The sequence below is a fragment of the Polaromonas sp. genome, assembly GCF_029945895.1.
Classification (GTDB): Bacteria; Pseudomonadota; Gammaproteobacteria; order Burkholderiales; family Burkholderiaceae_C; genus Polaromonas.
Genome location: NZ_JAQSDL010000112.1, coordinates 56,709 through 109,031, shown reverse-complemented (window position 1 = coordinate 109,031; position 52,323 = coordinate 56,709). Strand labels below are relative to the sequence as shown.

Below are 52,323 nucleotides of genomic sequence, written 5' to 3'. Positions count from 1 at the left end.
CGATTGTCTGAGGCGAAGCCGAGTTCGAGCGAGACCCCGCTTTTGTCGAGCACCGGAGGTTGCCCGTAGCGAAGCGAAGGGACCCAGACCATCGGGTCGCCTTTCTTTTGGGTACTTTTCTTTGGCGACGCAAAGAAAAGTACCTCGCCCGCCGGGGCGAGACCCGGCTTGCAGGCAAACCACGAGCAGCGGGGGCAAAGACGGCTTCAACCAGCCCAGCCCAGACAAGTGGAGTTAGTCTCCAGCCCGGGTTCGCTGATAGCCCAGCAGCGCTCAACATAAGGCCAGCGCCTCCAGACATTGCCGTTTGTGCACCTCGCCACTGGACGGCTTGATCTCCAGCCCCGGCAATCGCAGGCCGTAGCGCAGGCCCAGCCTGTCGGCCTGCAGCACCCAGGCGCACAGGCGCGATAGCCGAGCTTCTGTGCCGAGCGAGCCGGCCTGCAAAAAGTCCAGCCAGAGTTCGTGCCGCTGGGCCTGCTGGGTGTCGCGCACCACCAGGCCGTTGCCCTGGTCGTCGGCTTTGGCGGCTTTTTTCCACATGACGAGTTTGAGCGGGTCGCCGCGGCGGTAGCCGCGTACGCCGTCGAACTCGCCGGCGCTTTGCCAGCGTGCCGAGGCGTCGGCCCCGCCCGAGCGCGGCTCGCCAGGGGGCAGGGGAGGCGGGCGCAACTCCGGCGCCGGGTAGACCAGCATCTGCGCTGCGGGGCGCCAGATGGTCCAGACGCGAAAGGTGCCGAGCGGGAACCGGGTTTCGGCGGTCAGCGTGGGCAGGCGGTGCAGGCCGCGGCGTTGCGGGGTGAAGGCGACCTGCACCGTGGCGCTGTTCTGCGCCGGCACATCGGTCCAGGCCCAGTGCGGCTGCCCGGTCGCGCCCGGTGCGGCCAGCACGCTGATGCCGATGCCATGCCGCACGGAGCGGCGGCTGTTCGTGAGTTTGACGTCAAAAACGGCTGCAGTGCCCGCGAAATGGGCGGGGGGTGCTATCAAATTCATGGCAAGACCGCGCAGGGTGCCGTGGCACACATGCATGCCGGTCAGGGCGCTGCCGGCCAGCAAAAAGGTCAGCAGGTAGCCCAGGTTGAGCTGGTAGTTGATGGAGGCGACCAGCAACACCAGCAGCGTGAGCGCCAGCATGAGACCGGGGCGCGTCGGCAGGATGTAGACATTGCGCTGGGTCAGCACCACGCTGTCGGTCAGCGGAAGGCGGCTTTGCCACCATTGCTGGAAACGCCCGCGCAGGAATGTGGCCCCCACGCTGGTCGCTGCGCGTACTGCGCTGCCCCCCGAGGGGGCTAATTTCCCTTGGGGCGGCCCGGCGGGAAATTGCTGTGCCACGTTGATCGCATTTTCTCTTCCTGCCGGAGGCTTCATGGCAAGGGCACGGCCTCGATCATGGCGCGCACCTGCTCGACCGAGCCGCGCCCGGCGTCGCTGACCGGGATCAACCGGTGCGCCACGGTTTGCGGCAGCACGGCCACGATGTCATCCGGCGCCACGTAGTCGCGCCCGCTCAGGAAAGCCTGCGCGCGTGCAGCGCGGACCAGGGCGATGCCGGCGCGCGGGCTCAGGCCCTGTAAAAACCAGCGGCCCGACCGGGTGGCCGCAATCAGGTCCTGCAGGTAATTGAGCAGGGGTTCCGCCGCATACACCTGCTGGACCTGCTGCTGCAGGTCCAGCAGGTCATGCGGCATGAGCACGGTGGTCAGCTTGTCGACCATGTCGCGGCGGTCGCTGCCGCCCAGCAGTTCGCGTTCGGCGGCGCGGTCCGGGTAACCGAGCGAGATGCGCATGTGGAAACGGTCCAGCTGCGACTCGGGCAGGGCGTAGGTGCCCAGCTGGTCGTGCGGGTTCTGGGTGGCAATCACAAAAAACGGCACCGGCAGCGGCCGGGTTTCGCCCTCCACCGTCACCTGCTTTTCTTCCATGGCCTCGAGCAGTGCACTTTGCGTGCGCGGGCTGGCGCGGTTGATCTCGTCAGCCAGCAGCACCTGGGCAAAAATCGGTCCGGGGTGGAACACGAAACTTTCCTTCTGGCGCTCGTAAATCGATACGCCGGTCAGGTCGCTGGGCATCAGGTCGGCGGTGAACTGTACGCGTGAAAACTGAAGTCCGAACGAACGCGACAGCGCATGCGCCAGCGTGGTTTTGCCGACGCCCGGCACGTCTTCGATCAGCAGATGCCCGCCGGCCAGGAGGCAGGCGACGCAGTCCTGCACCTGGGCCGGCTTGCCCACAATGACCGTGTTAAGCTGATTCAAAAGCGTTTGAATTTTTTGTTTCGCGTTCATGTCATCAACCTTACCGCAAAATTTCTCCTATGAGCGCCACCGGCTATTTCACCCATAAAGACTGCTGGAAACACGAGATGGGTGCCGGGCACCCGGAATGTCCGGAGCGGCTCGACGCGATTGAAGACCGGCTGCTGATCACCGGCGTCGGTGATGCGCTGGACCGGCGCGACGCACCACTCGCCTCCACCAGCGACCTGGAGCTGGCGCATGGCCGCATGCTGATTGCCTCGCTGCGCGGCCTGAGCGACCAGCTCGCCGAAGAGATTCTCGCGGGTGGTCCGACCCACGCGCAGATCGACCCCGACACCTCGATGAACGTGCACACCTGGACGGCGGCCCTGCGCGCGGCCGGCGCCACCCTGGCGGCCACCGATGCGGTGATGGCGGGCGAGGTTGAAAACGCCTTTTGCGCGGTGCGGCCGCCCGGCCACCATGCCTGCCACGACAAGGCCATGGGCTTCTGTTATTTCAACAACATTGCGGTGGCGGCCAAATACGCGCTGGAGCGGCACGGCCTCAAACGCGTGGCGATTGTCGATTTCGACGTGCACCACGGCAACGGCACGGAAGACATCATTCGCGGCGACGACCGCATCCTGATGGTGAGTTTTTTCCAGCACCCGTATTACCCGTATACCGGCGCCGAAACGCAGGCCACCAACATGGTGAACCTGCCGGTGCCGGCCTACACCAAGGGCATGGACATCCGCGAGCTGATCGAGATGATGTGGATTCCACGCCTGGAGGCTTTCAAGCCGGAGATGATTTTCATCAGCGCCGGTTTTGACGCGCACCGCGAGGACGACCTGGGCCAGCTGGGGCTGACGGAACAGGACTACGCCTGGATCACCATGCGCCTGAAGGACGTGGCCAAGCGCCACGCCAGGGGCCGCATCGTCTCCTCGCTCGAAGGCGGCTACAACCTGGGTGCACTGGCACGCAGCGTGGAGGCGCATATCCGCGTGCTTGCCGATCTATAGACCTCTGGATTCTTGCCATGAATGATTCTTCGGCCCCCGTGCTGCATACCCGCGACGAGCGCGGAGTGAACTGGCTGACGCTGAACCGTCCGGATGCTTTCAATACCCTGAGCGAAGAGATGCTGGCGGCCCTGCAGGGCGCGCTGGATGCCGTTGGCGCCGACCCTGCTGCACGCATCGTGGTGCTGGCTGCCGAAGGCAAGGCTTTTTGCGCCGGACACAACCTCAAGGAAATGCGCGCGCAGCCCGAACTGGCCTACTACCAGAAGCTGTTTGCGCAATGCACCCGCATGATGCTCACGATCCAGACCCTGCCGGTACCGGTGCTCGCGCGGGTGCAGGGGGTGGCCACGGCTGCCGGTTGCCAGCTGGTGGCGCAATGCGATCTGGCGGTGGCCAGCAGCGAGGCGACCTTTGGTGTCAACGGCATTGATGTGGGCCTGTTCTGTGCCACACCCAGCGTGCCGCTGGTGCGCAACATTCCCGCCAAGCAGGCCATGGAAATGTTGCTCACCGGCGGCTTCATCCCTGCCGAAGAAGCGCGCGTACGCGGCCTGGTCAACCGCGTGGTGGCGCCGCAGGCGCTGGATGCTGAAATAGAGCAGATGCTGCAGGCCATCCTGGCGAAACCGCGCGAGGCCATTGCCATGGGCAAGGCCCTGTTTTACCAGCAGCGCGAAACCGGCATCGCGGCCGCTTACCAGCTCGCCGGCCAGACCATGGCCTGCAACATGGTTCACCCGGTGGCGCAGGAGGGCGTGCAGGCCTTCATCGACAAAAGGAAGCCCCAATGGCCGGCCCTGTGAGCTCCCGGGCGACGACGTCCGCCCGAATCGACACGCTTGACGAATGGTTTGCCGCGATGGCCCAACCCAGTGCACTGACCGAACTGGCGGCGCTCATCGCCTGTGTACTGCTGGCCTGGCTGCTGGTGCGGGTGGCCAGCCGCGCGCGCGTCGTGGCGGACGGCACCTCCATCCTGTTTGGCCGGCGCGTGATCGACGGTGTGTTGTTTCCCCTGCTGCTGCTGTTTTTTGCCTACGCGGCCCAGACGTTGCTGGCGCGGTTGTTTCCCGTGGCCGTGTTCAAGGTGGCGGTTCCGGTGCTGTTGTCGCTGGCGGTGATTCGCCTGGGTGTCAAGGTGCTGCAGGTGGCCTTCAAGGACGCCCCGTTTGTGCGGGCCCTGGAACGCACCATTTCGTGGCTGGCCTGGCTGGCGATGGTGCTCTGGGTCAGCGGCCTGCTTCCGGTGATTCTTGAAGAGCTCGACGACATCAAGTGGAAGGTCGGCAACTCGACCCTGTCAGTGCGCACCATGCTCGAGGGTGCGGTGACGGCCGGGGTGGTGCTGCTGATCACGCTGTGGATCTCCGCGGCGATTGAAACGCGATTGCTGCGTTCTGCCACCGGCAATGAGTTGTCGCTGCGCAAGGCGATCAGCAACGCCACCCGCGCGGTGCTGATGTTTGTGGGCCTGCTGATGGCGTTGTCGGCGGTAGGCATTGACCTGACGGCGCTGTCGGTGCTGGGCGGGGCGATCGGCGTGGGCATAGGCTTCGGCCTGCAGAAACTGGCTGCCAACTACGTCAGCGGCTTTGTGATGCTGGCCGAGCGCAGCGTGCGCATCGGTGACAACGTGCGGGTTGACAACTTCGAGGGCCGCATCACCGACATCAACGCGCGTTACACCGTGGTGCGGTCGCTGGGCGGCCGCGAGTCCATCGTACCCAACGAAATGTTCATCAGCAACCGCATTGAAAACCTCTCCCTGGCCGATTCGCGCGTGCTGCAGTCGACCGTGGTGTCGGTGGGCTACGACAGCGACGTCGAACTGGTGATGCGTTTGCTGACCGAGGCGGCGCTCGCGCAGGATCGCGTGCTGCGCGACCCGGGCCCGGGTGTCAACCTGACCAACTTCGGGGCCGACGGCCTGGAGTTCACGCTGAACTACTGGATGACCGACCCCGAAAACGGCCAGCAGAACCTGCGCTCGCGCATCAACCTCGCCATCCTGCAGTCGCTGCGCGACAACGGCATCGAGATTCCTTACCCGCAGCGGGTGATTCACACCCGGCCCCAGGCGGGGCAAGAGGTCAAGGTTTCCTGAGGCCTCCCGTGCCGCGCCCGTTCCGGCGCGGCGACTGCCTTCACTTCATGAAAGAGGGCAGCCAGAGGCTGAGCCCCGGGAAGGCCAGCAGGATGCCCAGCGCCACCACCTGCATGACCACAAAAGGCCAGACGCCGCGGAAGATGGCGCCCAGACCGACCTTGGGCAACAGGGTGTTGAGCACAAACAGGTTCATGCCCACGGGCGGCGAGATCAGGCCGATCTGGATCACCATCACGATCAGCACACCGAACCAGACCGGATCGAAACCGAGCGACACCACAATCGGGAAAAACAGCGGAATCGTCAGCAGCACCATGGTGAGCTCTTCCATCACGGTGCCCAGCAGAACGTAGATCATCATCATCGCCGCGACGATCATCACCGGAGACAGGCCCAGGTGGGTGATCCACTCCTTGAGGTCATTGGGCATGGAGGTGAAGTTCACGAAGTTGGCAAAAATGGTTGCCGCGATCAGCAGGGTGAACAGCATGGCTGTGGTGCGCGCCGACTCCACCAGCACCTCCAGCGTGGCTTTCACCGTCAGCCGGCGCCGTGCCAGTGCAAACAGGAAGGAACCCGCCGCGCCTATGCCTGCGCCCTCGGTGGCGGTGAACACGCCGCCGTAAATGCCGCCCAACACCAGCACCACCAGCAGCAACACGCCCCAGATGCCGCGCAAGGCCTTCCAGCGTTCGGACCAGCTCGATTTTTCAGCGGCCGGCGCATGCTCCGGATCCATGAAGGTCATGAAAACCACGGCCACCATCAGCAGCAGGGCGATCAGGATGCCCGGGATCACGCCGGCCGCAAAGAGCTTGCCAATGTTGGTTTCGGTCACGATGCCGTAGATGACCATGATGGTCGAGGGTGGAATCATGATGCCCAGCGTGCCACCTGCAGCAATCACGCCGGTCGAGAGCGAGTCGCTGTAGCCCAGCCGTTTCATCGACGGGTAGGCGACCTTGCTCATGGTGGCGGCGGTGGCAATCGACGAGCCGCAAATGGCGCCAAAGCCGGCGCAGGCCGCGATGGTGGCATGCGCCAGGCCGCCGCGCAGGTGGCCGATGAAGGCGTAGGCAGCATGAAACAGCTCATGGGCCAGCCCGGCGCGGGCGACAAAATTTCCCATCAGGATGAACAGCGGGATCACCGACAGCGTGTAGGCAAAACCGGTTTCATGGACGACTTGCGCCGTGCTGGCCAGAGCCGGGTGCCAGCCGCGTGTCAGGCCCATGCCGACGATGCCGACCAGGCCCATGGCAAAAGCCAGCGGCAGGCGCAACAGGGCCAGCACGAAAATGGCGCCAAAACCAAGCAGGGCTTCGGTCACAGCGTGACTCCTTCACCCGTGTCGGTATCGGAGGCGGGGCGCAAAGCCATCCCCAGGTGAATCAGCCCGGCCAGCGCGCACAACACCGCCATGCCGTAAATGAAGGGCGCTTTCAGGATCAGCAGCTGTGCCGTGGTCTCGCCGGTTTCCAGGTACTGGCCGCCGGTTTGCCACATCAGCCAGCCCAGTGCCAGCAGGACCACGCCGCAGATCAGCTGCATCAGGATGCGTTGCACCTTGCGGACAGCCTCGGGCAGGTAGTGGTCCAGGGAGTCGAACACCACATGTTCGCCGCGCAGCGAAACCAGCGGCAGTGCTGCAAAAATCACCACCACCATCAGCAGCTCGGTGAGTTCCAGGGAGCCGGTGATGGAGTTGGAGAGAAGCTTGCGCCCCCCCACGTCAAAAAAAGTCAGCGCCATGATGGCGAACAGGGCAAGGGCAGCCAGCAGGCCGCAGACCCTCTCGATCAACTTGTTCAATCTATGTGCCTCGATCCATGAAAAAAAGCGCGGCCCTCATTGTCCATGAGGCCGCGCCGGGGCTGGCGTCTGGGCGTCAGCGGGTTATTTTTCCTGGCGGGCGATTTCCGCGCGGAACTCAGCCAGCACCTTGGCCGCGTCCTTCAGGCCCTTGGCTTCAGCGTCCTTGACCCACTTCTGTTCCAGCGGGGCCGTCCTGGTCTTGACGTCGGCAACAAAGGCTGCATCGGCCTTGACGACCTGCACGTTGTTGGCCTGCATCAGGCCCATGGCGCGGCGATCCACGCGGTCCCAGCCGCGGCCGTAAATGCGCGCAGCCACTTCGCCGGAGATGGCGTCCACCGCCTTCTTCTGGTCGGCGGGGAGCTTGTCGTATTTGGCCTGGTTCATCATGAACACAAAGCTGGTGTTGTAAAGGCCACCGGGAAAGGTGGTGGCATGTTTGATGAGCTTGTCGATCTTGAACGACTCGGTGGACTCGGCCGGGAACAAGGTCCCGTCCATGACGCCGCCGGAGAGCAGCTCGTACGAGTCGGGCGCCGGCTTGAGCGTGACATTCATGCCCAGCGTCTTGGCGATCTCGTTGACCATGCCGCCGCCGACGCGCCACTTCAGGCCGCCGAGCTCGGCCACGTTGGTCACGGGACGTTTGGTGTTGAACACAATCCCGGGGCCGTGGGTGAAGAAGGACAGGACCTTCACGCCCTGGTGTTCCGCCTGGAACTCGGGGTGTTTCATGGCGACCTTGTTGAAGGCCACGGAAATCGGCTCGGAGGTGTTGCCCAGGAAGGGGAACTCGGCCATCTGGGTGTAGAGAAAGCGTCCCGGGGTGTAGCCGTGCACGGTGTAGGACAAGTCGGCCAGGCCATTCTTGACAGCGTCCATGGTGCCAGGCGCTGCAGTGACGCCCCGCGGCAGGATGTTGCATTTCATCTTTCCGGCGGTGTTTTTCTCCAGCAGGTCGCACCATTCCTTCTGGGCCATGCTCAGGGTGTGGGTGGGCGGCAGCCAGCTGGAGACGGTCAGCACGGTCTGGGCAGAGGCAAGGCCGCTGCAGACGGTGAGCAGGGCGGCGGCAATCGGTTTGATGTTCATAAACACTCCGGGTGGTCAGCAGGCTGACCGGATGACTTTGTTGAGGGCTGACTCAGTGGCGGGGGTTGCCCTGATTCATTCGGAACAGCCACTTTAAGTCACTGATGGGCGCCAGTCTGTCCATGCTTACCCCAATTAACCGACCAAACGGTCTGTTAATTTGGCGCTCAAATGTCGCCCGGGCAACAGTGCTTTGGGTCGGTGGCTCTAATTCGGCCGGCAGGGGTCCTTATAATGAAATAGAACGATCGTTCTTTTTTGTTCTTTGCTGTCAATACGCCTCGCTGCCGAAAGCCTGTGCTTCAGGCAACCCGGCAGCCGCAGCATAGAATCAGGTGCTTTACGTACACGTCAATTCAATCAACTCTGGAGTCCTGCATGAAGGTCTTGGTACCCGTCAAACGCGTTGTGGATTACAACGTCAAAGTCCGCGTCAAATCCGATGGCACCGGTGTCGATATCGCCAACGTCAAGATGAGCATGAACCCGTTTGACGAGATCGCCGTCGAAGAGGCCACCCGGCTGAAGGAAAAGGGTGTGGTGACCGAGGTGATTGCGGTGAGCTGCGGCGTGGCGCAATGCCAGGAAACCCTGCGCACGGCCATGGCCATTGGCGCCGACCGCGCCATCCTGGTGGAAACCGCCGAAGAGCTGCAGCCGCTGGCGGTTGCCAAGCTGCTCAAGGCCCTGGTGGACAAGGAGCAGCCGCAACTGGTGATCCTGGGCAAGCAGGCAATTGACGACGACTGCAACCAGACCGGCCAGATGCTGGCCGCCCTGCTGGGCTGGCCCCAGGCGACGTTTGCCTCCAAGGTCGACGTGGCCGACGGCAAGGCCGTGGTCATGCGCGAAGTCGACGGCGGCATGGAAACCCTGTCCTTGAGCCTGCCGGCCATCATCACGACCGACCTGCGCCTGAACGAGCCGCGCTACGTGACCTTGCCCAACATCATGAAGGCGAAGAAAAAGCAGCTCGACAACGTCAAGCCTGAAGACCTCGGAGTCGACGTCAAGCCGCGTATCAAGACGCTCAAGGTCAGCGAGCCGCCAAAACGCAGCGCCGGCATCAAGGTGCCCGATGTCGCCACGCTGGTGGACAAGCTGCGCAACGAAGCCAAAGTCATTTGATTCGCCCCGGACGAGGGGCCCCGCGCAGCGGGGATCGAACGGTCGGCGAATCAAATTGGAAGCGCCGGTACAACGTAGACATAAACAGTTTTCCAGGAGTCACACCATGACCGCACTTGTCATCGCAGAACACGACAACGCCAGCATCCGCCCCGCCACCCTCAACACCGTCACCGCTGCCTCCCAGTGCGGCGGCGAGGTGCATGTGCTGGTGGCCGGCCTGAACGCTGGCGCAGCCGCTCAAGCCGCCAGCCAGATTGCCGGCGTGGCCAAAGTCATCCACGTGGATGGCGCCCACTTCGAACACGGCCTGGCCGAAAACATGGCCGCCCAGGTCATCGCGCTGGCCGGCAGCTATTCGCACATCCTGTTCCCCGCCACGGCTTCGGGCAAGAACATCGCACCGCGTGTCGCGGCCCTGCTGGACGTCGGCCAGATCTCCGACATCACCAAGGTCGATGCGGTCGATACCTTCGAGCGCCCGATCTACGCCGGCAACGCGATTGCCATCGTGCAGAGCCTGGACGCCACCAAAGTGATTACCGTGCGCACCACGGGTTTTGATGCGGCAGCAGCCAGCGGCGGCTCTGCCGCTGTGGAAATCGTGACCGGTGTGGCCGACAGCGGCAAGTCGACTTTTGTCGGTAGCGAAATCGCCAAGAGCGACCGCCCTGAACTGACCGCCGCCAAGATCATCGTCAGCGGTGGACGCGCGCTGGGCAGTGCCGAAAAATTCAACGAAGTCATGACCCCGCTGGCCGACAAGCTCGGTGCGGCGCTCGGTGCTTCGCGTGCTGCGGTCGATGCCGGTTATGCACCCAACGACTGGCAGGTCGGCCAGACCGGCAAGATTGTGGCGCCCCAGCTGTACATCGCCGCCGGCATCAGTGGCGCGATCCAGCATCTGGCCGGCATGAAGGACAGCAAGGTCATCGTGGCGATCAACAAGGATGCCGAGGCGCCGATTTTCAGCGTGGCCGACTACGGCCTGGAGGCCGACCTGTTCACGGCGGTCCCCGAACTGGTCGCCGCCCTTTAATCCGGGTGGATGAACAGGGCATCGCTGGCGATGCCCTTTTTTTGCGCCGGATAACCGGACTATGGATTGACATCTGGACACTGGAGACACGACATGAGCTACAAAGCCCCCCTCAAGGACATGCTGTTTGACATCAAACACCTGGCCAACATCGATGCAGTGGCGCAGATTCCGGGCTTTGAGGAGGCCGGTTTTGAGACGGCGCAAGCGGTGCTGGAAGAATGCGCCAAGTTCAACGAGGGCGTGTTGTCTCCGCTGAACTGGGAGGGCGACAAGAACCCCTCGAGCTGGAAAGACGGCGTGGTCACCACAACGCCCGGCTTCAAGGAGGCCTACAAACAGTACGCCGAAGGTGGCTGGCAGGGTCTGCAACACCCGCTGGACTTTGGCGGCCAGGGCCTGCCCAAGACGATAGGCGCAGCTTGCGGCGAAATGCTCAACTCGGCCAACATGAGTTTTGCGTTGTGCCCGCTGCTGTCGGACGGCGCGATTGAAGCGCTGCTGACGGCCGGCTCGGACGAGCTCAAAGCCATTTACCTCGAAAAGCTGGTCAGCGGGAAGTGGACCGGCACCATGAACCTGACCGAGCCTCAGGCCGGTTCCGACCTGGCGATGGTGCGCAGCCGTGCCGAGCCGCAGCCTGACGGCACCTACAAGGTGTTCGGCACCAAGATCTACATCACCTACGGTGAACATGACATGGCCGAGAACATCGTGCACCTGGTGCTGGCGCGTGTGACCGGCGCGCCCGAAGGCGTCAAGGGCATCAGCCTGTTTGTGGTGCCCAAGTTTTTGGTGGGCAAGGACGGGGCGCTGGGCGCACGCAATGACGTGCACTGCGTGAGCATTGAACACAAACTCGGCATCAAGGCCAGCCCGACGGCGGTGCTGCAGTACGGCGACCACGGCGGCGCCGTCGGCTACATCGTCGGCCAGGAAAACCGCGGCCTCGAGTACATGTTCATCATGATGAACTCGGCGCGTTATGCGGTGGGCATGCAGGGCATTGCGATTGCCGAGCGCGCTTACCAGAAGGCCGTGGCCTTTGCGAAGGACCGCGTGCAGAGCCGTCCGGTCGATGGTTCCATCAATGCCAGCGCACCCATCATCCACCACCCCGACGTCAAGCGCATGCTGATGACCATGCGCGCCTACACCGAAGGCTGCCGTGCCATGGCCTCGGTGGCCGCGGCCGCCTATGACGCGTCGCATCACCACCCCGACGCCGACGTGCGCAAGCAGAACCAGGCCTTCTACGAATACATGGTGCCGCTGGTCAAGGGTTACAGCACCGAGATGAGCCTGGAGGTCACCTCGCTGGGCGTGCAGGTGCACGGCGGCATGGGTTTCATCGAGGAAACCGGTGCGGCGCAGTATTACCGCGACGCCAAGATCCTGACGATTTACGAAGGCACGACCGCCATCCAGGCCAACGACCTGGTCGGGCGCAAGACCGCGCGCGACGGTGGCCAGACCGCCAAGGGGATTGCCAGCCAGATTGAAAAGACCGAGGCTGCGCTGCTCAAGCAGGGCGGCGCTGCGGCGAAGGCCGTGGCCAAACGCCTGACGGCTGCACGCAAAGCTTTTGTCGATGTCGTGGAATTTGTGGCCGGCAACACCAAGGCCTCACCCAACGCCGTGTTCGCCGGCAGCGTGCCTTACCTGATGCTGGCCGGCAACGTGGTCGCCGGCTGGCAGATGGCGCGTTCGCTGCTGGTGGCCGAAGAACATCTGGCTCGCGGCGAAGACACCGCCTTCATGCAGGCCAAGATCACCACCGCGGTGTTCTACGCTGACCATCTGCTGAGCAAGGCGCCCGGCATGCGCGACAGCATTGTCGAAGGGGCCGACAGCGTGACCGCGTTGGCGCTGGAGGCTTTTTGAACCGACCTTGACCGGCCCTTGGTTTGCTATCTATTTGATAGCTGTTGTCGCCCGATTGACAAGGGCCAGGCTCACTTTTCGCTCAGAATCTCACAAGAACCATCACCGGAGACACCATGTCCAGACTTCCCGCCCCGCTGAACGCGCTGCCCCTGCCCATCATCGGCTCGCCGCTGTTCATCATCAGCAATCCCAAGCTGGTGATTGCCCAGTGTATTGCCGGGGTGGTCGGTGCCATGCCCTCGCTCAACGCGCGTCCGGCGTCGCAGCTCGACGAGTGGCTGGCCGAGATCACCGAGACGCTGGCCGCCTACAACAAGGCCAACCCGGACAAGCCTGCCGCGCCGTTTGCGATCAACCAGATCGTGCACAAGTCCAACGACCGGCTCGAACACGACATGGAAATGTGCGTGAAATACAAGGTGCCCATCTACATCACTTCGCTGGGCGCACGCGAGGACATCAACGCCGCCGCGCACAGCTACGGCGGCGTGGTGCTGCACGACATCATCAACAACAAGTTCGCGCGCAAGGCGATTGAAAAGGGCGCCGATGGCCTGGTGGCGGTGGCTGCCGGCGCCGGCGGCCATGCCGGTGTCAAAAGCCCGTTTGCGCTGATCCAGGAAATCCGCCAGTGGTTTGATGGCCCGGTTGCGCTGTCTGGCGCGATCTCCACCGGCGGCGCGGTGCTGGCAGCGCAGGCCATGGGTGCCGACTTTGCCTACATCGGCTCGGCCTTCATTGCCACCGAAGAGGCGCGCGCCTCGGACGCCTACAAGCAAGCCATCGTGGACAGCAATTCCGATGACATCGTCTACAGCAACCTGTTCACCGGCGTGCACGGCAACTACCTGGCTCCGTCGATTCGCGCGGCCGGCATGGACCCCGACAATCTGCCCGAAAGCGACCCGAGCAAGATGAACTTCGGCGGCGACAAGTCCAAGGCCTGGAAAGACATCTGGGGCTGCGGCCAGGGCATTGGCGCGATCAGCAAGGTCCAGAGCACGGCCGACTTTGTTGCGCAGCTCAAGCGCGAGTACCAGGAAGCGCGCCAAAGGGTCTGCGCTTAAGCTGCCTGCCCCATGAAGCCGCCAGTCGCTGTCCTGCCGCCGTCCGCGCAGCGCCTGCCCGGCATTGATGCCCTGAAGGCGCTGGGCTGCGTGCTGATCGTCTGGCACCACCTGGCGTTCTACGGGCCCATGAGCGATGTGGTCTACACGGCAGCGCCGGCGCTGATGGACTGGCTTTACGACGACGCGCGCATGGCCGTCCAGGTGTTTCTGGTGGTGGGTGGTTTTCTGGCCGCCAGCGTGCTGGCGCCCCAGGGGCTGGCGGTGTTCCGGCAACCCGGTCGCCTGATCCTGCGCCGCTACCAGCGGCTGGCGCTCCCCCTTCTTGTGGCCCTGGCCATCACCACGCTGGTTGCGGCGGCAGTGCGGCCGTGGCTGGCGCATCCTTCGGTGCCCGACAGCCCCACCGCCTGGCAGGTGCTGGCTCATGTGTTCCTGTTGCAGGACATCGTGGGGCAGGAAGCGCTGTCGGCAGGTATCTGGTACGCGGCGATTGATTTCCAGCTGTTCGTGATCAGCGTGCTGCTGTTCGCGCTGGTGGACCACGGCCACAGACGCTGGCCCGGCGTGCCGGCGCAGGCCGGGGTGCTGTTGGTGGTGCTGCTCGCCGCCGCGTCGCTGGGGATGTTCAACCGGCACGCGGCGCTGGACATCTCGGGGCTGTACTTCTTTGGCGCTTACGCCCTGGGCATGCTGGCCTGGTGGGCATCGCGCAGCGCCCGGCCGGTGCGCTGGCTGCTGGCCCTGGGGCTGCTGGGTGTGGTGGCGCTGGTGCTCGACTTCAGGGGCCGGTTGCTGGTGGCGCTGGTGGTGGCGCTGATCCTGGCGGCCCTGGAGCGCCGCCGGGCGTCAGGGCGCTGGCTGGACGCGCCGTGGCTGCTGCAGCTCGGTCAGATGTCCTACTCGGTGTTCCTGATTCACTTTGCCGTGCTCTTGGGCGTCAATGCCGTGGTCAGCCATTTCTGGCCCACGCAGCTGGCGGCCAATGCGCTGGGCATGCTGGTGGCCTTCGCCTTGTCGCTGCTGGCGGGCAAGGCGCTGTACCTGGGCGTGGAGTCGCGGCGCCGGCCGGCGCGTGTGCCGCCCGGAGTGGGTCTCAGCACCCCCTGAAGCCCGTATTTATCCGGTTAAAAGTGCTTTTCCCCAATAGGGACGGGCGCAAGACGCTATTGAATATATAGCGTTTCAGGGGCCGACGGGTGGGAACTGCTAGGCGACAGAAGAGTGGCTATACTGTAATTTTGTACAGTATTCTCCAGACCTTCCCCATGACCGAAGTCGCCATTCCCGTGCATGCCATCAAGGGCCGCGGCACCGCCACGCGCCTGGCTCACCGGTTCGAGAAAGACGCGCGGCCCACGCACAGCTACCTCAACCTCTCGCCGGGCCTGGACTTTGAAACAAAAATCATCGCCAAGCGCAACATAGCCGCCATGCTGCGCGCCGACCTCGGCAAACGCAGCTATGTGCCCAAGCTGATCAACATCGGCTCGGCCACCGATTGTTACCAGCCGGTCGAGCGCGAGCTGCGCCTGACCCGCGGCCTGATCGAGCTGATGCAGGAACTGGGGCATCCGCTGGCGCTGGTCACCAAGTCCAGCGGCGTCGAGCGTGACCTGGACCTGCTGGCGCCCATGGCGGCCCGACATCTGGCCGCGGTCTACGTGACCATCACCACGCTGGACGGCGAACTCGCCCGCAAGCTCGAGCCGCGCGCGGCGGCGCCGCACCGGCGCCTGCGCACCATCCGGACGCTGGCCGACGCGGGCGTTCCCGTGGGGGTGAGTGTGGCGCCGCAGATTCCGTTTGTGAACGACGACATGGAGCAGGTGCTGCAGGCCGCCTTTGAGGCCGGTGCGCGCACCGCGTTTTACACCGTGGTGCGACTGCCCTGGGAAGTGGCGCCGCTGTTCAAGCAGTGGCTGGAACTGCATTACCCGCAACGTGCGGGCCGCATCATGGCGCGTATCCAGGAGATGCGCGGCGGCAAGGACTACGACAGCGACTTTGCCTCACGCATGAAAGGCAGCGGCCTGTGGGCCGACCTGATCAAACAGCGGTTTGAAAAAGCCTGCCACCGGCTGGGCCTGAACCGGCAGCGCACCGAGCTGGACTTCAGCCAGTTCAGGCCGCCGGTACGGCCCTCTGCGCAGGGCAGCCTCTTTTAGCTGTTCACTGTGAAAGCTGCCGCGCGTGGTGGCTCAGGTGGTCCGACATGAAGGTGGCAACAAAGTAATAACCGTGGTCGTAGCCCGTATGACGGCGCAACTGCAGGGCCTGGCCGGCGTGGACGCAGGCCGCTTCAAAAAGGTGAGGGTTCAGTTGCTCGGCCAAAAATTTGTCGGCCAGACCCTGGTCGATCAGGATGCCGCCGGGGTAGGGCGCGGCGTCCAGCTTGCTCATCAGGGCGGTGGCATCATGCGCCGCCCAGGCTGATTCGTCGGCGCCGAGGTAGCCGGTGAAGGCCTTGCGCCCCCAGGGGCACTGGCTGGGCGCACAGATGGGTGCAAAAGCCGAGACCGACTTGAACAGGCCGGGGTGACGCAGCGCCAGCGTCAGCGCGCCGTGCCCGCCCATCGAATGGCCGAAGATGCCGATGCGGTCTGCGTTGAGGGGCAGGGTGCCGGTCAGCAGCGGCAGCAGTTCGCCGGTGATATAGCTTTCCATCCGGTAGTGCTGCGACCATGGGGCCTGCGTGGCATCAAGGTAAAAGCCGGCCCCGACGCCAAAGTCCCAGCTCTCGGCGTCGCCGGGAAGCTTGGCGCCGCGCGGGCTGGTGTCGGGTGTGATCAGCGCCAGGCCGAGGCTGGCGGCCAGTCGCTGTGCGCCGGCTTTGACCATGAAGGTTTCCTCGTTGCAGGTCAGTCCCGCCAGGTAGATCAGCGCGGGCACGCTGCCGCCGGCGGCGTCTATCGCGGCCTGCGGCGGGAGGAAGACCGAAAATTTCATCGGCAGGCCGATGGTGGGGGAGGCGTGCTGGTAAAAGCGCTGCACACCACCGAAGCAGGCGTGTTCACTGAGGAGTTCGGGGGACGTGGTCATGGGGCAAGGCTTTGTTGAACCAGTTCAAGCACGGCGTTGGCAAACAGCTGCGGCTTTTCCTGTGGCAGGTTGTGGCCGGCGCCGGGCACGATGCGGTGCGACCGTGGCCCGGTGAAGCGGTGCGCGTGTTGGGCGGCGGTGGCCGGCGGGCGCACACCGTCGTCGCTGCCGTCGAAGGTGATGCTGGGCACCGTGATGGGCGTCTGCGCCGCCAGGCGCCGCTCGATGTCGGCCAGCGCCGGGTCACCGGCCACCAGGCCGAAGCGGTGGCGGTAGGAGTGGATCACCACCTCGACAAAGTCCGGGTTGTCGAAAGCGGCGGCGCTGCGCTCGAAGGTGGCGTCATCAAAGCCCCAGGTCGGCGACCACAGTTTCCAGAGCAGGCGGCAGAAGGCGCGCCGGTCGGCCGCCAGGCCCGCGCGGCCGCGTTCGCTGTGAAAGTAATACTGGTACCAGAGGCTGTGCTCGTTGTCCGGCGTGTCCGGCACCATGGCTTTGGCGATGTTCTGGATGTTGTAGCTGTTCAGCGACACCAGGCCGGCGCAGCGTTCGGGCCAGAGGGCCGCCACCACGCAGGCCGCGCGGCCGCCCCAGTCGTAACCCGCGAGCACGGCGCGTGGCACGGCCAGTGCGTCCAAAAGTGCCAGCAGATCGGCGCCCAGCGCGGCCTGCTCGCCCGATCGCGGCGTGGCGTCGCTGAGGAAACGCGTGGCGCCATAGCCGCGCAGGGAAGGCACATACACCCGGCAGCCTTGCGCCGCCAGCTGGGGCGCCACCTCGGCGTAGGCGTGCATGTCGTAGGGAAAGCCGTGCATCAGGAAGACGGGTGGGCCCTCCGCCGGCCCGGTCTCGTACAGGGCCACGTCCAGCACACCGGCTGTGACCTGGCGCAGGGGCTGGAGCGTATTCATGATGGCCGTGGCGTCGGTGTCAGTAGAGCACCACGCCGCGGATCGACTCGCCGCTTTTCATCAGCTCGAAGCCCTTGTTGATGTCTTCAAGCGGCATGGTGTGGGTGATCAGATCGTCGATGTTGATCTTGCCGTCCATGTACCAGTCCACAATTTTCGGCACGTCGGTGCGGCCGCGCGCGCCGCCGAAGGCCGAGCCTTCCCACTTGCGGCCGGTGACCAGCTGGAAGGGGCGCGTGCTGATCTCGGCGCCAGCCTCGGCCACGCCGATGATGATGCTGCGGCCCCAGCCCTTGTGCGTGCACTCGAGCGCCTGGCGCATCACGGTGGTGTTGCCTATGCATTCGAAGCTGTAGTCGGCACCGCCGTCGGTCAATTGCACGATGGCGTCGACCACGTTGTCCACTTCCTTGGGGTTGATGAAATGGGTCATGCCGAACTTGCGCGCCATGGCCTGGCGGGCAGGGTTGATGTCCACGCCGATGATCTTGTCGGCGCCCACCATCTTCGCGCCCTGGATCACGTTCAGGCCGATGCCGCCCAGGCCGAACACGACCACATTGGCGCCGGCCTCGACCTTGGCGGTGAACAGCACCGCGCCAATGCCGGTGGTCACGCCGCAGCCGATGTAGCAGACCTTGTCAAACGGCGCATCGTCACGGATCTTCGCCAGCGAGATTTCCGGCGCCACCGTGTAGTTGCTGAAGGTGCTGGTGCCCATGTAGTGGAAGATCGGCTGGCCGTCCAGGCTGAAGCGGCTGGTGGCGTCGGGCATCAGGCCCTTGCCCTGGGTGCCGCGTATCAGCTGGCACAGATTCGTTTTGCGTGACAGGCAGAACTTGCAATGGCGGCATTCCGGCGTGTACAGCGGAATGACGTGGTCGCCCTTTTTGAGGGTGGTCACGCCGGGGCCGACGTCGACGACGATGCCCGCGCCTTCATGGCCGAGGATGGCCGGGAAGATGCCTTCCGGGTCGGCGCCCGACAACGTGTAGTAGTCGGTGTGGCAGATGCCGGTGGCCTTGATCTCGACCAGCACCTCGCCGAACTTCGGGCCCTCGAGGTCGACGGTTTCGATGGTCAGGGGCTGGCCTGCTTTCCAGGCGACGGCTGCTTTGGTTTTCATGAGAGGGCTTGTGCGGAAGTGATGAAGACAAAGCACTATAAGCCAGCTCTTCATCAGTCGTCGCCCCGCGACCCCATGACCCGCAACACGGGGTGTTTCACTTTGAGAATGATTGCGCGCAGCTTTGCCCGGAACAGAATTATCAATAAAAAGTGCCTCCAGCCCTTGCTGGATAGGTGCACTAAGCTATTGATTTAATAGCAAACAAAAGGATGTGGCGTGAGGGAACCGGCAGACGATCTACTTATCGTTCAGCCCAAACTGTTCAAACGAACCCGGCCGGCCCTATGCGCCGGTCCGGGATGCCGCACAGTTAGCAAAAATCGCGACCGGGTCGCTTGACATGTCCGACGACCAGCGCAATTGGCTGCTGTTCATGGTACGCCCGCTTGCGGCCTGAGCCACCGAGCCGGCAGGGGAGTTCGCTAAACTTGTTCCCTCACTCCATCAGCAGGACACCACCATGAGCATTCGGGTCGGCATTGTCGGGATCAGCGGTTTTGGCGGCGGAGAGGCGATGCGCCTGGTCGCGAGCCACCCGTCTTTCGAGCTAATCTACGCCGCGGGCGAGGGCAGCGCCGGCAGCCGGTTGGTAGACCGCTTTCCCGGTGTGCCGCCCAAGCTGGCCGAGCTGGTGATCGAGAAGTGGGACCCTGCGAGCCTGCCGAAGCTCGACGTGCTGTTCGCGTCGCTGCCCACGGGCGCCTCGGCCGAAGCGCTGGCGCGCGTCCCCAAGGACGTGAAGATCGTTGATATCGGCGGTGACCACCGCTACGTCGAGGGTTGGGTGTACGGCCTGGCCGACGTCTGGCCAGCCCAGATCGAGGGTCAGACCCGCGTAGCCAACCCCGGCTGCTTCCCTGCGGCGACGCTGAACGCGCTGGCGCCGCTGCTGGTTAACCAGCTGATCGAGCCTGGCAACATCGTGATCGACGTCAAGACCGGCATCTCCGGTGCCGGCCGGGGCGGCGCCGACAGCAAGTTCGGCTACGCCGAGAGCAACGAGAACCTGGTGCCCTACGGTCTGCTCAAGCATGTCCACATGCCGGAGATTGCCAAGACGATCGAGCGGCTGAGTGGCGGCAGCTCGGCCGGGCTGGTGTTCACGCCACACCTGGTACCGATGACCCGCGGCGTACTCGCCACCATTTACTGCCGCGGCCACGCCACCACGGACCAGTGCCTGGACGCGGCCCGGCGTTTCTACGCCGAGCGGGCGTTCGTCCGCGTGACCGACAAGCCACCGCAGACCAAATGGGCTACAGGCTCGAACCTCGCGTTCGTCAGTTATGCGGCCGATCCAGAGCGCAACTTGGTGATCGCGATGGGCGTGGTCGACAATCTGGGAAAGGGAGCGGCCGGTCAGGCGGTGCAGAATGCGAACCTGATCTGTGGCCTACCAGAAACCGCAGGGCTGGACGGCGTGCCTGTTTGGCCGTGAGATCTTCTGCGAGGTCGTGTTGTCCGTCGTTTGTCATGCACGTGATGGTCGGGCGCCGTCGATTCAACTCAAGATGCCGCGCATGGACGCCGACGCGGACCAAGTGACGAAAGACGGGCAAAAAAATGCCGGACTGAATCCGGCATGGGGAGATCACACTCGAGCCAATGTCAGGCGCCGAAGAAGCCCTTGAGCTTGTCGGTCCAGCTTTCTTCGGTCGGCGAGTGTTTGGCGCCGCCTTTTTTCAGGGACTCGTCGAGCTCCTTGAACAGCTTGCGCTGGTGCTCGGTCAGCTTGACCGGCGTTTCCACCGTGATGTGGCAATACAGGTCGCCGGGGTAGCTGGAGCGCACGCCCTTGATGCCCTTGCCGCGCAGGCGGAACTGCTTGCCGGTCTGCGTGCCTTCGGGGATGTCGATGGCGGCCTTGCCGGCCAGCGTCGGCACCTCGATCTCGCCGCCCAGCGCGGCTGCGGGCATGCCAATGGGCACGACGCAATGCAGGTCGTCGCCGTCGCGCTCGAAGATGTCGTGTTTCTTCAGGCGGATCTCGATGTAGAGGTCACCCGGCGGGCCGCCGTTGGTGCCCGGCTCGCCGTTGCCGGTGGAGCGGATGCGCATGCCGTCGTCGATGCCGGCCGGAATCTTGACTTCCAGGGTTTTCGTGCTTTTGGTCTTGCCCACGCCATGGCAGGCGACGCAGGGCTCGGGGATCAGTTTGCCCGTGCCCTTGCACTGCGGACAGGTCTGCTGCACGCTGAAGAAGCCCTGGCGCATCTGCACCACGCCGTGGCCGTGGCAGGTGGTGCAGGTGACCACCTTGGTGCCGGGTTTGGCGCCGGTGCCGTGGCAGGTGCTGCAGTCGTCCCAGCTCGGGATGCGGATCTGCGCGTCCTTGCCGGTGGACGCTTCCTCCAGCGTGACTTCCATTGCGTAGCTGAGGTCGCCGCCGCGGTAGACCTGGCGGCCCCCGCGCTGCCCGCCGCGGCCTTGCTGGCCGCCGAACACATCACCAAAAATGTCGCCAAAGGCTTCGGCAAAGCCGCCAAAACCTTCTGCACCAGGGCCGCCGCCGCGGTTCGGGTCCACGCCGGCATGGCCGTACTGGTCGTAGGCGGCACGTTTTTGCGCATCGGAAAGCATCTCGTAGGCTTCCTTGGCTTCCTTGAATTTTTCCTCGGAGGCCTTGCTGGCGCTGCCCTGGTTGCGGTCAGGGTGGTGCTTCATCGCCAGCTTGCGATAGGCTTTCTTGATGTCTTCATCGCTGGCGTTTTTCGGAACACCCAGCGTGTCGTAGTAGTCTTTTTTGATGGCCATGGGAATTGCGTGTTCAGTGGAAAGGATTCCTGTGCCCCGGATGCGGCAAAGCGGAATGCGGGGAAAACCCCCGATTCCGCTTCGCTGCCCGGAGGCGATGCATCAAAAAGGGGATCAGCCCTTCTTGACTTCCTTGACTTCGGCGTCCACCACATTGTCGTCGGCGGCCGGTTTGGCGGCGGCTTCTTCGCCGCCAGCTGCGCCGCCGGCCTGGGCCGCCTGCGATGCCTGCATGTCGGCGTACATTTTTTCACCAAGCTTCTGGCTGGCTTCCATCAGGGCGGCATTCTTCGCGTCGATGGCGTCCTTGCTCTCGCCCTTGAGCGCCTCTTCCATGTCCTTGATGGCGGCCTCGATCTTTTCCTTCTCGCCGGCGTCGAGCTTGTCGCCGTACTCGGTCAGCGATTTTTTCACGCTGTGCACCATGGCTTCGGCGTTGTTCTTGGCCTGCACAAACTCGACCCGCTCCTTGTCTTCGGCCGCGTGGAGTTCAGCGTCCTTGACCATCTGCTGGATTTCGGATTCCGACAGGCCCGAGTTGGCCTTGATGGTGATCTTGTTTTCCTTGCCGGTGCCCTTGTCCTTGGCGCCCACATGCAGGATGCCGTTGGCGTCGATGTCGAAGGACACTTCGATCTGCGGCGTGCCGCGTGCGGCAGGCGGAATGCCCTCGAGGTTGAACTCGCCCAGCGCCTTGTTGCCCGAAGCGATTTCACGCTCGCCCTGGAACACCTTGATCGTCACGGCCGGCTGGTTGTCCTCGGCGGTCGAGAAGGTCTGCGCAAACTTGGTCGGGATGGTCGTGTTTTTCTTGATCATCTTGGTCATCACGCCGCCCATGGTCTCGATGCCCAGGGACAGCGGGGTGACGTCGAGCAGCAGCACGTCGGAGCGGTCGCCCGACAGCACCTGGCCCTGGATCGCGGCACCGACGGCCACGGCCTCGTCGGGGTTCACGTCCTTGCGTGGCTCCTTGCCGAAGAATTCCTTGACCTTCTCCTGCACCTTGGGCATGCGGGTCTGGCCGCCGACCAGGATCACGTCATGGATGTCGCCGCTGGCGACGCCAGCGTCCTTGACCGCGACGCGGCTGGGGGCGATGGTGCGCTCGACCAGCTCTTCGACCAGCTGCTCCAGCTTGGAGCGGGTCATCTTGATGTTCAGGTGTTTCGGACCCGAGGCATCGGCCGTGATGTAGGGCAGGTTGATGTCGGTCTGCGCGCTGGACGACAGCTCGATCTTGGCTTTTTCGGCGGCTTCCTTCAGGCGCTGCAGGGCCAGCACGTCGTTCTTGAGGTTGACGCCGGATTCCTTCTTGAACTCGTCGATGATGAAGTCGATGATGCGCTGGTCAAAGTCTTCGCCGCCCAGGAAGGTGTCACCGTTGGTGGACAGCACTTCAAACTGCTTTTCACCGTCGACATCGGCAATCTCGATGATGGAGATGTCGAAGGTGCCGCCGCCCAGGTCATAGACCGAGATCTTGCGGTCGCCTTTTTCCTGCTTGTCCATGCCGAAGGCCAGCGCCGCGGCGGTGGGTTCGTTGATGATGCGCTTGACGTCCAGGCCGGCAATGCGGCCGGCGTCTTTGGTGGCCTGGCGCTGCGCGTCGTTGAAGTAGGCAGGCACCGTGATCACGGCTTCGGTGACCGGTTCGCCGAGGTAGTCTTCGGCGGTTTTTTTCATCTTGCGCAGGATGTCGGCGCTGACCTGCTGCGGGGACATCTTCTTGCCGTGCACCTCGACCCAGGCGTCGCCGTTGTCGGCGGCCACGATCTTGTAGGGCATCAGGTCGATGTCCTTCTGCACTTCTTTTTCGGCGAACTTGCGGCCGATCAGGCGCTTGACCGCGTACAGGGTGTTCTTGGGGTTGGTCACGGCCTGGCGTTTGGCCGAGGCACCGACCAGCACTTCACCGTTTTCGAGGTAAGCCACGACCGACGGCGTGGTGCGCGCGCCTTCCGAGTTTTCGATGACGCGGGGAACATTGCCCTCCATCACAGCCACGCAGCTGTTGGTGGTGCCCAGATCGATACCGATGATTCTGCCCATGATTTACTCCTAGATTTTCTTGCTTAAGTTGGTGAAGACGGGGAGGCCGAAGATTTCAGCCGCTGGTCACACGACCATGTTGATGACTTGTGGATAACTTTCGACGTTTCAAGTGCGACATCGCAAATCAATGCATTTATTTGGGCGCCGCCACGGTGACCAGCGCGGGTCGCAACACGCGGTCTGCGATCAGGTAGCCTTTTTGCAGCACGCTGACCACGGTGTTGGCTTCCTGCTCGGCCGGCACCATGCTGATGGCCTGGTGCTGGTGCGGATCGAAGCGGGTCCCGGCAGCGGGGTTGATCTCGATCACCTTGTTGCGCTCGAGCGCGCTTTTGAGCTGCTTGAGCGTGGCTTCGGTGCCTTCGCGAATCTGGGCAGCGGTGGCGTCCTGCTGCTGCAGGCCTGCTTCCAGGCTGTCGGTGACCGGCAGCAGGCTTTCGGCAAAACTCTCGACGGCGAACTTGCGCGCCTTGGCGATTTCGTCGTCGGCGCGGCGGCGGGCGTTTTCAGCCTCGGCCTTGGCACGCAGAAAGTTGTCGGCCAGTTCGGTGTTTTTGGCCTGCAGCACGGCCAGCTCGGCCTGGGCCGCGCCCAGTTCATCGGCCTCGTTGGCCGCCTGCGCGGCTTCCAGCTCTTCCGGGCTGGGCGCGCCGCTGAGGTCTTGGTTTTGTTCGGGTTGTTTGTTGTCGGACATGGTCGAAGGCGTTTGTTCAGAAGGACAAAGGATCAGCTTGGGGCAGTAAAGCCCTTTTCAAGACAAGGAATTGCAGTTGGGCGTTGCGCGGTTGCGCGGGCTCCGGGTTCGCCGGTGCTACCAAATAGATAGCTGGCTGCGCAGGCTGTAAAAGGGCTGCAGCCCGATTTTATGCCTAAAGTATGGCGCTGAAAGGGCCCGCCCCAAATAAAAAGACAGGCGCAGGGCCTGTCTTTGCGGGGATGCCAGCGCCTTATTTCTTCTTGACGGCCGCGACCTTGGTCTGGCTGGCCGACCACTTGGCGGCAAAGGCCTGCACGTCGTTCAGGCGTTTGAGCAGGTCGGCACCCAGGGCGGTGACGATGTAGCCGTCGTTGCCGTGACCCATCAGGCCGGCGGCGCGCAGTTCCTTGATACGGGTGTTCAGGGTGTTCGGGGTGATGCTGCCCACGCTGTCCTGCAGCAGCCGGAAAGTCTGCGGATGACCGTCTTTGAGCGCCCACAACACCCGCAGGGCGTAACGCGATTCAAGCAGTTCAAACAGCTGTCCGACGGCGGCATTTTCTTTGGCACTCATGGGGGGCATCTCCTGGTCACGTTTTTGTGAGAATTGATAGACAAGCGCGGGCTTGGAAGGCGAATATAGCGCAAATTCCGGACTGCTACTAGTTTTATAGCTGCCTGCGCCCGCAGGGTGTAGCTTCACGGCCAAAAGGGCTTGAAAATCCGGAACGAATGCGTTAGGGGTGTGGCTGGCCCCGCCCTACAGGTAGATCTTCTGCAGCAGCCGCAGCAGGGTTTTGGTCTCGCTGGCCGAGAGCCGGGAGGCGACTTCGGCTTCCAGCGCCGCCGCGGTGCGTTCGGCGTCGCGCATGAGCTTGCTGCCGCTGGCGGTGAGGTGCAGACCCATCGCCCGCCCGTCCCGCGGGTGCGGTCTGCGCTCGATCAGCGCGCGTTTTTCCAGGCTGTTGACCATGGCCACCAGGTTGGGCGGCAGGATGCCCAGCGCGGTACAGAGCTGGCGCGAGGTGATGCCGGGGTTGTGCGTGACCAGTGACAGCACTGAAAAATCCACCACCCGCAGGTCATACGGGGCCATGCGCTCCATGAACACCTCGATGACCGACAGCGCCGCGCGCCTGGCGTTGTAGCCGATCAGGCTTTGCAGGTAGCTGGTGTCGACCTGGTCCACCGCGGCCGTGGCGGCCGGGTCGGGAGGTTTGGGAAGATCGCGAGCGCTCATGGGGTTCAGTTCAGCACGGGGACAGGTTTGCATTGTCCTTCAATTGTTTTGACACGCATGTCGAATTCGGGCAACACGCGCAGGTGCAGCGCGGCGCTGGCCTGGCGCCAGCGCGGGGCGTCGTCCGCGACCTTATCGATGCGGCTCCACGCCCAGGCCAGCAGGGCGAGGGCGACCGCGCGCAGGTAATCGTCGGCGGCTTCGTAAGGCAGCACCGGGTCGGTCTGGCTGGCCGTGGCCAGCAGGCCTGTGAGGTTGCGCAGGTCGGCAAAGCGGCGCAACACGTCGGCATCGCGCGGCTGGCCGGCGTCCAGTCCGGTCTGCAGGTCCTGCAGCAGCGCGGCCATGCCGGCGCCGCCGTCGGCCAGCACCTTGCGCACCAGCAGGTCGATGGCCTGGATCTCGTTGGTGCCTTCGTAAATCATGGGCACACGCGCGTCACGCACGATTTGCTCGATGCCCCACTCGCGCACGTAGCCGTGGCCACCGAAAACCTGCAGGCATTCGCTGGCGCCATAAAAGGCCTGGTGGGTGAAGGCGGCCTTGAGCACCGGCGTGACGAGGCTGCACCAGCGTTGCGCGCTGTCCTGCCGGGTGGTGTCGGGATGGTGTTTGGCGATGTCCAGTTCCATCGCCGTGCGGTAGGCCAGCACGCGGCCGCCGTCTATCCAGGCACGCTGGGTGTCCAGGATGCGGCGCATGGCCGGATGGCCGCTGATGGCATCGGCGGCCTGCGTGTTGTCACGCGGGCCGGGCACACGCATCTGCCGGCGTTCCCCGGCATAGGCATCGGCCTTTTGCCACGCGGCCTCGAGCAGGCCGATCCCCTGCAGGGCAACATGCAGGCGCGCCGCATTCATCATCACGAACATCGCCGCCAGGCCTCGGCCCGGCTCGCCAACGATCCAGCCGGTGGCCTCGTCAAAACGCATCACGCAGGTCGGGCTGCCGTGCAGGCCCATTTTTTCCTCGATGCGATCGCAATGAACCGTGTTGCGCTGGCCGTCCGGCAAGACCTTGGGCGCCAGAAACAGTGACAGGCCTTTGGGGCCGGGCGGTGCATCGGGCAGACGTGCGAGCACGAGGTGAACAATGTTGTCCGTCAGGTCGTGTTCGCCGCCGGAGATGAAAATCTTGGTGCCACTGAGGCGGTAGCTGCCGTCGGCCTGGGCCACGGCCCGGGTCCTTGCCAGGCCCAGGTCGCTGCCCGCGTGTGGCTCGGTCAGGCACATGGTGGCCAGCCATTCGCCGGTCGCCACTTTCTCAAGGTAGCTCGCCTTCAGGGCGTCGCTGGCATGGTGGCGTATGCATTCATAAGCGCCGTGCAGCAGGCCGGGTGCCATGGTCCAGCCATGGTTGGCGGCGCTGAGCATCTCGTACAGAATCGCTTCCAGCACCGTGGGCAGGCCCTGGCCGCCGTCCTCCGTCGCGCAGGCCAGCGCCGGCCATCCGCCTTGCCAGAAGGTGGCATAGGCAGCCTTGAAACCGGGCGGGGTAGTGACCAGCCCCTGGTTCCACGTGCAGCCGATCTCGTCGCCGGTGCGTTGCAGCGGCGCGATCTGTCCGGCCACGAATTTGCCGGCTTCACTGATGACCTGCTGCAGGAGGTCGGCATCCGCATCAGCAAAAGGCGCGAGCGCCTGCAATTGCGCCGGGGCGTCCAGCACCTCGTGCAGGATGAACCGGATGTCGTCGAGGCGGGGCTGGTAGTCCATGGCCTCAGGCGGTGGCTGCAGGTTTGCGGGACGCGCCCAGGTAGGTGTCCACCACGCGCGGGTCCTTGGCGAGGTCGGCGGCCGGGCCGCTCAGGCCGATCTCGCCCATTTCCAGTACATAAGCATGGTCGGCCGCCTCCAGGGCTGCGCGCGCGTTCTGCTCGACCAGCAGGGTGGTCACGCCGGTCTGGCGCAAGGCCTCGATGGTGCGGAAGATCTCCCGCACGATCAGTGGCGCCAGGCCCAGGCTGGGTTCGTCGAGCATCAGCAAGGTCGGGCGCGACATCAGGGCCCGGCCCAGGGCCAGCATCTGCCGCTCGCCGCCCGACAGCGTGCCGGCTTCCTGGGCGCGGCGCTCCTTCAGGCGCGGAAACAGCTCGAACACGACCTCCATCTGGTCGCGCCAGGCCTTGTTGCGCAGGCGCACCTGGCGAAAGGCACCGAGCACGAGGTTATCTTCGACCGACATGCTGCCGAACAGCTCGCGTTTTTCGGGCACCAGGGCGATGCCCAGCATGACGCGTTCCTCGAGCGGCAAGCCGATGATGGAGCGGCCGGCGTAGTCGATGCTGCCGGTGGCCGGCAACACACCCATGAGCGCGTTGAGCAGGGTGGACTTGCCAGCGCCGTTGGGACCGATGACGGTGATGATGCTGCCGGCTTCGGCCTGCAGGTCGATGCCGCGCAGGACTTCGGCCTTGCCGTAGCCGGCGTGGAGGTTCTTGACGGTGAGAAGGGGGGGGGTCATGCGGGTCAATGTTCCGTGCCGAGGTAGGCGGCGCGTACCGCCGGGCTGGCCTGGATTTCTTCAGGGGTGCCTTCGATCAGGCGGGTACCGAACTCCATGACCACGATGCGGTCGGTGACCTGCATCACCAGGTCCATGTCGTGTTCGACCAGCAGAATGCTCATGCCCTCGGCCTTGAGCTGGCGCAGCACGTCGATCAGCGCCTGCTTTTCCAGGTAACGCAAACCGGCGGCGGGTTCGTCGAGCAGCAGCAGGGCCGGGTCGTTGCACAGCGCGCGCGCAATCTCCAGCAGGCGCTGCTGGCCCATGGCCAGGTTGCCGGCCAGTTCATGCAGGTGGTTGCCCATGCCGACGCGGCGCAGCTGCTGCTCGGCTTCGCGAAGCAGACGCTGCTCTTCCGCGCGGTCCAGCCGCAGCATGGCCGACGGCGCGCCCTTGCTGCCGCGCAGGTGCGCGCCCAGCGCCACGTTTTCAAGCACCGTCATGTCGGCAATCATCTTGACGTGCTGGAAGGTGCGCGAAATGCCGCGCTTGGCGATCTCGCGCGAGGGCAGGCTGCTGATGGTTTCGCCGCGGAAGGTCACGCTGCCGCGGGTCAGGCTCAGCACACCGGTGAGCAGGTTGAAGGTGGTGGACTTGCCCGCGCCGTTGGGACCAATCAGGCCGACGATCTGGCCCGAGGCCACCGAGAAGTTGATGTCGTTGACCGCCACCAGGCCGCCGAACTCCTTGCGGATATTGGTGGCCTGCAGCACGATCTCGCCGGCGGCCGGCTTGGCACGGTGCGGCAGCGGCACGGCATCCTGCCAGTCCACCTTGCGCGGGGCCTTGGGCAGCTTGCGGTCCACAAAGGCCCAGACGCCGTCTGGCGCGTACTTGAGCGTGAGGACCAGCAGCACGCCGAACACGATGGTTTCGTAGCTGCCGCTGGTGCCTATCAGCATGGGCAGCAGCACCTGCAGCTGGTCGGCCAGGAGTTTGGTGATCGCCACGCCGGTGATGGCGCCCCACACATGGCCGGCGCCGCCGAGCACGGCCATGAACAGGTACTCAATGCCCACATGCACGCCGAACGGCGAAGGGTTGACCGACCGCTGGAAGTGCGCAAACAGCCAGCCGGACACCGAGGCAAACAGCGCGGCAATCAGGAAGATGCCGATCTTGAAGCGCAGCGTGTCGATGCCCATGGACTCGGCCATCTGCGAGCCGGTCTTGAGCGAACGGATGGCGCGGCCCACGCGCGAATCGAGCAGGTGAATCAGGGCCAGCGTGCCCAGCAGCACCAGCGACCAGGTCAGCAGCAGGTAAACCCGCCCCTGGCCCAGCTCCCAGCCGAACAGTGACAGGCCCGTGACACCGAGAATGCCGTCGTATTTTCCCAGCGCGTCCAGGTTGCCCATGGTGTAGTACAGCGACAGGCCCCAGGCCAGCGTGGCCAGCGGCAGGTAGTGGCCCGACATGCGCAGCGTGATCCAGCCCAGCACCACGGCGCAGGCCGCAGTCAGGCCCAGGCCGACCAGCAGCGTGACCCAGGGCGACAGACCGGCGTTCACCGTCAGGTAGGCGCTGGTGTAGGCACCGATGCCCACAAAGGCCGCCTGCCCGAAGGAGGTCAGGCCACCGACACCGGTCAGCAGGATCAGGCCCAGCACGGTCAGGCTGGAAATGCCGATGTAGTTGAGCTGGGTGATCCAGAACTCGGGCACGGGCAGGATGCAGACCAGCACCAGCGCAGCGATCAGGAGCCACGGCCCCAGTTTGCGAATGGTCATGTCAGTGCCCGCCCGGCCGCCCGAAGGGCACTGAGCGCCCCCTCAGGGGGCAGTGAACGAAGTGAGCGTGAGGGAGTTTCATGCTAGTGCTCCTCGTCCGAGTGCCCGCCCTTGAGCGAGCGCCAGAGCAGCACCGGCAGGATCAGCGTGAAGACGATGACTTCCTTGAAGGCGCTGGCCCAGAAGGAGCCGAAGGCTTCGATGATGCCGACGGCCAGCGCGCCTATCGCTGCGCCCGGGTAGCTGGCCAGGCCGCCGATGACGGCCGCCACAAATCCCTTGAGGCCGATAAGAAAGCCCGAGTCGTAAAACACGGTGGTGGTGGGGCCAATCAACAGGCCCGACAGCGCGCCTATCAGCGCCGCCATGGCCAGGGTCAGCTGGCCCGCGGTTTGCGAGGAGATGCCCATGAGTCGCGCGCCCAGCCGGTTCACTGCGGTCGCACGCAGGGCCTTGCCATACAGCGTGCGCTCAAAAAACAGCCACAACATCACGATCAGCGCGATGGACGCCAGCGCAATGATCACCGCCTGGCCGGACAGGTTGACCGCCCCCAGGCTGAAGCGTGCGTCCCAGAAGGGCGGGTTGCGAAAGCCCTCGGCGCCGAAGAAAAGCAGGCCCAGGCCGGTCAGCGCAAAATGCACGCCCACCGACACAATCAGGAGCACCAGAGAGCTGGCGTCGGCCAGCGACTGGTAGGCCAGGCGGTAGACCAGCGGCCCGAAACAGGTGACGATGCAGACCGAGAGCAGTGCCTGCACCAGCAGCGAAAACTGCTGCGGTGCGGCCCAGAGCGTGACCAGCGACACCACGACAGGGGCGACCAGCACCTTGAGACCGGCCAGCAGCGCGGTACCGGCAAGCCGGTAACGCTTCCAGGTTTGCCAGGCCTCGGCCAGCGCGGCCAGGCCGGCCAGCAGCATCAGCAGCCAGATCGTGCCCGGCACCTTGCCGGTCTGCAAAATGGCCAGCGTCAGCGCGCCATAGGTGACGAACTCGCCCTGCGGAATGAAGATGACGCGGGTCACCGCAAACACCAGCACGGTGGCCAGTCCCAGCAGCGCGTAAATTGCGCCATTGGTCAGACCATCGACCAGCAGGATGCTGGCAATTGAAAAATCCATAACTACCTTCAGGAAACCCGTGAAAACGATAGGCGCAGCGGAGGGTGGCTGGAGGCCGACCCGCCCGCTGGCATCCGCAATGTTGCCTGCTTATTTAGGCTGCAGCTTCCAGTCGCCGTTGACAATCTGCATGATCACGCCGGTGTCGTCGGTGTAGCCGGCGTGGTTGGTGGCCGTGTAGTTGACTGTCCCGTGGAACAGTGCAATGGGGCCGGCGTTTTCCAGCGCGGCCTTGAGCGCACCGCGGAATTCCTTGGTGCCGGGTTTGGCGGTCTTGAGCGCCACCGGAATGATTTTCTGCAGCACCACCGAAGCGTCGTAAGCGTGGCCCGCAAACGGGTTGCGGCTGTTCGGGCCGTAAATTTTTTCCCAGGCGGTCACGTGGGCCATGGCGACTTTTTTGCTTGGGTGATTGGCGGGCAGTTGTTCGGCCACGACGCCGGGGCCGGCGACCACAAAGGCGCCTTCGACGTCCTTGCCGCCGACACGCATCAGGTCGCGCGAGGCTGCGCCGTGCGTCTGGTAAATCTTGCCCTTGTAGCCACGCTCGATCAGCGCCTTGTGCGGCATGGCGGCGCCGCTGCCCGAAGCGACGATCAGGATGGCGTCCGGGTTGCCGGTCGTGACCTTGAGCGCCTGGCCGGTGACGCTGGTGTCGGTACGGGCAAAACGCTCTTCAGACACGAACTTGATGTTGGTGCCGGCCATTTTGACCTTCATGTCGCGCAGGAACAGCTCGCCATAGGCATCGGCGTAACCAATGAAGCCGACCGTCTTGACGCCGGTTTTTTTCATGTGTTCAACGATGGTATGCGACATCACCAGCGTGGACTGCGGCATGTTGTAGGACCAGGGCGCCTTGCCGGTGGACACGTCGATGGGGGCAAAGGTCAGGTGCATGGTGCCGGTTTCCGCGGCGACGGCGGCAACCGCATTGGCCGGCGGCGTGGCGGCCGAGCCCATCAGGATGTCGACCTTGTCGTCCGTCACGAAGCGGCGGGCGTTTTTGGTGGCGTTGGTGGGGTCGGTGGCATCGTCAAGAATGATGACGTTGAGTTTTTCACCGCCTATGCTGGTAGGCCACAGGGCAATGGCGTTCTTGATCGGAATGCCCAGTGCCGAGGTCGGTCCGGTCAGGGGCAGGCTGACGCCAATGTTGATGTCTGCCAGGGCGGCGCCTGCCGCCGAACCAGCCAGGGCGAGGGCGAGTACGGATTTGGTGAAAGTCATGCTAGGTCTCCTGTTGTAAAAATGGACACAAAAAACGAGGTGAGAACAAGGTCGGCAGGGTCGGGCAGGGCGTGTTCCGGCCATGCCTGTTTCAGCGCGGCGCCATGCGCAGGGCGCCGTCGAGCCGGATCACTTCGCCGTTGAGGTGGCTGTTGGTGACGATATGGCATGCCAGCTGCGCGAACTCTTCGGGTTTTCCCAGGCGCGGCGGAAACGGGATCGAGGCGGCGAGCGACTGTTGCACCGGCTCGGGCAACTGCTTCATCAGTGGTGTGGCGAACAGGCCGGGTGCGATGGTGCAGACACGGATGCCGTGTTGCGCCAGGTCGCGCGCCATCGGCAGGGTCATGCCGACCAGGCCGCCCTTGGACGCGCTGTAAGCCTGCTGGCCGACCTGGCCGTCAAAAGCCGCGACCGAGGCGGTGAACATCATGACGCCGCGTTCGCCGTCTTCCAGCGGGTCCAGTTTCACGCATTCGGCGGCAAACAGCCGGCTCATGTTGTAGCTGCCGATCAGGTTGACGTTGATGACTTTCGCAAAGTCTTCCAGCGGCGCGGCCTGGCCGTCCTTGCCGACCACACGCTTGGCCGAGCCGATGCCGGCGATGTTCATCAGGATGCGCGCCGGGCCATGCGTCGCCGCGGCCCGGGCCAGGGCAGCGACCACGCTGTCGGTGCTGGTGATGTCGCAGGTGCAAGCCACGCCGCCGATATCGGCTGCCACCTTCTCGGCCAGCGCGACATTGACATCGAGCACCGCGACTTTCGCACCCAGCCGCGCCAATTCGCGCGCGGTTGCCTCACCCAAGCCCGAGGCGCCGCCGGTGACCAATGCTGCGTGTCCCTGGATATTCATTTCTTCGTTCCCTTCTGGGGCTTGATGATGAAAGCAAGCGAATCGTCATGCAGCGCGTTGACCAGAGCATCGCGGTGTTTGAGCACGGCGCGCTGGTTGATGGAGCCCTTGTCCGTCACTTCACCCTTGTCGATGGACGGCGGATCGGTCAGCAAATGGGCGCGCGCGATGCGGCTGGCGCTGCCCGTGGCTGTTGCAGCCAGGTCGTCGAGCAGCTTCTGGAAACGCGCCTGGACCGGGGCGCTTTGCAGCACCTCTTTCAGGCTGGCTTCGGGACCGAGTCCGCTGAGGGCGCGGCAGGCGGCCGTCGGGAAAATCAGTGCACCGACTTCCTTGAGGTTGATGCCGGTCAGCACCGCATCCTGCACGTACGGTGCGCCGGCGGCAATGATTTTTGCGCGCAGCGGCCCGACGCTGACGAAGGTGCCGGTGCCGAGCTTGAAGTCTTCGGCAATGCGCCCATCGAACTTCAGGCCCTTGTGAATATTGCCCTTGTCTATCCATGCGACCGCGTCGCCGGTGCAGAAAAAACCCTCGTCGTCCAGCGACTCCAGCGTGGCTTCGGGCGCGCGCCAGTAACCTGGCGTGATGTTGGGGCCGCGGTAACGCACTTCAATTTTGCCGTCCACCGGCACCAGCTTGAGTTCCAGGCCGGGTGTCGGTACACCCAGGTCACCGGCGCGCACGTCGGGGCTGGTGACAAAGATACCGAAAGGCCCGGATTCGGTCATGCCGAGTCCGGTGCCCATCACGATGCGTTCACCAACCTCGGCCTCCTGGGTCTGGTGCAGGCTGTCCCAGACCGGCTGGGCCAGCGCAGCACCAGCGTAGAAAAACATCCGCACGCGTGACAGCAGGTTTTTGCGCAATACGGCGTCGGTTTTCATTGCGCCGGCAATCGCCTCGAAGCCGGTGGGCACGTTGAAGTACACCGTGGGTGCGATCTCGCGCAGGTTGCGCAGGGTCTCGCTCATCAGCGCGGGCGTCGGTTTGCCGTCGTCGATGTAGAGTGTGCCGCCGTTGTAGATGGTCATGCCGACGTTGTGGTTCCCGCCGAAGGTGTGGTTCCACGGCAGCCAGTCGATCAGCACCAGCGGCTCTTCGGCCAGCACCGGCATGGACTGGCGCATCTGCTGCTGGTTGGCGCACCACATCCGCTGCGTGTTGATCACTGCCTTGGGCAGCTTGGTCGAGCCCGAGGTGAACAGGAACTTGACGATGGTGTCCGGTTTTGTGGCCTGCATGGCCGCATCCACGGCAGGCGTCGCCTGTGTTGATAAAAGTTGATCAAATGTGGTGCTGGCCCTTGTCGTCAAAGGGCCATCAGCTATTGAATTGATAGCGATCTCGACATCCGGACCGACGGTGGCGGCAATCGCCTTGCCGTAGCGTCCGGCATCGCTGGCAAACACCATGCCGGGCGTCAGCGTGGACAGCACGTGGCGCAGCTTGTCGTAGTCCTGGCTCACGGTGGAGTAAGCGGGCGATACGGGGCAGTAGGGTACGCCAACGTACATGCAACCCAACGCCAGCAGTGCGTGCTCGAGGTCGTTCTCGCTGAGGATGGCGACCGGGCGCTCGGCATCCAGGCCGCGGTCCAGCAAAGCCTGGCCGATGCTGCGGGCGCTGGCCAACGCCTGGGCGTAGCTGATGTGGCGCCACTCGCCTGAGCTGCCATTGGCATTTTTGGCGCGCCGCGCCATGAAAGTGCGGTCCGGCGCAACCTGCGCCCAGTGCAGCAGACGATCGGTCATGCGTGCGGCGTAGTCGCCAATTGGCTGGTCGGCCTTCAGGTATTGCGTGGCCCCGTCATCGCCGCGCAGCTCGACGCGCGTGACGCCAAAGACCAGCGGGCGGTAACGGGCAGGGGAAAGGACGGTCTCGCTCATTTTTGTATGTGCCAATTTCGATGCTGTCAGGATCAGTCTTTGCTGACCTTGTTGGCCTTGCCCTCGAGGAAGGCCTTGACCCGTTCCTTGGCTTCCGGCGCGCTCTGCGCAATCGCGGCCATCAGGGATTCGGTGAAGAAGCCCTGGTCGGCGGGTTGCTCGGCGATGCGGGGCAGGGCGTGCATCAGCGCGTAGTTGGTCAGCGGTGCATTGGTGGCCACCCGCTGCGCCAACTCCATCGCCTTGTCGAAGGCCTGACCCTCGGGCACCAGGTATTGCGCAAAACCGGCGCGTTCACCGTCCTGGGCGTTGTAGACACGGCCGGTCAGCATCATGTCGGTCATGCGGGCGACGCCCACCAGCTTGGGGATGCGCACAGAGCCGCCACCGCCGACAAAAATGCCGCGCGAGCCTTCCGGCAACGCGTAAAAAGCGGAGGCGTCGGCCACGCGTATGTGGCAGGCGCTGGCCAGTTCCAGCCCGCCGCCGACCACCGCACCGTGCAGCGCGGCAATCACCGGCACCGGGCCGAACTGGACCCGTTCCAGCGCCGCATGCCACATGCGGGAGTGATGCATACCCTGGCCGGCGTCGCGTTCCTGCAGTTCGCCCAGGTCCAGGCCGGCGCAGAAATGGGCGCCTTCTCCGTGGATCACGGCGGCGCGCACGGTCACCGGCAGGCTGTCAAACATGTCGCGCAGCGCCAGAATCAACCCGTCGTTGAGGGCGTTGCGTTTGGCGGGGCGGCTCAGGCGGATCACGGCGATCTCCTGGTGGTCGCCGCGGATTTCAAGCTGGAGGTCGGTAGGGGATTTTTTGGTGCTCATGGGAGGTTTGCAAGTTGCATCGATTATTGTTATAAACAATAACCAATTCAATTGACTTTGCCGCCTCTTTTCTCGGTATTAACCCGCATGCGGTGTGCAACAAGTCGAACCATCAGGAGACAGCATGGACTACGAAAACCTCATTGCCATTGACATCCACACCCACGCCGAGGTCAGTTGCTGGAACCCGTTCGACAACTATGGCGAGGAATACGACCGCGCCGCCGACAAGTACTTCAAGAACAGCCGCCGGCCGACGATTGAGGAAACCGTGGCTTATTACCGCGAACGCAAGATCGGGCTGATCATGTTCACGGTGGATGCCGAGACGCAGATGGGCCGGCGCCGCATTCCCAACGAGGAGATTGCCGAAGCCGCAAAGAAAAACAGCGACATGATGATGGCGTTTGCCAGCATTGATCCGCACAAGGGGAAAATGGGTGCGCGAGAGGCACGCCGGCTGATCGAGGAACATGGCATCAAAGGCTTCAAGTTCCACCCCACCGTGCAGGGCTACCACCCTTACGACAGGATGGCCTGGCCGATTTACGAAGTCATCAACGAGTACAAGATGCCGGCCATCTTTCACACCGGGCACAGCGGCATCGGCAGCGGCATGCGCTGCGGCGGCGGCCTGCGGCTGGAATACAGCAACCCGATGCACCTCGACGACGTGGCGATTGATTTCCCCGACATGCAGATCGTCATGGCGCACCCGAGCTTTCCCTGGCAAGACGAGGCGCTCAGCGTGGCGACGCACAAGCCCAACGTCTGGATTGACCTGTCGGGCTGGAGTCCGAAATATTTCCCGAAGCAACTGGTGCAATACGCCAACACATTGCTCAAGGACCGCATCCTGTTCGGCAGCGACTACCCCTTGATCACACCGGACCGCTGGATGAAGGATTTTGAAGACGCCGGCTTCAAGCCGGAAGTGATGCCCGGCATCCTGAAAGGCAACGCGATGCGTCTGCTGGGCCTGGGACAAGCTGCCGCCGCATGAGCCGCCGGGCCGTTCCCAGGGCGAATAGCCAAGCCTGCCAGGCGGAGCGCATGCAATGAGCACAACCACCTTCCGGGGACTGGCCGACATCGAGGCGCTGGAGCGCACGCCCTACGCGCAGGCCATCCCGGCGCGTACCCCCTACGGCCTGATCGCCCAGGCGGCGCAGCGTTTTGCCGGCCGTGATGCGTTTCGCTACCTGCCCAGCGGCGACCTGCAGCAGCCGGCCACGATCGTCAGCTACGCCGAATTGCTGGCGCAAATCCACCGGGCGGCCAACCTGTTTCGCGCCATGGGCGTCGGGCCTGACGATGCCGTGGCCATTCTGGCGCCGAACATTCCCGAGACGCAATTCGCACTCTGGGGCGCGCAACTGGCGGGCAAGGCCTGCCCGATCAATTACCTGCTGCAGCCCGAGCACATAGCTGCCCTGCTCGAGGCCTCCGGTGCCAAGGTGATGGTTGCGCTCGGTCCCAATAACGAGCTCCCGCTCTGGCCCACGGTAGAGAACGTACTGGCGATCCGGCGTCTGCCGGTGCTGCAGATCCGCGTCGGCAGCAACGCGGCGCCGGGTGTGCCGGTGTTCCAGGACCGGTTGGCGCAGGCCGGTCACGTGCTGGCGTTTGATCCCCACCTCACGCCGGAGCGCATCGCCGCCTGCTTCCATACCGGCGGCACAACCGGCTCGCCCAAACTGGCGCAGCACACCCACGGTAACGAGGCGCACACCGGCTGGTTTGCCCATCAGTTTTACGGCTTCGACGAACACACGGTGGAGCTCAACGGTTTTCCGCTGTTTCATGTCGCCGGCGCCTTTGTGTACGGCCTGTCCATGCTCGCCATAGGCGCGACTCAGGTGCTGCCCACGCTGAGCGGCATGCGCAACCCCGCCTTCACCAGAAACTACTGGAAATTTTGCGAGCGCGAACGCGTGACCGCACTGGCCTGCGTGCCGACCCTTCTCGCGACGCTGTCCAACCTGCCGGTCGATGCAGACATTTCGTCGATCAAGGTTGCCTACACCGGTGGCTCGCCGCTGCCCACGGAACTGGCGGCGCAGTTCGAGCGCAAGCCAGGGATTGCCGTTCGCAACATTCTTGGCATGACCGAGTGCGCGGGCCTGGTGTCCATCGAGCCGCTGGCGGCGCCGCGTGTGCCCGGCTCGACCGGCCTGCGCCTGCCTTACACCGAGGTGCGCGCTGTGCCTTGGCAGGGCGGCGTGGCGCAACTGGGCGAAACCTGTGCGGTCGGTGAAACCGGCGTCATCGTGCTGCGCGGCCCGCATGTGAGCCCGGGTTACACCGAGGCTGCGCGCAACACTGGCCTGTTCGAAGGGCCTTGGCTGGTCTCCGGCGATCTTGGCCACCTTGATGCCCAGGGCTACATCCACCTGACTGGCCGCGCCAAGGACGTGATCATCCGCGGCTCGCACAACATCGACCCCGGCCTCGTCGAAGACGCCTTCCTGGCCCACCCGGCGGTGGCCCTGTGCGCCGTGGTCAGCGAGCCCGACGCCTACGCCGGCGAGTTGCCCGTGGCCTTTGTCACGCTCAAACCCGGCATGTTTTGCGACGCGGCCACGCTGCTGGCCGAGGTGGTGCCCCATGTGTACGAGCGGCCTGCGGCGCCCAAACGCGTGACCATCATCGAGGTGATGCCGGTCACGGCGATCGGCAAGATCTACAAGCCGGCGCTGCGCCTGCGTGCCATCGAAGTCAAGCTGGCCGAGATGCTGGTGGACATAGCCGGCGCCACTGTGCGGGGCGAGGAGCGCGGCGGCAGCCTGGCGGCCGTGGTGGCCATCGCGTCCGCGCGTGACGACGCGCTGGAACGCCGGCTGCGCGAGCGCCTGGCCGCGATTGCGGTTCCGGTGAAATTTGTTTTTTCTGAAGCCTGATTACCAGCCGCCGCTGTCCAGCCACTGTTCCACCTGCCCCAGGTTTTCCACACCCCAGAACGGCTCGCCGTCCACCACCACGGTGGGCGAGCCGAAAATGCCGGCTTTCAGCGAGGCTTCGACCGCGCTGCGCAGCAACTGTCTGGCTTCCTCGCTGTCGATGCCTGCGCGCAAGCCCTGTGCATCGAGGCCCGCAGGCAGGCGGATGGCCGCCACCGCCTCCGCGGTGGAAAGATCCCGGCCTTCTGCCCAGTAGGCGTGGTAGATCGCGTGGGCCAGCGGCGCGGCGAGGGCCGGGTGGTGCTGCTTGACCCAGTAGAAGGCACGTCCCGCGGCGCGCGGGTCCATCACCACATCGTCCAGATCACGTTTCACCTCCAGGCCGTGGCGGCGCATGTAGCGTTTCGCGTCGCGGCGGATGTAGTCACCCTTGAGGGGCGTGTCGAGCAGCGATTTCAATCCCATCACCTTCAGCACTGAAACGCCCAGCAGCATGGCGTGCCATTCGACGCTGCGGCCATGCTGCGCCGCCAGCGGCTCAATGCGCAGTGACGCGAAGTAGCCGAAAGGCGAGATGAAGTCGAAGTAGAAATGCAGCGGTGCGGCCGTGGTCTCGGGTGAGGGCGAGAGGTTCATGGCCCCAAGCGTAGCCGAAAGACCTGCTGTCAGGATTTGATGGACACGGTGGCGCCGCTGCCGGACGACGCCATCATGGCCGCAATCAGCCGGTGCACCTGCAAGGCCGAACGCCCGGTGACGGCCGGCTCCACGGAGGTCCGTAGGGCGGCCACAAAATCCTGCAGCACGGCGCGGTGGGCCAGGTGGTCGAAGGCCATCATGTTCGCGCCGGAACCCGACGCCTGCCGCTTTCCGGCATGGAATGTCCGGCCGTCCAGCAGTTCGGCGTGAAACTCCCCGGCTTCCAGCGTTGCCGAGCCCCCGGTGAAATTGAGGGTTATCCGTTCCGGGAACCCCGGGTAGGCTGCGGTGGTCGCGTCTATGCTGCCGATGGCGCCGTTCGGGTAGTGCAGCACGGCGGCCACGGTGTCTTCACATTCCATGTGGTGCAGGGCGCTGGTGCTGGCCATGGCGCTCACCCTTTCCGGCATGCCGGTCAGGCACAGCAGCAAGTCCAGCGTGTGGATGGCCTGGGTCATCAGCACGCCGCCGCCGTCGCGCGCCAGGGTACCGCGGCCGGGTTCGTCGTAATAACTCTGTGGTCGCCACCAGCGCACGCTGGCCGACGCGCTGACCAGGCTTCCCAGCGTGCCGCTGGCAACCAGCTGCACCAGCGCGAGGGCGGCCTCGCGCATCCTGTGCTGCAGCATCACGGCCAGCTTCACGCCGTCACGCTCGCACACCTCCACCAGCTCTTGTGCCTTGTCCAGGCTGACTTCCAGTGGTTTTTCCACCAGCACATGTTTACCGGCACCCGCAACACGCCGCACGATGTCAAGGTGGGTGTTGGGTGGTGTCAGCACCAGCACCACCTGCACCGTCGGGTCTTCCAGCAGGTCTTCCAGTCGCGTGCTGGTCCGGGTGTCCGCCGGAAGTTCCAGCGCGGCCAGGCGCCCCGCGTCGCGGCCTATGACCCAGGCCAGCGCCAGCTTGTCCTGAAGGTCCTGCAGGCTTTGGAAGTGGGGTGCACAGCCCTGGCCTGCGCCCACCACACCCACACGCATTCTGGACGCGCCGCTGTTACTCAAGCTTGATGCCAGCGGCCTTGATGACCTGCGCCCACTTCTCGACTTCGGCCTTCTGGAAGGCGGCCACCTGATCGGGTGTCATGCTGGAAGGCTGCATGCCCAGGCCTTTGAGACGGTCCTGCATTTCAGGGGTCTGCAGGATCTTCATGATTTCCGTGTGCAGCCGGTCAATGATGGGTTTGGGTACGCCGGCGGGCACAAAAATGCCCTGCCAGGACACCACCTCGAAGCCGGGTACGCCCGATTCGGCAATGGTTGGCACATTGGGCAGCGACTCCAGGCGTTTGGCCGAACTCACGGCGATGGCGCGTACCTTGCCGCTCTGGATGTGCGGGCCGGCCACCACCGTGGTGTCGAACATCATGTCGACCTGGCCGCCGATCACATCCTGGATGGCCGGGCCGCTGCCCTTGTACGGCACATGGACGAACTGCGTGCCCGACTTGAAGCCCAGCAATTCCAGCGTCATGTGCTGTGAGGTGCCGTTGCCGGCCGATGCTGATGAAATGGTTTTTGGTTTGGCTTTCGCTGCAGCCAACACATCCTGGAGGGTCTTGTAGGGGCTGTCCGCCTTGACGATCAGCACCACCGGATTCGAGCCGATCAGCACCACGGGTGAAAAGGACTTGATCGGGTCGTAGCCGAGTTTGGGGTACAGGCTCACATTGATGGCGTGCGAGCTGATGGTGCCGCCCAGCATGGTGTAGCCATCGGCCGGTGCGCGCGCGGCAACTTCCGAACCGACACTGCCGCCGGCACCACCCTTGTTCTCGATCACGATGGTGGTGCCTAGCGCTGTGCCCAGCTTCTGGCCGATCAGTCGCCCGAGGATGTCGGTCGTGCCACCTGCCGGGAAGGGCACGATGTAGTTGATGGGTTTGGACGGCCATTTATCCTGAGCCCAGGCGGCGGCCGAGCCGAAAAGGGGGAGAAGTGCGGCCGAGGCCAGCGTGGTTTGAAGCAATGAACGGCGTTTCATGTTTGTCTCCTTTTTGTGGTGATGAAAATCAGGCGCGGGATGCAGCGGGAAACTACCGGACCATGCAGGGCATCCTGGCGTTGAAGGTCCAGTTCGGCACCAGGTACTGCATGGCGAGGGCGTCGTCGCGCGCGCCCAGGCCGTGCTGCAGGTAAAGCTGGTGGGCTTTGCCAACCTCTGCCATGTCGAGCTCCACGCCCAGGCCGGGGACTTGGGGAACAGTCACGCTGCCGTCCACGATCTGCAGGGGCTGTTTCGTCAGGCGCTGGCCGTCCTGCCAGATCCAGTGGGTGTCGATCGCGGTGACCTTGCCGGGTGCCGCTGCCGCGACGTGGGTGAACATGGCCAGCGACACGTCGAAATGGTTGTTTGAATGCGAGCCCCAGGTCAGGCCCCAGGTCTGGCACATCTGCGCCACCCGCACCGAGCCCTGCATGGTCCAGAAGTGCGGGTCGGTCAGCGGAATGTCGACCGCCTGCAAGGTGACGGCGTGCGCGAGTTCGCGCCAGTCGGTCGCGATCATGTTGGTCGCTGTTTTCAGGCCGGTGGCACGGCGAAACTCCGCCATCACTTCACGGCCGGAGAAGACACCTTCGGCGCCGCAGGGGTCTTCGGCATAGGCCAGTTCCCGCTGCCGGTCGCGGCACAAACGCACCGCGTCCTTCAGCAGCCAGCCGCCGTTCGGGTCCAGCGTGATGCGCGCGTCGGGAAAACGCTCCGACAGCGCGATGATGGCCTCGATTTCTTCCTCGCCGCGCAGCACGCCGCCCTTGAGCTTGAAGTCCTTGAAGCCATAACGCTGGTGCGCCGCTTCGGCCAGCCGCACCACGGCCCGGGCATCCATCGCGGGTTCATGGCGCAGCCGCAGCCAGTCGTCGTCTGCGTCCGGCTCGCTCCGGTAGGCTAGCTTGGTTTGCCGGCGGTCGGCAATGTAAAACAGGTAACCCAGCATGGCGACCGACTCGCGTTGCTGGCCTTCGCCCAGCAGGGCGGCGACCGGCACACCGAGAAACTGGCCCAGCAGGTCGAGCAGGGCGCTTTCCACGGCGGTCACGGCGTGGATGGCGACGCGCAGGTCAAAGGTCTGGTTGCCGCGGCCGCCGCTGTCGCGCCCGGCAAATTGCGTGCGCAGGGTGCTCAGGATCTGGTTCCAGTGGCCCAGGGACTGGCCTTCGACCAGGGCACGGGCGTCCTCCAGCGTGCTGCGGATTTTCTCGCCACCCGGCACTTCGCCCACACCCGTGCGGCCCGAGCTGTCGGTCAGCAGCAGCAGGTTACGCGTGAAAAACGGGCCATGCGCGCCACTCAGGTTGAGCAACATGCTGTCATGACCGGCGACCGGAATGACTTGCAGGCGGATGATCTGCGGCGTTTGCGAAGCTGCCGGGGAGGGAGAGCGGGCGTCAGGCATAGAGGCAGGAAATAAGACAACAAATCGGTTTAAAGATCAGTCATCGTACAACATGGGAATCTTCTTCCCCTCGGGGAATTCCCTGATCCGGCCGCAACCAGCCGGTCCGCTCAGCGCGGGGTCAACTCGTCGCCGGAGGGTCTACCGGCTCGACGGCCTGGCCCTTGCGCAACCGCTCCCGGCTGTTGGAGAGGTGGGTGCGCATGGCCGCCCGGGCGGCTTCGGCATCCTGGCTGCGAATGGCGTTGTAAATGCTTTCATGCTCACCGTTGACGCGCTGCAAATAACTCAGGCGGCCTTCGGGTGCGCTTTGCGGCGTGTTAACACGGGTGCGCGGAATGATCATGGTGCCCAGGTAGGTCATGAGGTCCGCAAAGTGGCGGTTGCCGGTGGCGCGGGCCACCTCCATGTGAAACTGGAAGTCCGGCGGGACGGCATCGGAGTCCGCGTGGATCGAGTCCTGGAAAGCCCGCAGGGCCGTGGCCATGGCCTCGAGGTTTTCCGTGCTTCTCCTCTGGGCGGCGAGGCCGGCGGCCTCGGTTTCCAGGCTGATGCGCAACTCCAGCACCGAAATGACATCAGCCACCGTGGCGAAGTCGGCCGCGGCAATCCTGAAGTTGCCGGCGTCACGGTTCTCGATCACAAAGGTGCCGATGCCGTGGCGTGTTTCCACCAGGCCGGAGGCCTGCAGTTTGGAAATTGACTCGCGCACCACCGTCCGGCTCACATCGAAGCGGGCCATGATTTCGGCCTCGGTGGGCAGCTTGTCGCCGGGCAGGAGCTGCCCGGCACGGATGCTGGCCGCCAGGCTTTCAACAATTTCGGTGACCAGGCCGCGAGGGCGGCGCACACGCGGTGCGTCGTCTAGGGGGGTGGCCGTTACGTTCGATTCCATCGGGTTTGCTCGGGTAGGGGTTTGCCTTGATCTGACCAGAAAACACTTGACAGGGGATGCTGCCTCATTAAAAATTCTTAGTCATCAGACAACGTATAACTGATATCTTATTGAATTGAAGCTACTTTAGCAAACCTGATGCAAAAGTCCAGCGTTTGCCACCCTCCCATTTTCAACCAGAGACAAGCATGACCATCCGGGTTCACGAAAAACTGTTGCTGACCGGCGCCGCGGGTGGCTTGGGCCAGGCCCTGCGTGGCCGCCTGAAGGCCAACTGCAGCGTGCTGCGCCTGTCGGACCGGGTGGATTTCGGCGCAGCCGGCGCGGGGGAAGAAGTGGCGCTGGCCGATCTGGCCGACGCCGCAGCCGTCGACACCATGGTCCAGGGTGTGCAGGCCATCGTGCACCTGGGTGGCGTGTCGGTCGAGGGGCCGTTCGGTCCCATCCTGCAGGCCAACATTCTGGGCCTGTACAACCTGTATGAAGCAGCGCGCAAACACGGTGTCCAACGCGTGGTGTTTGCCAGCTCCAACCACGTCACCGGTTTTTACCGCCAGAGCGAAACCATCAATGCCGATGCGCCTGCGCGTCCCGACGGCTTGTATGGTGTCAGCAAGGCTTTTGGCGAAGACCTGTCGCGGTTTTACTTTGACCGCTACGGCATTGAAACGGCCTGTGTGCGCATCGGCTCCTCCTTTCCCGAGCCGAAAGACCGACGCATGCTGGCCACCTGGCTCAGTTTTGACGATCTGCACCGCCTGATCACCGCCTGCCTGACCACGCCGGTGCTGGGGCACAGCATCGTGTTCGGCATGTCCGACAACGCGGTCACCTGGTGGGACAACAGCCGCGCCCGCCACATCGGTTTTGCGCCGCAGGACAGCTCGGACATCTTTCGCGAGGCGGTGTACGCCCGCACCCCGGCGCCCGACCTCAGCGACCCGGCGGTGCAATTCCAGGGGGGTGGCTTTGTCAAAGCCGGCCCGTTTGCCGATTGATGCCATGAGCACCGGCGCCGAGCTTCTGGTGGACTGCCGCAATGCAACCGGCGAGAGCCCGGTCTGGCACGTTGCAGCACAGGCGCTGTACTGGGTGGATATCCCGGCGCGCCAGCTCTGCCGCTGGCAGGCCGCGACCGGCCAGGTCACGACCTGGCTGGCACCTGAAATGCTGGCCTGCATCGCCTCCTGCGGCCCCGCCGCGCATTGGGTGGCGGGCCTGGAAACCGGGGTGTTCGAATTGCGTCTGCATGAGGACGGCCGGCTGGAGGCCAAACGCCTGGCGGAGGTCCACCATGAACAGGACGGCATGCGTTTCAACGATGGCCGCTGTGACCGGCAGGGCCGCTTTGTGGCTGGCACCATGGTGCGCGATATGTCGTTGGGCGCCCGTACCGGCTGCGTCTACAGCTATGAAAATGAGAGCGGGCTGAAAGAACGCCTGAGCGGCTTGATCACGCCCAACGGCCTGGCCTTCAGCCCCGATGGCCGCACCATGTACCTCTCGGACTCCCATCCCTCGGTGCAGATGATCTGGGCCTTCGACTACGACACCGCGACGGGAACGCCCTCGCGGCGCCGGCCCTTTGTCGACATGAACCCCTTACCGGGCCGGCCCGACGGCGCCGCTGTTGATGAAGACGGTTGCTACTGGATTTGCGGCAACGATGCCGGGCTGGTCCACCGCTTCACACCCGAAGGCAAGCTGGACCGCTCGCTGGCTGTGCCCGTCAGGAAGCCCGCCATGTGCGCCTTCGGCGGCGCCGGGCTGGACACCCTGTTCGTCACATCGATACGCCCGCACGGCGTGGACCTGTCCGACCAGCCGCTGGCCGGTGGCCTGTTCGCCCTGCGCCCCGGCGCGCGGGGTCTGGCCGAGCCGCTGTTTTCCCCTGTTCCCCTCCGTCATTCATAACCATTCCTACAAGGAGACAACCATGACTTTCCGCAGACAACTGATCGCCTCGGCCGCCCTGGCCGCTGCCACCTTCGCTTTGCCGCTGGCGGCGCAGGCACAAACCATCCTCAAGGCCGCCGACGTACACCCGCCGGGCTACCCGACGGTGGTCGCCACCGAAAGCCTGGGCAAGAAGCTTGAAGCCGCCACCAAGGGCAAGTTCAAGATGCAGATGTACCCCGGCAGCGTGCTGGGCGACGAAAAAACCATGATCGAGCAGACCCAGATCGGCGCCATCAACATTCTGCGCACCTCGCTGGGCCCTGTGGGTGCCGTGGTGCCCGACGTCAATGTCTTCAACATGCCGTTTGTGTTCCGCAACGAAGCCCACATGCGCGCCGTGATTGACGGCCCCATCGGCCAGGAAATTCTCGACAAGGTGTCCAACGGCCCGACCCGCATGGTGGCGCTGGCCTGGATGGACGGTGGCTCGCGCCACCTGTACACCAAGAAGCCGGTCAAGACCCCGGCCGACCTCAAGGGCGTGAAAGTCCGCATGATGGGCAACCCGCTGTTTGTCGACACCATGAACGCCATGGGCGGCAACGGCATTTCCATGGGGTATGGCGAGGTCTTCAGCGCCCTGCAGACCGGCGTGATCGACGGTGCCGAGAACAACCCGCCCAGCCTGTTCACCTCCAACCACTACACCACCGGCACCAAGTACTACGCCCAGACCAACCACCTGATCATTCCCGAAATGCTGGTGATGTCCAGGGTGACCTGGGACAAGCTGAGCAAGGAAGAGCAGGCGCTGGTCAAGAAGTTCGGCCGCGAAGCCCAATTCGAGCAGCGCGCATTGTGGGACAAGAGCGTCGCCGACTACACGGTCAAGCTCAAGGCCGCCGGTGTGCAGTTCACCGAGGTGGACCAGAAGCTGTTTTTTGACGCCACCGCACCGGTGCGTGCCAAGTACGGCGCCCCGTACGCCGACCTGATGAAGCGCATCGCTGACGTCAAGTAAGGGGCAGGAAGAAAGAAGCAGGAGGCAGGACGCGGTGCGAACCGGTCCTGCTTCCCCCGGCGCTGCCGCGGCAGCGTCATGAACAAGGCGCGCAAGCCGGTCCACCCAAGGGCCAGCCGGCGGGCATGAGACAACCAACATGATCAACACCCTTCAACGCGCCATCGACGGGCTGTACCTGGCCTGCATCTGGGTCGCCGGCCTGTCCATCGTGGCCATGAGCCTCATCATTCCGGTGGGCGTGTTTGCCCGTTATGTGCTCGGTTATGGCGCGCAGTGGCCCGAGCCGATTGCCATCTTGCTGATGGTGGTGTTCACCTTCATCGGTGCGGCCGCCGGCTACCGGGCCGGCGCCCACATTGCCGTCGGCATGGTCACCGACCGCCTGCCACCGCCGCTGCAGAAGGTTTTTTCGGTGGTGGTCGATCTGTTGATGATCGTCGCCAGCCTCTTCATGATCATCTGGGGCTTCAAGCTCTCGATGGAAACCATGAGCCAGTCCCTGGCGGCGATCCCGGCGATTCCCGTCGGCCTGACCTACGCACCGCTGCCGCTCGGCGGCCTGTGCACGCTGGTTTTTGTGCTCGAGAAGCTGTTTCTCGGCGCCCAGCACGGGCGCGCCGTGGTGCGCTTTGACCACCAGGTGGATGACTCTGCGGCGGAGGCCTGACCATGGATGCGCTCGTTTTACTCGGAAGTTTCATCGTGCTGATCCTGATCGGCATGCCGGTCGCCTATTCGCTGGGTCTGGCCGCGCTGATCGGCGCCGTATGGATAGAGCTGCCGCTGGACGCGGTCATGATCCAGATCGCCAGCGGCGTCAACAAGTTCTCGCTGCTGGCCATCCCGTTCTTCGTGCTGGCCGGCGCCATCATGGCCGAGGGCGGCATGTCGCGCCGCCTCGTGGCCTTTGCCAGCGTGCTGGTGGGATTTGTGCGGGGCGGGCTGTCGCTGGTCAACATCCTGGCGTCCACCTTTTTTGGGGCCATCTCCGGCTCGTCGGTCGCCGACACGGCGTCCATCGGCTCGGTGATGATTCCCGAGATGGTCCGAAAGGGGTATCCGCGCGACTTCTCGACCGCGCTGACCGTCAGCGGCTCCATCCAGGCCACGTTGATTCCGCCCAGCCACAACGCGGTGATTTACTCCATGGCCGCCGGCGGCTCCATCTCCGTGGCCGCGCTGTTCATGGCCGGTGTGTTGCCGGGCCTGTTGCTGGGCCTGACGCTGGCGACCTACTGCCTCTACATCGCACGCAAGCGCAATTTTCCGAAGGGGCACGCCATTCCTCTGAAGCAGGCGCTACGCATCTGCGCCGACGCCCTGTGGGGCCTGATGACCATGGTCATCATCCTGGGCGGCATTCTTTCTGGCGTGTTCACGGCCACCGAGTCGGCCTCTATCGCGGTGCTCTGGGCTTTTTTTGTGACCATGTTCATCTACCGCGACTACAAGTGGAACGACCTGCCCAGGCTGATGCACCGCACCGTGAAAACGGTGTCCATCGTGATGATCCTGATCGGTTTCGCGGCGGCCTTCGGCTACATCATGACGCTGATGCAGATTCCGCTGAAGGTCACCGCCTTGCTGACCTCGATGACCGACAACCGTTACCTGATCCTGCTGGCCATCAACTTCATGTTGCTGGTGCTGGGCACGCTGATGGACATGGCGGCGCTGATCCTGATCCTCACGCCCATCCTGCTGCCGGTGGTGACGGCTGTCGGCGTGGACCCGGTGCACTTCGGCATGATCATGATCGTCAACCTCGGCATCGGTCTGATCACGCCGCCGGTGGGCACCGTGCTGTTTGTCGGCAGCGCCGTGGGCAAGCTGCCCATCGAAAAAGTCGTGCGTGCGCTGATGCCGTTTTTTGCGCTGCTGGTGGTGGTGCTGGGCATCGTGACCTACGTGCCCGCGCTGTCGCTGTGGCTTCCGCGTCTGGTCGGCGTCTGAAGTGAGCAACATGGCTGCACCCGACGCGCCCCTCTACATCCGCATGCACGCGGACGACAACGTGGCCATCGTCGCCAACGACGGTGGTCTGGCCCCGGGCGCCACCTTTGCCGGCGGCCTGGTGCTGCGCGAAAAGGTGCCGCAAGGCCACAAGGTTGCGCTGGTCGATATGCCGCAGGGCAGTGCGGTGCTGCGTTACAACGTGCCCATCGGTTATGCACTGAAAGACATTCCCGCCGGCAGCTGGGTGCACGAGCGCCTGCTCGAGATGCCGGCCGCGCGCGGCCTCGAAGGGCTGCCGATCGCCACGGTCAAACCCCCGGCGCTGGCGCCGCTCGAAGGCTACACCTTCGAGGGTTACCGCAATGCCGACGGTTCGGTCGGCACGCGCAATATCCTGGCCATCACCACCACGGTGCAGTGTGTGGCCGGCGTGGTGGAGTTCGCCGTCCAGCGCATCAAGGCCGAGCTGCTGCCCAAGTTCCCCCATGTTGATGATGTGGTCGGCCTGGAGCATACCTATGGCTGCGGCGTCGCCATCGACGCGCCCGACGCCATCATCCCCATCCGCACGCTGCGCAACATCAGCCTGAACCCCAACTTCGGCGGCGAGGTGATGGTGGTCAGCCTGGGCTGCGAGAAGCTGCAGCCCGAGCGCCTGCTGCCGCCCGGCACCATACAGATCGTTGATGAACGCAATGTGGCCGATGTGGGCGTCAACGCCGAAGCGCCACTCGATGTAGTCTGCCTGCAGTCCGAGAACCATGTGGGCTTCATGTCCATGATTGACTCCATCATGCAGGCGGCCGTGCTGCACCTGGAAAAGCTCAATGCGCGCCGCCGCGAGACCGTGCCCGCCAGCGAGCTGGTGGTGGGTGTGCAGTGCGGCGGCAGCGATGCGTTTTCCGGCGTGACGGCCAACCCGGCCGTCGGCTTCTGCACCGACCTGCTGGTGCGCGCCGGTGCCACGGTGATGTTTTCCGAAACCACCGAGGTGCGCGATGGCATTGATCAATTGACTTCACGCGCCAGCACACCCGAGGTGGCGCAAGCCATGATCCGCGAGATGGCCTGGTACGACGCCTACCTGCAAAAGGGCCAGGTGGACCGCAGCGCCAACACCACGCCCGGCAACAAGAAGGGCGGGCTGTCCAACATCGTCGAAAAAGCCATGGGCTCCATCGTCAAGTCCGGCAGTGCGCCCATCAGCGGCGTGCTGGCGCCCGGCGAAAAGCTCAAACAAAAGGGCTTGATCTACGCGGCCACGCCGGCCAGTGACTTCATCTGCGGCACGCTGCAGCTCGCCGCCGGCATGAACCTGCATGTCTTCACCACCGGTCGCGGCACCCCTTACGGCCTGGCCGAATGCCCGGTGATCAAGGTTGCCACCCGCAGCGACCTGGCCAGACGCTGGCACGACCTGATGGACATCAACGCCGGCCGCATTGCCGATGGCCAGGCCAGTATCCCGGACGTGGGCTGGGAGCTGTTTCACCTGATGCTCGAAGTCGCCAGCGGCCGCAAGAAAACCTGGGCCGAACACTGGAAGCTGCACAACGCGCTGGTGCTGTTCAACCCCGCCCCCATAACCTGACGCTTCACAAGGCCCCCCATGACCCACGCCACCCCTTACCAGTCTTTCCCCAACAGTTTCAAGCGCGATTTGCTGGCCGGCAAAAAGCTGATCGGCTGCTGGTCCTCGCTGTCCAACGCCATCACCACCGAGGTGCTGGGTGTGGCCGGCTTCGACTGGATTCTGCTCGACGGCGAACATTCGCCCAACGATGTGGCCACCTTCATCCCGCAGCTGATGGCGCTGAAAGACAGCCCCAGCGCGCCCGTGGTGCGGCCGTCCTCCAACAACGAAGTCGAGATCAAACGCCTGCTCGACGCCGGCTTCTACAACTTCCTCGTGCCCTTTGTAGAAAGTGTGGACGAGGCGAAACGCGCGGTGTCGGCCACGCGCTACCCGCCCCAGGGCATACGCGGCGTGTCGGTGTCCCAACGCAGCAACCGCTACGGCACCGTGCCGGACTACTTCAAGTCGATCAACGATCACATCTGCGTGATGGTGCAAATCGAAAGCCGCGCCGGTGTGGCGGCGGCGCGCGACATTGCGGCGCTCGACGGCGTGGACTGCATTTTTGTAGGCCCCTCGGACCTGGCCGCCGGCCTGGGCCACCTGGGCAACGCCGGTCACCCCGAGGTGCAGGCTGCCATTGCCGCGGTGTTTGCCGATGCGAAAGCCTGCGGCAAACCGACCGGCATTCTCGCGCCGGTGGAGGCCGACGCTCGCCGCTACATGGCCATGGGCGCCACGTTTGTGGCCGTCGGCAGCGATCTGGGCGTGTTCCGCGGCGCCACACAGGCCCTGCACGACAAGTACCGCGATTAGTTTTTCTGGCTCTCATCCCGGACTCGATCCGGAATCCATGCATCCGCCTTCTGAACCGCGGCTCATGGACCGCAGATATTTTTTAACGAACAACGGGAGTATTTGAAATGAGCAAGCTGGGTTTTATCGGCCTCGGCATCATGGGCGCCCCCATGGCCGCACACCTGATCAAGGCGGGCCACGAGGTCTTCCTCACCACCCGCAGCAAGGTGCCCGCCGATCTGCTGACCGGCCAGGCCGTGGCCTGTGCCTCGGCGCAAGAAGTCGCCGAGAAGGCCGACATCATTTTCATGATGCTGCCCGACACGCCGGATGTGCAGAAAGTGCTGTTCGGCGACAAGGGCGTGGCCGCCGGCCTGAAGGGCAAAGGCAAAGGCAAAACCGTGGTGGACATGAGCTCGATCTCGCCGATGGACACCAAGGAATTTGCGACAAAGATCAACGCCTTGGGTGCTGACTACCTCGACGCACCGGTCTCCGGCGGAGAAGTCGGCGCCAAGGCTGCCAGCCTGACCATCATGGTCGGCGGCCCCGATACCGCGTTCGAGCGCGTCAAGCCACTGTTCGAGCTGATGGGAAAAAACATCACGCTGGTCGGCGGCAATGGCGACGGACAGACCTGCAAGGTGGCCAACCAGATCATCGTCGCGCTCAACATCGCCGCCGTCGGCGAAGCCCTGCTGTTTGCCAGCAAGGCCGGCGCCGACCCGGCCAAGGTGCGCCAGGCGTTGATGGGCGGTTTTGCCGCCTCGCGCATTCTGGAAGTGCACGGCGAACGCATGATCAAGCGCACCTTCAACCCGGGTTTTCGCATCGGCCTGCACCAGAAGGACCTGGGCCTGGCCCTGGCCGGTGCGCGCACGCTTGGTGTGGCGCTGCCGCAAACCGCCAGCGCCGCACAACTGATGCAGGTCTGCAGCGCCAACGGCATGCAGGACCTGGACCATTCGGCCCTGGTGCGCGCACTGGAGCTGATGGCCAACCACGAAGTCGCCAAGGCATAACGCCAAATCACAAACCGCTATTTTTCAGCAACCGATATTCAGGAGACACACCATGACCCTCAATCGCCGCAAAGTGCTCGCATCATCCGTGGCCCTGGGCCTGGCCGCTTCCGGCGTGCAGGCGCAAACCGCCGCCTGGCCGTCCAAGCCGATCCGCCTGATCGTGCCGTACCCACCGGGCGGCTCGTCAGACATCATTGGCCGCTCCATCAGCCAGGCGCTGTCAGAAGCGCTGAAGCAGCCCGTGATTGTTGAAAACCGCGCTGGCGCTAACGGCAACCTCGGCGCCGACCTGGTCGCCAAGTCCGCGCCCGACGGCTATACCCTGCTGCTGTGCGACACCGGCGCGCTGGCCATCAGCCCCTCGGTCTATACAAAACTGCAGTTCGACCCGAGCAAGGACCTGCGCGGCGTGACCATGCTGGCCTATTCGCCGCACTTGCTGGTGGTGCACCCCTCGGTGCCTGCCAGCAACCTCAAGGAACTGGTGGCGCTGTCGCAAACGAAGCAGCTCAACTTCGCCGTCACGGCCATGGGCAGCGCGCCACACCTGGCCGGCGTGGCTGTTGAGCGCGCCAGCAACGCCAAGTGGCAGTACATCCCCTACAAGGGCGGTTCGCAGGCCATCAATGACACGGTTGCCGGCCAGACCCAGGTGCTGATGAACGGCATGCTGGCCACGCTGCCGTTTGTGCAGAGCGGCCAGCTCAAGATCCTCGGCGTCTCCAAGGCCACGCGCATGCCGCTGATCGGCAA

At 64.3% G+C, this 52,323-nt stretch carries 47 protein-coding genes (1 of these 47 cut by a window edge); 21 read left to right on the top strand and 26 right to left on the bottom strand.

Annotation, left to right across the window (positions count from 1 at the left end; translation table 11 throughout):
• Positions 1 to 273 precede the first annotated feature (273 nt).
• Together PSV33_RS18130 and PSV33_RS18125 are read right to left on the bottom strand one after the other, a co-directional pair.
• A complete protein-coding gene (locus tag PSV33_RS18130; RefSeq protein WP_300563903.1) occupies positions 274 to 1,257 on the bottom strand; it encodes a DUF58 domain-containing protein in 984 nt (327 codons plus the stop codon).
• Between the two features lie 113 nt (positions 1,258 to 1,370).
• Positions 1,371 to 2,291 carry a MoxR family ATPase gene (locus PSV33_RS18125; protein WP_300563901.1) on the bottom strand — a complete coding sequence of 307 codons (921 nt, stop codon included), beginning with the start codon at positions 2,289 to 2,291 and terminating at the stop codon, positions 1,371 to 1,373.
• A 29-nt stretch (positions 2,292 to 2,320) separates the two neighbouring features.
• On the opposite strand from PSV33_RS18125, the gene PSV33_RS18120 reads away from it, so the two are divergent.
• The 3 genes from PSV33_RS18120 to PSV33_RS18110 are packed head-to-tail and all read left to right on the top strand — an operon-like array spanning position 2,321 to position 5,381.
• Positions 2,321 to 3,274: a histone deacetylase family protein gene (locus tag PSV33_RS18120; RefSeq protein WP_300563899.1), complete on the top strand. Its 954-nt coding sequence runs from the start codon at positions 2,321 to 2,323 to the stop codon at positions 3,272 to 3,274.
• Between the two features lie 17 nt (positions 3,275 to 3,291).
• Positions 3,292 to 4,080, top strand: a complete 789-nt coding sequence (locus PSV33_RS18115) for an enoyl-CoA hydratase (protein WP_300563897.1) — start codon at positions 3,292 to 3,294, stop codon at positions 4,078 to 4,080.
• Positions 4,065 to 5,381 (top strand): mechanosensitive ion channel domain-containing protein, encoded by a 1,317-nt coding sequence (locus PSV33_RS18110; RefSeq protein ID WP_300563895.1) that lies wholly within the window; start codon positions 4,065 to 4,067, stop codon positions 5,379 to 5,381. Before PSV33_RS18115 ends, PSV33_RS18110 begins: the two co-directional genes overlap by 16 nt.
• Before the next feature lie 40 nt (positions 5,382 to 5,421).
• On the opposite strand, the gene PSV33_RS18105 is transcribed toward PSV33_RS18110, so the two are convergent.
• The 3 genes from PSV33_RS18105 to PSV33_RS18095 all read right to left on the bottom strand — a co-directional run bounded on the left by PSV33_RS18105 (position 5,422) and on the right by PSV33_RS18095 (position 8,291).
• Positions 5,422 to 6,714: a TRAP transporter large permease gene (locus PSV33_RS18105; protein ID WP_300518720.1), complete on the bottom strand. Its 1,293-nt coding sequence runs from the start codon at positions 6,712 to 6,714 to the stop codon at positions 5,422 to 5,424.
• Positions 6,711 to 7,196 (bottom strand): TRAP transporter small permease, encoded by a 486-nt coding sequence (locus PSV33_RS18100; protein ID WP_300563893.1) that lies wholly within the window; start codon positions 7,194 to 7,196, stop codon positions 6,711 to 6,713. The genes PSV33_RS18105 and PSV33_RS18100 overlap by 4 nt, the downstream gene beginning before the upstream one ends.
• Before the next feature lie 84 nt (positions 7,197 to 7,280).
• Complete coding sequence (locus PSV33_RS18095; protein WP_300563891.1) at positions 7,281 to 8,291, bottom strand: TRAP transporter substrate-binding protein; 1,011 nt, start codon at positions 8,289 to 8,291, stop codon at positions 7,281 to 7,283.
• 378 nt (positions 8,292 to 8,669) lie between these two features.
• Between PSV33_RS18095 and PSV33_RS18090 the strand changes: the two genes are divergently transcribed.
• From PSV33_RS18090 to PSV33_RS18065, 6 genes are all read left to right on the top strand, one after another.
• Positions 8,670 to 9,419 carry an electron transfer flavoprotein subunit beta/FixA family protein gene (locus tag PSV33_RS18090; RefSeq protein WP_293592422.1) on the top strand — a complete coding sequence of 250 codons (750 nt, stop codon included), beginning with the start codon at positions 8,670 to 8,672 and terminating at the stop codon, positions 9,417 to 9,419.
• Positions 9,420 to 9,525: 106 nt separating this feature from the next.
• A complete protein-coding gene (locus PSV33_RS18085; protein WP_300563889.1) occupies positions 9,526 to 10,458 on the top strand; it encodes an FAD-binding protein in 933 nt (310 codons plus the stop codon).
• Positions 10,459 to 10,551: 93 nt separating this feature from the next.
• A complete protein-coding gene (locus PSV33_RS18080) occupies positions 10,552 to 12,342 on the top strand; it encodes an acyl-CoA dehydrogenase (protein ID WP_300563888.1) in 1,791 nt (596 codons plus the stop codon).
• A gap of 116 nt (positions 12,343 to 12,458) precedes the next feature.
• Positions 12,459 to 13,412, top strand: coding sequence for a nitronate monooxygenase family protein (locus tag PSV33_RS18075; RefSeq protein WP_300563886.1), 954 nt, complete (start codon positions 12,459 to 12,461; stop codon positions 13,410 to 13,412).
• A 12-nt stretch (positions 13,413 to 13,424) separates the two neighbouring features.
• Complete coding sequence (locus PSV33_RS18070; RefSeq protein ID WP_300563884.1) at positions 13,425 to 14,522, top strand: acyltransferase; 1,098 nt, start codon at positions 13,425 to 13,427, stop codon at positions 14,520 to 14,522.
• A gap of 158 nt (positions 14,523 to 14,680) precedes the next feature.
• Entirely contained in the window at positions 14,681 to 15,580 is a 900-nt protein-coding gene (locus PSV33_RS18065; protein ID WP_300563910.1) for a radical SAM protein, read from the top strand.
• A 4-nt stretch (positions 15,581 to 15,584) separates the two neighbouring features.
• On the opposite strand, the gene fghA is transcribed toward PSV33_RS18065, so the two are convergent.
• From fghA to PSV33_RS18050, 3 genes are read right to left on the bottom strand one after another with little or no spacing between them, the layout of a single operon-like run.
• Complete coding sequence (gene fghA / locus PSV33_RS18060) at positions 15,585 to 16,454, bottom strand: S-formylglutathione hydrolase (protein ID WP_300563882.1); 870 nt, start codon at positions 16,452 to 16,454, stop codon at positions 15,585 to 15,587.
• The gene (locus PSV33_RS18055) at positions 16,451 to 17,365 is read right to left on the bottom strand and encodes an alpha/beta hydrolase (protein WP_300563880.1); all 915 of its coding nucleotides are present in this window, start codon (positions 17,363 to 17,365) and stop codon (positions 16,451 to 16,453) included. The genes fghA and PSV33_RS18055 overlap by 4 nt, the downstream gene beginning before the upstream one ends.
• A 19-nt stretch (positions 17,366 to 17,384) precedes the next feature.
• Entirely contained in the window at positions 17,385 to 18,491 is a 1,107-nt protein-coding gene (locus PSV33_RS18050) for an S-(hydroxymethyl)glutathione dehydrogenase/class III alcohol dehydrogenase (protein WP_300563879.1), read from the bottom strand.
• 463 nt (positions 18,492 to 18,954) lie between these two features.
• Between PSV33_RS18050 and argC the strand changes: the two genes are divergently transcribed.
• The gene (gene argC, locus PSV33_RS18045; protein WP_300563877.1) at positions 18,955 to 19,932 is read left to right on the top strand and encodes an N-acetyl-gamma-glutamyl-phosphate reductase; all 978 of its coding nucleotides are present in this window, start codon (positions 18,955 to 18,957) and stop codon (positions 19,930 to 19,932) included.
• 170 nt (positions 19,933 to 20,102) lie between these two features.
• Here argC and dnaJ read toward each other — a convergent pair whose 3' ends face one another.
• The 13 genes from dnaJ to PSV33_RS17980 all read right to left on the bottom strand — a co-directional run bounded on the left by dnaJ (position 20,103) and on the right by PSV33_RS17980 (position 35,401).
• Positions 20,103 to 21,248: a molecular chaperone DnaJ gene (gene dnaJ, locus PSV33_RS18040; protein WP_300563875.1), complete on the bottom strand. Its 1,146-nt coding sequence runs from the start codon at positions 21,246 to 21,248 to the stop codon at positions 20,103 to 20,105.
• A gap of 114 nt (positions 21,249 to 21,362) precedes the next feature.
• Positions 21,363 to 23,300, bottom strand: a complete 1,938-nt coding sequence (dnaK, locus tag PSV33_RS18035) for a molecular chaperone DnaK (RefSeq protein ID WP_300563874.1) — start codon at positions 23,298 to 23,300, stop codon at positions 21,363 to 21,365.
• A 136-nt stretch (positions 23,301 to 23,436) separates the two neighbouring features.
• The gene (gene grpE / locus PSV33_RS18030; RefSeq protein ID WP_300563873.1) at positions 23,437 to 23,997 is read right to left on the bottom strand and encodes a nucleotide exchange factor GrpE; all 561 of its coding nucleotides are present in this window, start codon (positions 23,995 to 23,997) and stop codon (positions 23,437 to 23,439) included.
• Between the two features lie 253 nt (positions 23,998 to 24,250).
• Complete coding sequence (locus tag PSV33_RS18025; protein ID WP_300563871.1) at positions 24,251 to 24,574, bottom strand: winged helix-turn-helix transcriptional regulator; 324 nt, start codon at positions 24,572 to 24,574, stop codon at positions 24,251 to 24,253.
• Positions 24,575 to 24,760: 186 nt separating this feature from the next.
• Entirely contained in the window at positions 24,761 to 25,240 is a 480-nt protein-coding gene (locus tag PSV33_RS18020; protein ID WP_300563869.1) for a MarR family transcriptional regulator, read from the bottom strand.
• Between the two features lie 5 nt (positions 25,241 to 25,245).
• A complete protein-coding gene (locus PSV33_RS18015; RefSeq protein WP_300563867.1) occupies positions 25,246 to 26,955 on the bottom strand; it encodes an acyl-CoA dehydrogenase family protein in 1,710 nt (569 codons plus the stop codon).
• 4 nt (positions 26,956 to 26,959) lie between these two features.
• The gene (locus PSV33_RS18010) at positions 26,960 to 27,703 is read right to left on the bottom strand and encodes an ABC transporter ATP-binding protein (protein WP_300563865.1); all 744 of its coding nucleotides are present in this window, start codon (positions 27,701 to 27,703) and stop codon (positions 26,960 to 26,962) included.
• A gap of 5 nt (positions 27,704 to 27,708) precedes the next feature.
• Positions 27,709 to 29,475, bottom strand: a complete 1,767-nt coding sequence (locus tag PSV33_RS18005; RefSeq protein ID WP_300563864.1) for a branched-chain amino acid ABC transporter ATP-binding protein/permease — start codon at positions 29,473 to 29,475, stop codon at positions 27,709 to 27,711.
• 83 nt (positions 29,476 to 29,558) lie between these two features.
• The gene (locus PSV33_RS18000) at positions 29,559 to 30,599 is read right to left on the bottom strand and encodes a branched-chain amino acid ABC transporter permease (protein ID WP_300563862.1); all 1,041 of its coding nucleotides are present in this window, start codon (positions 30,597 to 30,599) and stop codon (positions 29,559 to 29,561) included.
• Between the two features lie 90 nt (positions 30,600 to 30,689).
• Positions 30,690 to 31,829, bottom strand: a complete 1,140-nt coding sequence (locus PSV33_RS17995) for an ABC transporter substrate-binding protein (protein WP_300563860.1) — start codon at positions 31,827 to 31,829, stop codon at positions 30,690 to 30,692.
• Between the two features lie 91 nt (positions 31,830 to 31,920).
• Positions 31,921 to 32,685, bottom strand: a complete 765-nt coding sequence (locus PSV33_RS17990; protein ID WP_300563858.1) for an SDR family NAD(P)-dependent oxidoreductase — start codon at positions 32,683 to 32,685, stop codon at positions 31,921 to 31,923.
• Entirely contained in the window at positions 32,682 to 34,574 is a 1,893-nt protein-coding gene (locus PSV33_RS17985) for a feruloyl-CoA synthase (protein ID WP_300563856.1), read from the bottom strand. Before PSV33_RS17985 ends, PSV33_RS17990 begins: the two co-directional genes overlap by 4 nt.
• Positions 34,575 to 34,606: 32 nt before the next feature.
• Entirely contained in the window at positions 34,607 to 35,401 is a 795-nt protein-coding gene (locus tag PSV33_RS17980; protein WP_300563854.1) for a crotonase/enoyl-CoA hydratase family protein, read from the bottom strand.
• A 124-nt stretch (positions 35,402 to 35,525) separates the two neighbouring features.
• Here PSV33_RS17980 and PSV33_RS17975 point away from each other — a divergent pair, with 124 nt between their 5' ends.
• Both PSV33_RS17975 and PSV33_RS17970 read left to right on the top strand, forming a co-directional pair.
• A complete protein-coding gene (locus tag PSV33_RS17975) occupies positions 35,526 to 36,404 on the top strand; it encodes an amidohydrolase family protein (protein WP_300563852.1) in 879 nt (292 codons plus the stop codon).
• Between the two features lie 55 nt (positions 36,405 to 36,459).
• A complete protein-coding gene (locus PSV33_RS17970; RefSeq protein WP_300563850.1) occupies positions 36,460 to 38,301 on the top strand; it encodes an AMP-binding protein in 1,842 nt (613 codons plus the stop codon).
• Here the strand turns inward: PSV33_RS17970 and PSV33_RS17965 are convergent, their stop codons facing one another.
• The 5 genes from PSV33_RS17965 to PSV33_RS17945 all read right to left on the bottom strand — a co-directional run bounded on the left by PSV33_RS17965 (position 38,302) and on the right by PSV33_RS17945 (position 43,292).
• Positions 38,302 to 38,937, bottom strand: a complete 636-nt coding sequence (locus PSV33_RS17965; protein ID WP_300563848.1) for a 2-hydroxychromene-2-carboxylate isomerase — start codon at positions 38,935 to 38,937, stop codon at positions 38,302 to 38,304.
• 29 nt (positions 38,938 to 38,966) lie between these two features.
• A complete protein-coding gene (locus PSV33_RS17960) occupies positions 38,967 to 40,007 on the bottom strand; it encodes a Gfo/Idh/MocA family oxidoreductase (RefSeq protein WP_300563846.1) in 1,041 nt (346 codons plus the stop codon).
• The gene (locus PSV33_RS17955) at positions 40,000 to 40,986 is read right to left on the bottom strand and encodes a tripartite tricarboxylate transporter substrate binding protein (protein ID WP_300563844.1); all 987 of its coding nucleotides are present in this window, start codon (positions 40,984 to 40,986) and stop codon (positions 40,000 to 40,002) included. Before PSV33_RS17955 ends, PSV33_RS17960 begins: the two co-directional genes overlap by 8 nt.
• Before the next feature lie 52 nt (positions 40,987 to 41,038).
• Positions 41,039 to 42,397 carry a glucarate dehydratase gene (gudD, locus tag PSV33_RS17950; RefSeq protein WP_300563842.1) on the bottom strand — a complete coding sequence of 453 codons (1,359 nt, stop codon included), beginning with the start codon at positions 42,395 to 42,397 and terminating at the stop codon, positions 41,039 to 41,041.
• 121 nt (positions 42,398 to 42,518) lie between these two features.
• On the bottom strand, positions 42,519 to 43,292 hold the full coding sequence (locus tag PSV33_RS17945) for a FadR/GntR family transcriptional regulator (protein ID WP_300563840.1): 774 nt from the start codon (positions 43,290 to 43,292) through the stop codon (positions 42,519 to 42,521).
• Positions 43,293 to 43,480: 188 nt separating this feature from the next.
• Here PSV33_RS17945 and PSV33_RS17940 point away from each other — a divergent pair, with 188 nt between their 5' ends.
• The 9 genes from PSV33_RS17940 to PSV33_RS17900 all read left to right on the top strand — a co-directional run.
• A complete protein-coding gene (locus PSV33_RS17940; RefSeq protein ID WP_300563838.1) occupies positions 43,481 to 44,290 on the top strand; it encodes an NAD(P)-dependent oxidoreductase in 810 nt (269 codons plus the stop codon).
• A gap of 4 nt (positions 44,291 to 44,294) precedes the next feature.
• Positions 44,295 to 45,206 carry an SMP-30/gluconolactonase/LRE family protein gene (locus tag PSV33_RS17935; protein ID WP_300563836.1) on the top strand — a complete coding sequence of 304 codons (912 nt, stop codon included), beginning with the start codon at positions 44,295 to 44,297 and terminating at the stop codon, positions 45,204 to 45,206.
• 22 nt (positions 45,207 to 45,228) lie between these two features.
• A complete protein-coding gene (locus PSV33_RS17930) occupies positions 45,229 to 46,212 on the top strand; it encodes a TRAP transporter substrate-binding protein (protein ID WP_300563835.1) in 984 nt (327 codons plus the stop codon).
• Between the two features lie 139 nt (positions 46,213 to 46,351).
• Entirely contained in the window at positions 46,352 to 46,882 is a 531-nt protein-coding gene (locus PSV33_RS17925; RefSeq protein ID WP_300563833.1) for a TRAP transporter small permease, read from the top strand.
• A gap of 2 nt (positions 46,883 to 46,884) precedes the next feature.
• Entirely contained in the window at positions 46,885 to 48,168 is a 1,284-nt protein-coding gene (locus tag PSV33_RS17920) for a TRAP transporter large permease (protein ID WP_300563831.1), read from the top strand.
• Between the two features lie 10 nt (positions 48,169 to 48,178).
• A complete protein-coding gene (garD, locus tag PSV33_RS17915) occupies positions 48,179 to 49,762 on the top strand; it encodes a galactarate dehydratase (protein ID WP_300563829.1) in 1,584 nt (527 codons plus the stop codon).
• A gap of 18 nt (positions 49,763 to 49,780) precedes the next feature.
• Complete coding sequence (gene garL / locus PSV33_RS17910; RefSeq protein ID WP_300563827.1) at positions 49,781 to 50,563, top strand: 2-dehydro-3-deoxyglucarate aldolase; 783 nt, start codon at positions 49,781 to 49,783, stop codon at positions 50,561 to 50,563.
• Between the two features lie 107 nt (positions 50,564 to 50,670).
• Complete coding sequence (glxR, locus tag PSV33_RS17905) at positions 50,671 to 51,567, top strand: 2-hydroxy-3-oxopropionate reductase (RefSeq protein WP_300563825.1); 897 nt, start codon at positions 50,671 to 50,673, stop codon at positions 51,565 to 51,567.
• Between the two features lie 52 nt (positions 51,568 to 51,619).
• On the top strand, positions 51,620 to 52,323 hold the 5' portion of the coding sequence (locus PSV33_RS17900; RefSeq protein ID WP_300563823.1) for a tripartite tricarboxylate transporter substrate binding protein. 271 nt of this gene lie beyond the right edge of the window; 704 of the gene's 975 nt are visible here — the first part of the coding sequence; it begins with the start codon at positions 51,620 to 51,622; its stop codon lies beyond the right edge, outside the window.

Coding starts and splice junctions, on each gene's coding strand:
- PSV33_RS18125 (WP_300563901.1), bottom strand. CDS start 2,291: ATGAACGCGAAACAAAAAATTCAAACGCTTTTGAATCAGCTTAACACG.
- PSV33_RS18120 (WP_300563899.1), top strand. CDS start 2,321: ATGAGCGCCACCGGCTATTTCACCCATAAAGACTGCTGGAAACACGAG.
- PSV33_RS18115 (WP_300563897.1), top strand. CDS start 3,292: ATGAATGATTCTTCGGCCCCCGTGCTGCATACCCGCGACGAGCGCGGA.
- PSV33_RS18110 (WP_300563895.1), top strand. CDS start 4,065: ATGGCCGGCCCTGTGAGCTCCCGGGCGACGACGTCCGCCCGAATCGAC.
- PSV33_RS18095 (WP_300563891.1), bottom strand. CDS start 8,291: ATGAACATCAAACCGATTGCCGCCGCCCTGCTCACCGTCTGCAGCGGC.
- PSV33_RS18090 (WP_293592422.1), top strand. CDS start 8,670: ATGAAGGTCTTGGTACCCGTCAAACGCGTTGTGGATTACAACGTCAAA.
- PSV33_RS18085 (WP_300563889.1), top strand. CDS start 9,526: ATGACCGCACTTGTCATCGCAGAACACGACAACGCCAGCATCCGCCCC.
- PSV33_RS18080 (WP_300563888.1), top strand. CDS start 10,552: ATGAGCTACAAAGCCCCCCTCAAGGACATGCTGTTTGACATCAAACAC.
- PSV33_RS18075 (WP_300563886.1), top strand. CDS start 12,459: ATGTCCAGACTTCCCGCCCCGCTGAACGCGCTGCCCCTGCCCATCATC.
- PSV33_RS18070 (WP_300563884.1), top strand. CDS start 13,425: ATGAAGCCGCCAGTCGCTGTCCTGCCGCCGTCCGCGCAGCGCCTGCCC.
- PSV33_RS18065 (WP_300563910.1), top strand. CDS start 14,681: ATGACCGAAGTCGCCATTCCCGTGCATGCCATCAAGGGCCGCGGCACC.
- fghA (WP_300563882.1), bottom strand. CDS start 16,454: ATGACCACGTCCCCCGAACTCCTCAGTGAACACGCCTGCTTCGGTGGT.
- PSV33_RS18055 (WP_300563880.1), bottom strand. CDS start 17,365: ATGAATACGCTCCAGCCCCTGCGCCAGGTCACAGCCGGTGTGCTGGAC.
- PSV33_RS18050 (WP_300563879.1), bottom strand. CDS start 18,491: ATGAAAACCAAAGCAGCCGTCGCCTGGAAAGCAGGCCAGCCCCTGACC.
- argC (WP_300563877.1), top strand. CDS start 18,955: ATGAGCATTCGGGTCGGCATTGTCGGGATCAGCGGTTTTGGCGGCGGA.
- dnaJ (WP_300563875.1), bottom strand. CDS start 21,248: ATGGCCATCAAAAAAGACTACTACGACACGCTGGGTGTTCCGAAAAAC.
- dnaK (WP_300563874.1), bottom strand. CDS start 23,300: ATGGGCAGAATCATCGGTATCGATCTGGGCACCACCAACAGCTGCGTG.
- grpE (WP_300563873.1), bottom strand. CDS start 23,997: ATGTCCGACAACAAACAACCCGAACAAAACCAAGACCTCAGCGGCGCG.
- PSV33_RS18025 (WP_300563871.1), bottom strand. CDS start 24,574: ATGAGTGCCAAAGAAAATGCCGCCGTCGGACAGCTGTTTGAACTGCTT.
- PSV33_RS18020 (WP_300563869.1), bottom strand. CDS start 25,240: ATGAGCGCTCGCGATCTTCCCAAACCTCCCGACCCGGCCGCCACGGCC.
- PSV33_RS18015 (WP_300563867.1), bottom strand. CDS start 26,955: ATGGACTACCAGCCCCGCCTCGACGACATCCGGTTCATCCTGCACGAG.
- PSV33_RS18010 (WP_300563865.1), bottom strand. CDS start 27,703: ATGACCCCCCCCCTTCTCACCGTCAAGAACCTCCACGCCGGCTACGGC.
- PSV33_RS18005 (WP_300563864.1), bottom strand. CDS start 29,475: ATGACCATTCGCAAACTGGGGCCGTGGCTCCTGATCGCTGCGCTGGTG.
- PSV33_RS18000 (WP_300563862.1), bottom strand. CDS start 30,599: ATGGATTTTTCAATTGCCAGCATCCTGCTGGTCGATGGTCTGACCAAT.
- PSV33_RS17995 (WP_300563860.1), bottom strand. CDS start 31,829: ATGACTTTCACCAAATCCGTACTCGCCCTCGCCCTGGCTGGTTCGGCG.
- PSV33_RS17990 (WP_300563858.1), bottom strand. CDS start 32,685: ATGAATATCCAGGGACACGCAGCATTGGTCACCGGCGGCGCCTCGGGC.
- PSV33_RS17985 (WP_300563856.1), bottom strand. CDS start 34,574: ATGAGCGAGACCGTCCTTTCCCCTGCCCGTTACCGCCCGCTGGTCTTT.
- PSV33_RS17980 (WP_300563854.1), bottom strand. CDS start 35,401: ATGAGCACCAAAAAATCCCCTACCGACCTCCAGCTTGAAATCCGCGGC.
- PSV33_RS17975 (WP_300563852.1), top strand. CDS start 35,526: ATGGACTACGAAAACCTCATTGCCATTGACATCCACACCCACGCCGAG.
- PSV33_RS17970 (WP_300563850.1), top strand. CDS start 36,460: ATGAGCACAACCACCTTCCGGGGACTGGCCGACATCGAGGCGCTGGAG.
- PSV33_RS17965 (WP_300563848.1), bottom strand. CDS start 38,937: ATGAACCTCTCGCCCTCACCCGAGACCACGGCCGCACCGCTGCATTTC.
- PSV33_RS17955 (WP_300563844.1), bottom strand. CDS start 40,986: ATGAAACGCCGTTCATTGCTTCAAACCACGCTGGCCTCGGCCGCACTT.
- gudD (WP_300563842.1), bottom strand. CDS start 42,397: ATGCCTGACGCCCGCTCTCCCTCCCCGGCAGCTTCGCAAACGCCGCAG.
- PSV33_RS17945 (WP_300563840.1), bottom strand. CDS start 43,292: ATGGAATCGAACGTAACGGCCACCCCCCTAGACGACGCACCGCGTGTG.
- PSV33_RS17940 (WP_300563838.1), top strand. CDS start 43,481: ATGACCATCCGGGTTCACGAAAAACTGTTGCTGACCGGCGCCGCGGGT.
- PSV33_RS17935 (WP_300563836.1), top strand. CDS start 44,295: ATGAGCACCGGCGCCGAGCTTCTGGTGGACTGCCGCAATGCAACCGGC.
- PSV33_RS17930 (WP_300563835.1), top strand. CDS start 45,229: ATGACTTTCCGCAGACAACTGATCGCCTCGGCCGCCCTGGCCGCTGCC.
- PSV33_RS17925 (WP_300563833.1), top strand. CDS start 46,352: ATGATCAACACCCTTCAACGCGCCATCGACGGGCTGTACCTGGCCTGC.
- PSV33_RS17920 (WP_300563831.1), top strand. CDS start 46,885: ATGGATGCGCTCGTTTTACTCGGAAGTTTCATCGTGCTGATCCTGATC.
- garD (WP_300563829.1), top strand. CDS start 48,179: ATGGCTGCACCCGACGCGCCCCTCTACATCCGCATGCACGCGGACGAC.
- garL (WP_300563827.1), top strand. CDS start 49,781: ATGACCCACGCCACCCCTTACCAGTCTTTCCCCAACAGTTTCAAGCGC.
- glxR (WP_300563825.1), top strand. CDS start 50,671: ATGAGCAAGCTGGGTTTTATCGGCCTCGGCATCATGGGCGCCCCCATG.